This window comes from Oscillibacter sp. PC13, assembly GCF_900115635.1.
GTDB lineage: Bacteria > Bacillota > Clostridia > Oscillospirales > Oscillospiraceae > Oscillibacter.
Map to the genome: position 1 here is coordinate 115186 of NZ_FOXE01000006.1, position 43457 is coordinate 158642.

At 51.2% G+C, this 43457-nt stretch carries 47 protein-coding genes and 2 pseudogenes (1 of these 49 running past the window's edge); 22 read left to right on the forward strand and 27 right to left on the reverse strand.

From position 1 onward, the window contains the following. From BMZ81_RS05045 to BMZ81_RS05075, 7 genes are all read right to left on the reverse strand, one after another. Window positions 1–499: the 5' portion of an ABC transporter ATP-binding protein gene (locus BMZ81_RS05045; protein ID WP_091129375.1), read on the reverse strand. Its footprint begins 251 nt before the window's first position; the window shows 499 of its 750 coding nt (coding positions 1–499); it begins with the start codon at window positions 497–499; its stop codon lies beyond the left edge, outside the window. Window positions 500–609: 110 nt separating this feature from the next. Beyond that, a complete protein-coding gene (locus BMZ81_RS05050; protein WP_091129378.1) occupies window positions 610–1512 on the reverse strand; it encodes a sensor histidine kinase in 903 nt (300 codons plus the stop codon). Beyond that, a complete protein-coding gene (locus BMZ81_RS05055; RefSeq protein WP_091129380.1) occupies window positions 1512–2183 on the reverse strand; it encodes a response regulator transcription factor in 672 nt (223 codons plus the stop codon). The genes BMZ81_RS05050 and BMZ81_RS05055 overlap by 1 nt, the downstream gene beginning before the upstream one ends. A 326-nt stretch (window positions 2184–2509) precedes the next feature. After that, the gene (locus BMZ81_RS05060; RefSeq protein ID WP_177187207.1) at window positions 2510–3652 is read right to left on the reverse strand and encodes a M20/M25/M40 family metallo-hydrolase; all 1143 of its coding nucleotides are present in this window, start codon (window positions 3650–3652) and stop codon (window positions 2510–2512) included. A gap of 223 nt (window positions 3653–3875) precedes the next feature. Beyond that, on the reverse strand, window positions 3876–4268 hold the full coding sequence (locus BMZ81_RS05065) for an SIR2 family NAD-dependent protein deacylase (RefSeq protein ID WP_091129385.1): 393 nt from the start codon (window positions 4266–4268) through the stop codon (window positions 3876–3878). Continuing rightward, complete coding sequence (locus tag BMZ81_RS14225; protein ID WP_347498051.1) at window positions 4262–4942, reverse strand: macro domain-containing protein; 681 nt, start codon at window positions 4940–4942, stop codon at window positions 4262–4264. The genes BMZ81_RS05065 and BMZ81_RS14225 overlap by 7 nt, the downstream gene beginning before the upstream one ends. Window positions 4943–5139: 197 nt before the next feature. Then, window positions 5140–5376, reverse strand: coding sequence for a hypothetical protein (locus BMZ81_RS05075; RefSeq protein WP_143072738.1), 237 nt, complete (start codon window positions 5374–5376; stop codon window positions 5140–5142). Between the two features lie 201 nt (window positions 5377–5577). Between BMZ81_RS05075 and BMZ81_RS05080 the strand changes: the two are divergent. From BMZ81_RS05080 to BMZ81_RS05145, 16 genes and pseudogenes are all read left to right on the forward strand, one after another. Further along, window positions 5578–5751, forward strand: a pseudogene (locus BMZ81_RS05080) (winged helix-turn-helix transcriptional regulator); the annotation flags it as partial. Between the two features lie 225 nt (window positions 5752–5976). Further along, window positions 5977–6876, forward strand: coding sequence for a dihydrodipicolinate synthase family protein (locus BMZ81_RS05085; protein WP_091129392.1), 900 nt, complete (start codon window positions 5977–5979; stop codon window positions 6874–6876). 68 nt (window positions 6877–6944) lie between these two features. Continuing rightward, on the forward strand, window positions 6945–7709 hold the full coding sequence (locus BMZ81_RS05090; protein ID WP_143072739.1) for an IclR family transcriptional regulator: 765 nt from the start codon (window positions 6945–6947) through the stop codon (window positions 7707–7709). 256 nt (window positions 7710–7965) lie between these two features. Beyond that, on the forward strand, window positions 7966–8799 hold the full coding sequence (gene thiM / locus BMZ81_RS05095) for a hydroxyethylthiazole kinase (RefSeq protein ID WP_091129396.1): 834 nt from the start codon (window positions 7966–7968) through the stop codon (window positions 8797–8799). Window positions 8800–8811: 12 nt separating this feature from the next. After that, a complete protein-coding gene (locus tag BMZ81_RS05100) occupies window positions 8812–9510 on the forward strand; it encodes a thiamine phosphate synthase (protein ID WP_091129399.1) in 699 nt (232 codons plus the stop codon). A 302-nt stretch (window positions 9511–9812) separates the two neighbouring features. Continuing rightward, window positions 9813–10742 (forward strand): cation diffusion facilitator family transporter, encoded by a 930-nt coding sequence (locus tag BMZ81_RS05105; protein WP_091129401.1) that lies wholly within the window; start codon window positions 9813–9815, stop codon window positions 10740–10742. A 592-nt stretch (window positions 10743–11334) separates the two neighbouring features. Beyond that, window positions 11335–11844, forward strand: a complete 510-nt coding sequence (locus tag BMZ81_RS05110; RefSeq protein ID WP_242942571.1) for a hypothetical protein — start codon at window positions 11335–11337, stop codon at window positions 11842–11844. Next, window positions 11841–12827, forward strand: a complete 987-nt coding sequence (locus tag BMZ81_RS05115) for an anti-sigma-I factor RsgI family protein (protein WP_091129406.1) — start codon at window positions 11841–11843, stop codon at window positions 12825–12827. The genes BMZ81_RS05110 and BMZ81_RS05115 overlap by 4 nt, the downstream gene beginning before the upstream one ends. Window positions 12828–12944: 117 nt before the next feature. After that, window positions 12945–13745, forward strand: coding sequence for a PepSY domain-containing protein (locus BMZ81_RS05120; RefSeq protein ID WP_091129408.1), 801 nt, complete (start codon window positions 12945–12947; stop codon window positions 13743–13745). A 352-nt stretch (window positions 13746–14097) separates the two neighbouring features. Next, a complete protein-coding gene (locus BMZ81_RS05125) occupies window positions 14098–14481 on the forward strand; it encodes a MerR family transcriptional regulator (RefSeq protein ID WP_091129410.1) in 384 nt (127 codons plus the stop codon). A gap of 16 nt (window positions 14482–14497) precedes the next feature. After that, window positions 14498–15631 (forward strand): aldo/keto reductase, encoded by a 1134-nt coding sequence (locus tag BMZ81_RS05130; RefSeq protein ID WP_091129412.1) that lies wholly within the window; start codon window positions 14498–14500, stop codon window positions 15629–15631. A gap of 25 nt (window positions 15632–15656) precedes the next feature. Beyond that, window positions 15657–15788, forward strand: coding sequence for a hypothetical protein (locus BMZ81_RS14365; RefSeq protein WP_278308870.1), 132 nt, complete (start codon window positions 15657–15659; stop codon window positions 15786–15788). Continuing rightward, window positions 15755–15967 carry a 4Fe-4S dicluster domain-containing protein gene (locus tag BMZ81_RS05135; protein ID WP_242942569.1) on the forward strand — a complete coding sequence of 71 codons (213 nt, stop codon included), beginning with the start codon at window positions 15755–15757 and terminating at the stop codon, window positions 15965–15967. The genes BMZ81_RS14365 and BMZ81_RS05135 overlap by 34 nt, the downstream gene beginning before the upstream one ends. A 120-nt stretch (window positions 15968–16087) precedes the next feature. Next, entirely contained in the window at window positions 16088–16222 is a 135-nt protein-coding gene (locus BMZ81_RS14385) for a nitroreductase family protein (RefSeq protein WP_347498052.1), read from the forward strand. A gap of 12 nt (window positions 16223–16234) precedes the next feature. Beyond that, entirely contained in the window at window positions 16235–16621 is a 387-nt protein-coding gene (locus BMZ81_RS05140) for a nitroreductase family protein (protein ID WP_347498053.1), read from the forward strand. Continuing rightward, a complete protein-coding gene (locus tag BMZ81_RS05145) occupies window positions 16618–17103 on the forward strand; it encodes a flavodoxin (protein ID WP_091129417.1) in 486 nt (161 codons plus the stop codon). Before BMZ81_RS05140 ends, BMZ81_RS05145 begins: the two co-directional genes overlap by 4 nt. Before the next feature lie 279 nt (window positions 17104–17382). On the opposite strand, the gene BMZ81_RS05150 is transcribed toward BMZ81_RS05145, so the two are convergent. The 16 genes from BMZ81_RS05150 to BMZ81_RS05225 all read right to left on the reverse strand — a co-directional run bounded on the left by BMZ81_RS05150 (window position 17383) and on the right by BMZ81_RS05225 (window position 32431). Beyond that, window positions 17383–18162 (reverse strand): sulfite exporter TauE/SafE family protein, encoded by a 780-nt coding sequence (locus BMZ81_RS05150; protein ID WP_091129419.1) that lies wholly within the window; start codon window positions 18160–18162, stop codon window positions 17383–17385. A gap of 179 nt (window positions 18163–18341) precedes the next feature. After that, complete coding sequence (gene eno, locus BMZ81_RS05155; protein WP_091129422.1) at window positions 18342–19658, reverse strand: phosphopyruvate hydratase; 1317 nt, start codon at window positions 19656–19658, stop codon at window positions 18342–18344. After that, window positions 19655–20449: a phosphotransferase family protein gene (locus tag BMZ81_RS05160; RefSeq protein WP_091129423.1), complete on the reverse strand. Its 795-nt coding sequence runs from the start codon at window positions 20447–20449 to the stop codon at window positions 19655–19657. The genes eno and BMZ81_RS05160 overlap by 4 nt, the downstream gene beginning before the upstream one ends. Before the next feature lies 1 nt (window position 20450). Then, a complete protein-coding gene (locus tag BMZ81_RS05165) occupies window positions 20451–20678 on the reverse strand; it encodes a hypothetical protein (protein WP_091129426.1) in 228 nt (75 codons plus the stop codon). A gap of 61 nt (window positions 20679–20739) precedes the next feature. Then, the gene (locus BMZ81_RS05170; RefSeq protein ID WP_091129427.1) at window positions 20740–22194 is read right to left on the reverse strand and encodes a lactate racemase domain-containing protein; all 1455 of its coding nucleotides are present in this window, start codon (window positions 22192–22194) and stop codon (window positions 20740–20742) included. An 80-nt stretch (window positions 22195–22274) separates the two neighbouring features. Beyond that, on the reverse strand, window positions 22275–23579 hold the full coding sequence (locus tag BMZ81_RS05175; RefSeq protein WP_091129430.1) for a nickel pincer cofactor-dependent isomerase, group 22: 1305 nt from the start codon (window positions 23577–23579) through the stop codon (window positions 22275–22277). Between the two features lie 44 nt (window positions 23580–23623). Further along, window positions 23624–24358: an RraA family protein gene (locus BMZ81_RS05180; protein WP_207645609.1), complete on the reverse strand. Its 735-nt coding sequence runs from the start codon at window positions 24356–24358 to the stop codon at window positions 23624–23626. 11 nt (window positions 24359–24369) lie between these two features. Then, window positions 24370–25161 carry an HpcH/HpaI aldolase family protein gene (locus tag BMZ81_RS05185; protein WP_091129431.1) on the reverse strand — a complete coding sequence of 264 codons (792 nt, stop codon included), beginning with the start codon at window positions 25159–25161 and terminating at the stop codon, window positions 24370–24372. A gap of 35 nt (window positions 25162–25196) precedes the next feature. Further along, window positions 25197–26090, reverse strand: coding sequence for a 4-hydroxy-tetrahydrodipicolinate synthase (gene dapA, locus BMZ81_RS05190; RefSeq protein WP_091129434.1), 894 nt, complete (start codon window positions 26088–26090; stop codon window positions 25197–25199). Window positions 26091–26127: 37 nt separating this feature from the next. After that, complete coding sequence (locus BMZ81_RS05195; RefSeq protein WP_091129436.1) at window positions 26128–26865, reverse strand: sulfite exporter TauE/SafE family protein; 738 nt, start codon at window positions 26863–26865, stop codon at window positions 26128–26130. A 6-nt stretch (window positions 26866–26871) separates the two neighbouring features. Beyond that, the gene (locus BMZ81_RS05200) at window positions 26872–27666 is read right to left on the reverse strand and encodes an aldolase/citrate lyase family protein (RefSeq protein WP_091129438.1); all 795 of its coding nucleotides are present in this window, start codon (window positions 27664–27666) and stop codon (window positions 26872–26874) included. Between the two features lie 32 nt (window positions 27667–27698). Then, entirely contained in the window at window positions 27699–28187 is a 489-nt protein-coding gene (locus BMZ81_RS05205; RefSeq protein WP_091129441.1) for a VOC family protein, read from the reverse strand. Between the two features lie 30 nt (window positions 28188–28217). After that, the gene (locus tag BMZ81_RS05210) at window positions 28218–29705 is read right to left on the reverse strand and encodes a tripartite tricarboxylate transporter permease (protein ID WP_091129443.1); all 1488 of its coding nucleotides are present in this window, start codon (window positions 29703–29705) and stop codon (window positions 28218–28220) included. Between the two features lie 15 nt (window positions 29706–29720). Continuing rightward, window positions 29721–30227: a tripartite tricarboxylate transporter TctB family protein gene (locus BMZ81_RS05215; protein ID WP_177187208.1), complete on the reverse strand. Its 507-nt coding sequence runs from the start codon at window positions 30225–30227 to the stop codon at window positions 29721–29723. Between the two features lie 105 nt (window positions 30228–30332). Next, window positions 30333–31346 (reverse strand): tripartite tricarboxylate transporter substrate binding protein, encoded by a 1014-nt coding sequence (locus BMZ81_RS05220; RefSeq protein ID WP_091129448.1) that lies wholly within the window; start codon window positions 31344–31346, stop codon window positions 30333–30335. Between the two features lie 128 nt (window positions 31347–31474). Continuing rightward, window positions 31475–32431 carry a phosphoglycerate dehydrogenase gene (locus BMZ81_RS05225; protein WP_091129451.1) on the reverse strand — a complete coding sequence of 319 codons (957 nt, stop codon included), beginning with the start codon at window positions 32429–32431 and terminating at the stop codon, window positions 31475–31477. Between the two features lie 358 nt (window positions 32432–32789). Between BMZ81_RS05225 and BMZ81_RS05230 the strand changes: the two genes are divergently transcribed. Both BMZ81_RS05230 and tnpA read left to right on the forward strand, forming a co-directional pair. Further along, entirely contained in the window at window positions 32790–33857 is a 1068-nt protein-coding gene (locus BMZ81_RS05230; RefSeq protein WP_091129452.1) for a LacI family DNA-binding transcriptional regulator, read from the forward strand. Between the two features lie 598 nt (window positions 33858–34455). Then, complete coding sequence (gene tnpA / locus BMZ81_RS05235) at window positions 34456–34932, forward strand: IS200/IS605 family transposase (protein ID WP_091129455.1); 477 nt, start codon at window positions 34456–34458, stop codon at window positions 34930–34932. A gap of 502 nt (window positions 34933–35434) precedes the next feature. On the opposite strand, the gene BMZ81_RS05240 is transcribed toward tnpA, so the two are convergent. The 3 genes from BMZ81_RS05240 to BMZ81_RS05250 are packed head-to-tail and all read right to left on the reverse strand — an operon-like array spanning window position 35435 to window position 37680. Next, window positions 35435–35848, reverse strand: a complete 414-nt coding sequence (locus BMZ81_RS05240; protein ID WP_091129456.1) for a NifB/NifX family molybdenum-iron cluster-binding protein — start codon at window positions 35846–35848, stop codon at window positions 35435–35437. Beyond that, window positions 35845–37227: an MATE family efflux transporter gene (locus BMZ81_RS05245; protein WP_091129459.1), complete on the reverse strand. Its 1383-nt coding sequence runs from the start codon at window positions 37225–37227 to the stop codon at window positions 35845–35847. The genes BMZ81_RS05240 and BMZ81_RS05245 overlap by 4 nt, the downstream gene beginning before the upstream one ends. Before the next feature lie 12 nt (window positions 37228–37239). Next, window positions 37240–37680, reverse strand: a complete 441-nt coding sequence (locus BMZ81_RS05250; protein WP_091129460.1) for a MarR family winged helix-turn-helix transcriptional regulator — start codon at window positions 37678–37680, stop codon at window positions 37240–37242. A 422-nt stretch (window positions 37681–38102) separates the two neighbouring features. Here BMZ81_RS05250 and BMZ81_RS05255 point away from each other — a divergent pair, with 422 nt between their 5' ends. The 4 genes from BMZ81_RS05255 (at window position 38103) to BMZ81_RS05270 (ending at window position 43134) form a co-directional block, all read left to right on the forward strand. Next, complete coding sequence (locus tag BMZ81_RS05255) at window positions 38103–38318, forward strand: helix-turn-helix domain-containing protein (protein WP_091129463.1); 216 nt, start codon at window positions 38103–38105, stop codon at window positions 38316–38318. Next, complete coding sequence (locus tag BMZ81_RS05260; protein WP_091129465.1) at window positions 38311–39765, forward strand: ATP-binding protein; 1455 nt, start codon at window positions 38311–38313, stop codon at window positions 39763–39765. The genes BMZ81_RS05255 and BMZ81_RS05260 overlap by 8 nt, the downstream gene beginning before the upstream one ends. An 88-nt stretch (window positions 39766–39853) precedes the next feature. Then, the gene (locus BMZ81_RS05265) at window positions 39854–41860 is read left to right on the forward strand and encodes a type I restriction-modification system subunit M (protein ID WP_091129467.1); all 2007 of its coding nucleotides are present in this window, start codon (window positions 39854–39856) and stop codon (window positions 41858–41860) included. Further along, the gene (locus BMZ81_RS05270; RefSeq protein ID WP_091129469.1) at window positions 41860–43134 is read left to right on the forward strand and encodes a restriction endonuclease subunit S; all 1275 of its coding nucleotides are present in this window, start codon (window positions 41860–41862) and stop codon (window positions 43132–43134) included. Before BMZ81_RS05265 ends, BMZ81_RS05270 begins: the two co-directional genes overlap by 1 nt. 111 nt (window positions 43135–43245) lie before the next feature. On the opposite strand, the pseudogene BMZ81_RS14170 reads toward BMZ81_RS05270, so the two are convergent. Further along, window positions 43246–43457 (reverse strand): annotated as a pseudogene (locus BMZ81_RS14170) (IS110 family transposase); the annotation flags it as partial.

The window sequence follows — 43457 nt, forward strand, 5'->3', positions numbered from 1 at the left end:
CATCCGCCAGGATGATGGCGGGCTTGGAGACAAGGGCTCGGGCAATGGCCACACGCTGCTGCTGGCCACCGGAGAGGTTGCCGGGAAGATTTTGAAGCTTACTGCCAAGACCGAGGGTCTCGATGATTTCACCAACATAAGACTCGTCCGGCTTTCCGCCATCCAACTGGATAGGCAGGACAATGTTTTCGCGGACATTCAGTACGGGCACCAGGTTATAGCTTTGGAACACAAAGCCGATTTTTCGCCGCCGGAAAATGGTGAGAGCCTCGTCCTTCAAAGAGAAGAGGTCTCTTCCGTCCACGGTGACAGTGCCACTGGTGGGATGGTCCAAACCGCCCAGCATGTGGAGCAGGGTGGACTTACCAGAGCCGGATGTGCCAACCACCGCCACGAACTCACCCTTTTCAACGGACAGATCCACTCCGTCCAGGGCACGGACTTCCGTTTCACCGGCTCCGTAAATTTTTCTCAAATGATGTGTCTCCAAAATCGTCATAAAAGATTCCCTCCAATAGGAAAAAGTCTGCATTGTTTTTTACAATGCAGACTATACCAGAAAAATCTTTCCCAGTTCTTTCTGAAATCTAACAGTGCTGAAAGATTTTATCACGTCTTGGGCAAAAACAGGGAAAAGGTGGAACCACAGCCGGGACTGGAGAGTACTTTTACATATCCCCCCTGTCCGGCAGCAATCTGCCGGACCAAATACAGGCCGATGCCAACGCCCTCCTGCTGGGAAACAGCGGGGGATCGGTAAAACCGCTGAAAAATTCTGGGCTGCTCCGCTTCGGGAATACCATGGCCGGTATCCTGCACATCAATGCGGCAGAAAAGTTCATAGGCCACGGCCCGGATGGTAACAGTACCTCCGGAGGGGGTGTATTTCACCGCGTTGTCCAGTAAATTGTATACCGCTTCCACTGTCCACTTGGGGTCAAACAGGGCGGACTCCGCCGTGGGTTCCACCGTCAGCGATATACCCTTGACTGCGGCTTTTGGCGCAGCCTGCCTGGCGGCACTGTCCAGCGTTGGCTGCAGCGGGGTGAGCTTTGGGTGCAGGGCCAGGATTCCCGTTTCCAGCCGAGAGGTTTTTACCAGTGCATCAATCAGAAACCGCAGCTTTTCCGCTTGGGCTTCCAGCGCGGCGGCACAGGCCCGGCCCCCTTCAGGAAGTGGCTGCTCTTCCAGCAGCTGGGCGTACAGCAGAAGGTTGGCAATGGGTGTTTTGGTCTGATGGGAGATGTCGGCAATCAGGGCTTTCACAGCGTCCTTCTCCGCCTGCAGGTTCCGGGCCGACACTGCGGAGGCAGAGAGGTAGTGGGCCAGTTTGGTCTCCACAGCGGAGAGCAGCGTTTCATCAAAGTGGGACTCGGAAAAATCACCGCGGATGGCCTCGTCCAGCATGGCATCCAGTCCCAGAAGAGTCTGCCGCAGGCGGCGGCGATCCCACACCACCACGGCAGCTGCCGCCAGAATGGCCAGGATGGCCAGAAGATACAGACTGTCCATCACTTCACCGCCCAAGTGTAGCCAACGCCATATATGGTTTTGAGGAAACGGGGATGCGCTGGTGCGTCTTCCAGCTTGTCCCGCAGGCGTTTCATGGTGACAGAGAGGGCATTTTCATCCACATAGGCAGCACCATCCGTCCAGATACGGTCCACCAGCTCTGCACGGGTAAGAGCAGCGCCGCGATTTGCCACCAACAGCCGAAGAAGCTTCTGCTCCGTTTTGCTCAAATCCACCAGCACCCCGTTTTTGCGGAATTCCATACGGTCGAAGTCAAATACAAAGCCTGCCTGTTCATACCGGACCGTGGGAACGGCTTTGCGGAGCTGGGCATTTACCCGCGCCCGCAGCACTGCCAGGGAAAAGGGCTTGGTAATATAGTCGTCGGCACCGGATTCCAGCCCGGTGACGATATCCGTCTCCAGGTCATTGGCAGTCAGCAGAATGACAGGAACGGTGCTTGACCGGCGGATTTCACGCAAAAAATCCAGACCGCTGCCGTCAGGCAGATTCACGTCCAGAATGATCAGTTGACAGGGCCGGCCTGCCAGAAGGGCCCGGGCAGATGCCAGACTTTGGCACAGCACAGGGGAGAGTTCACTGCTTTGCAGGGCCAGACGAATGCCCTCTCCCAAGGCAAGATCGTCCTCCACAACCAGAAGATGTTTCATAGTGGTTCATCCAATTCCATAAAATACCGGTCCGCCCGGAAAGACTGGCTGGGCGGAAACCGGAAGTATACCCGGAACAGTGCCTTGAACAGGCGGGAATATCCCGGCAGAAAGCGTATTCCCCGGCAGGCACAGCGTTGACTGTTATGCCGAAAAGACCGACGCGGAAGAAGCATTTCTGCACGGGGCCGGGGGAGTGATCTGCCAGCAGGGAGCGGAATGCGGCTGCAGCCAGCCAAGGACGGTTTCGACAACACGGGAACGGCCATTTGCACAGATGGCATCCCGGGGACTCCGGGGTGCTGGGGCCCCATCCTATTATGTATTCAGCAAAAATGCAGCATGACATCCAATGCGATCCCCAGGCCGGTTTTTAGAGAGGCGGTCTCCAGCTGTTCTTTCCGCGTATGGGCGCCCTTCCCCGAACAAAGGCCAAAGCTGACGGCCGGAATTCCCATTGACAAGGGGATGTTGCAGTCTGTGGAGCCGGAGACCACGGCTGGTACGGAACCGGTATGGGTATCAATGATTTGCGAACAGGTTTCTATCAGCGCGCGCTGACAATCTGCGTCCAAGTTGTTGGCACAGGGGCGGGTCCCCAGCAATTCCGCGTTCACCTTCCAGCCGCGATTGCGGGCCTCTGTTAAAACTGCATGGAAGGAGCGCTCCATTTCAACAAGACAGGAAACTGAATCCGAGCGGTATTCATACAGCATGGATGCCTGCTGCGCAATGGTATTGATGGAGGTGCCGCCTTCGATGATGCCGACATTATAGGTGGTTTTGCTGCCGTTAGAATCCTGAGGAATGGGGACAGCATACAGCGCGGAGATCAGCTGTGCCAAACCGTCAATGGCGCTTTGACACCCAAAGTCAAAGAAACTGTGTCCGCCCTCCCCGCCCACGGTCACCCGGTAGCGGGAGGATCCAACTGCCTGTGCACAGATCTGATCGTATGTCAGATCAAAGGAAATCAACCGTGCAATACGGCCCTGATAATCCTTCAGAAGGCGGCGGCAGCCCCGCAGATTGCCCAGCCCCTCCTCTCCGCTGTCTGCCACGATGAGCATTCCGTCGGCAGGCTGGACATCATGTTCTGCCAAAAACCGGGCTGCCATCAGTAAAACCGCCAGATTGGCGGTGTCATCATAGACCCCGGGGCAGCGAAGAATACCGGATTCCTCCTCCGGTAAAAACGGCGTGGTGTCTGAAAACACGGTGTCCGTATGTGCAGTGAATACCGTTAATTTCTGCTGACCATAGGCATTTAACGCCAATATGGCATTGTCCGCCGCATCCAGACAGACCCCCTTGACGCCATGCCGCTCCAACCACTGACAGCAGAATTCTGCCCGGGCCCGCTCCAGACCAGAGGGGGCGGGAATCTGGCAGAGGGTTTTGACCAAATCATGGAGCTCTGCAAGATGTGTTTCTATGTAGGTGCTGCACTCCGTCCGACAGATGTTCATGAAAAACGCCTCGCATCCGTTGTTTGAAATTTTGACAATCGCAGCGTATTGTTCCGCAAAATCAACGCCGCCCCGCGTTTCTGCACAGGTGGCATTCTTAATTTTCAAAATTGTAGCACAATCCACATGGCGATTCAACCGTTGGAGGCGGACTGGAAAGGAACGCCAAAGTGGAGAGAATAGAACAAACGCCCGAAAAACGGGCGTTTGCATAGACGCTGGATTATGATTTGGACGACCGGTTCAAAAGAGCAGAGAAAACAGCGGAGATGTCCCCATTTATGCAGATGGCGCGGTCCGCAAGTCCCGGCGGTACAACGGCCTCGCCCAGATTGATACAGGCGTAAACAGCTGCGGGGTTTTCATGGGTCATCTGCCAGAAGGGATACTTGATGATAACAGGGGTATTTCCGCCCACGCCCAATTCCAGAAACAGCACCCGCCGGCCTTGCAGCCGGTGAAGAAACGCTGTGTAACGGGATGCGGCCTGGCACCAGCCTGCGTCCTGTACGAAGGCGCTGTCACACCGCAGGTTCATGGACATGGGGGCGCCGCATTTGGGACAGCGGGAAATCAGCGCGGCGGGAATTTTCATGCCTCGCTGTTCCGCTACCATGCGGCGGACAGATTCCTCATTGTCATACGTGCCGTCATGACAGGGGAGAGAGCATTGCCACAGGCCGTAGTCACCCTGCGTATAAAACAGGCGGCCTTTTGGAAAGCCCGCTTTTTGAAAACATTAAAAACCACCTTTTGAAGAGAGGAAGAGGCCCGCAGAAAATTACTGACCATGTGCAGAGCGATTTCTGCGGCCTCTTGCTTGGGGAAGTGAAATTCACCTGTGGAGATGCAGCAGAAGGCAATGCTTCGCAGTTGGTGATCTGCTACAAGAGCCAGGCAGGAGCGATAACAGTCGGCCAGGTCCTTCCGGTTTCGGGCGGTGACGTCTCCGTGAACGACGGGGCCAACCGTATGCAGAACATACTGGGCGGGGAGCTGATATCCCGGCGTCAGCTTGGCTCGGCCGACAGGCTCCGGATACCCCTGTGCTTCCATCATTCGGCTGCATGCATCCCGCAGCCGGAGGCCTGCCGCCGAATGGATGGCATTGTCGACACATCCGTGGCATGGGAGAAGGCAGCCCAAAAGCCCACTGCTGTCTGCATCCATAACCGCATCAACACGCAGTCGGGTAATATCTCCCTGCCACAGAATGAGACGGGAATTCGCTAAGATGCCGGGCAGAGTATTCACGTCGACCACACCCTTTTCCTGCCGCTCGGCCGACAAGAGGGCATCCTGCAGGGAGAGAAATTCTGGCCGCAAGGGCATGGGGGACGGAGATTCATCAAGCTGCGGAGCAGGCGGCGCTGGGCCGCCTCACTGTGGGGGACAAGGGCGGCTTGGCGCCGGTACTGCGGCATCTCCGTCAGGAGCATTTGGCTGAGCGTGCAGATTTGATTCAACCGGTCGGTCATCGGCATACCTCAGGCAAAGAAAAAGCCGGACGTCATCTCCAGGTAATTCTCTCCGCCGTAGTCGGGAAAGCGTTCTTTGACAGCGGCTTTGAATTCTGCTGCGCTGCCGCACCGGCTGGCCAGAACCTTCACTTCCCGGAGATAGGCGATTTTGGTTTCCACATCCTTCAGATCCTCTGGTGTATAGTGGGAGGTGAGCACGAGACTGTAATCTTTTTGCAGATAGCTTTCCAACTGGAGGATCATGGCGTCGGCATGGCCTGCTCCGGTAACAATGGAATGGCAGTCGTGTCCCAGCATATGGGTATAGTGGGTATAGACGGCGTTGATTTCCGGAATCTCAATGTCGAAAGCCTCGGCGGTTGGGGGTAATCACGAATTCTATACCGCCGAGGGTAAGGGGATCTTCCTGAATATGGTCGGTGACCATGTGGACGGTGTTGTTAAAAGGTTCTGACTGCCCAGCTTCGGGATATGGAGAGCAGTGGACTTCTGATCCGCAGGGTGTATGCAGAGGTACCGCCGCGGGTGGAATATACATTGACGGAACTGGGGTATAGCCTGCGGCCTATTTTGGATGCCATGCAGGACTGGGGAACTGCTTATCAGCAGCGCCCATAGAAGACAGGCGGCAGCTTTTCAGCTGCCGCCTGCTTTTTGCCGCAGGGTGGGAGAATCGGCTGAAAATGGGATGGCTAGAGGGAAACAGCAGAGGAACTATTGACAACCGGCAGCGGGATATGGTATATTACGATGCATAAAATTTGCATATTCATATTAATTCGTATTTACGAAATAGTGAACGCAAAATAGAAACACAGGTTATATGGAAAGAGGAGAACCAATATGGTAAAGATTATTACGCCGGTTATCACAGTCCTGAATGAGAACGAAAAGCCCGATTATGAGGGCAACAAGAAGGTGATTGATCATCTGGTCAGCGGCGGCGTGGACGGCATTTTGGTGCTGGGTTCCGCCGGGGAATTCCCAAACCTGACCATCCAGGAGCGGCTGGACTTCTTTCAGTTCTATGCGGACTACACCGCAGGACGGGTGGAGCTGCTGGCAGGCACTGGCTGCGTCAGCTATCAGGATACCCTAACCCTCTCCAACGCCGTCTATGACATGGGCTATACAGCGCCCATGGTGATTGGACCCTATTACTTCGGGTTGGATCAGGAGAAGGTTTTTCTCTACTATGACCGGTTGGCCAAAGAGGTAAAGGGAGATCTGTATCTTTATAACTTCCCGCCCCGCAGCGGCCACTCCATTGCACCGGAGACCATTGGGCGCTTGGTGGAGGCCAATTCCAACATTGTTGGCCTGAAGGATTCTGTTACTGAGCCCGTCCACACGAACCAGGTGTTTCAGGTAGTGGCAGGACACAAATTTACTGCCTACTCCGGTATGGACGATCAGTTCCTGCTGAACCTTTCCCACCAGGGCGGCGGCGTGATCGGCGCCCTGTCCAATGTGGTTCCGGAGCTGTGGAGTGATCTGGTGCGGTCTGCCAACAGCGGCAATTTTGACCGGACCATGGCCTTAGCGGCGCTGATTGAAAGGCTGGCCCTGCTCTATGAAATGGACAGCAACTGTTCCCTGATGATGAAAAAGCTGATGGTTCACCGGGGGGTAAAGATCAGTGACCGGGCAGTATTTCCCTTCAACCAGATGGATGAGGCGGTCTATCAGAAGGCTGTGGCGCTGCTGGACAGCGTGCTGGAGAAGTATCAGGCGCTGCAGTGACCAATCAGGGCGAACAGCCTGCAAACTATGGCTTTTGTGCTGTCCGCCGTTCTATTGTGAGGTGGCATATGGAATATCACAACCCGACGCTGCGGGTGATCCGTATTCTGGAGCAGATCGATGCAAATCCTGCAGGAACCAGTCTGACAGAGCTCTCCGGCAATCTGGACTTGCCCAAAGGAACCATTTCTCCTATTTTAAAAACATTGGCCGCCACAGGCTATATCCTCTGGAAAAATAACCGCTATACCATTGGGCCGCGTGCCTTTGAGCTTGGCCTCGGTTTTGCTGGTGAAAATGATGCGATCTCCCTAATCCGCAGACAAATGCGGGATATTGTGGCAGAAGTCGGTGAACTCTGCCAAATGGGTGTGCTTTCCAATTTGGATGTGCTGTACATTTTGAAGGAGACGCCAAACACACCTATTTCCGTTATCAGCGAGGTGGGAAGAAAGGTTCCTGCCCACGTCACCGGACTTGGCAAGGCATTGCTGAGCGGCAAGGCGGACGGAGAGCTGCGGGCACTCTATGCGGACTACCCGCTGACGGCTTATACAAAAAACTCCATTACAGATCTTGATGTTCTGCTGAGACAGATCCGGGAAGCGCGGCGCACGGGGGTGGCCTATGAGTGCGAGGAATCTAAAGCAGATGTGGAGTGCGTGGCAGTCCCGCTGGTGCTGGACGGAGCAGTAAAGGCGGCTATCAGCGTTACAGTTCCAAAATTTCGGTACGATGCGGAAAAGCGCAGACAAATTGCCGAAGTGCTTCTGCAAAAAAAGAAACTGATTGAAACGGTCAGCTGCGTTCAAAACTATCACTTGGAAATTTAGAGGGCTGGCAGAGAGGCATTCCCATTCTGCAACCGGATTTTCAGAACGACACTCTTGACAGCCATGGCGGCTCATACTATAATATGAACAGAGTGTAGGATTACACGAAGGGGCATACCACCACGGGTATGAGTCTTCGCGTAATCCTATTTTTTTATGGGCGGATCAGGTGTACCCCGTAAAAAGCGGCCGGAAGGCGATGGGAATTGCTGAGGCCTGGATATTTTTACAGATGTGATTGGAGCGTGACAGAAGGATGGATAAACAGGAGATTCAGCAGCAAATCATAGAGGCGGTGCGCGCCGTCAAGGCCGGCAATCCCATGGCCGGCTCCATTACCAATACCGTTACAATTAATTTTGTCGCAAATGCGCAGCTGGCTGTAGGCGGGTCTGCGGCAATGGTATACCTGCCGGATGAAGGTGAATTTTTGGCGAATGCTGGCGGAGCAACTTATTTGAATATGGGAACGCTGATGCCTGTGTATGAGGAGACATTGCCCCGTGCTGCCAAACTGCTTCATGAGAGCGGAAAACCGTGGGTGTTGGATCCCGTGGCAATTGGCATTGGAGAACTGCGGACAAAGCTGCTCCGGCAGTTCCGGCCATTCAAGCCCAGTGTCATTCGCGGCAACGCTTCCGAAATTATTGCACTTGCCGGACTGTGGGAACTGAATGTGACGGACGGTGCCAGCGGTACCCGGGGAGTTGACGCAACGGACTCAGTGGAGTCCGCCCGCAACGCAGCTGTTGCCCTGGCCCGCTGGACGGGCGGAGCCGTGGCAGTTTCCGGAAAGACCGATCTGGTGACAGACGGCAGGCAGGTTGTGCACTCCTACGGTGGCTCACATTTTATGGAAAGGGTCACTGGATGCGGATGCTCTCTGGGGGGCGTCGCGGCGGTATATGCCACTGCGGCTCCACCATTTATCGCCGCCTTGACAGCCACGGCCGTTTATAACTTGGCAGGCCGCCGGGCAGAGGAAAAAGTGAGCGGTCCCGGCGGATTCCAGGTGCAGTTCCTGGATGAACTGTATCTGGCCACCCCGGAAGAGATTGCTGAAAATTTTTTTGAATTGGAAGAGGCGTAAAAGGAGGCTGCCATGTCAATCAGAGATCAATTGGATATTTCCAAATATTTTGTAGTGGGTCCTGAGAATACAAAGGGCCGTCCGGTGTCACAGATGATCCGTGCGGTAGTAAATGCTGGATTCACCTGCATTCAGCTGCGCTCTAAAGAGGCAGGAGCCCGGGAAATGATGGATCTGGCGAACCAGTCTGCTGAGATTATCGCTGCAGCGGGAGCTTCCGATAAAATTGCCCTTTTGGTGGATGACCGGCTGGATGTGGTGCTGGCGGCCAGAAAACAGGGGATTAAGGTAGATGGTATTCATGTGGGGCAATCGGATATTCCGGTGGAGGTATGCCGGGAATATCTGGGGGAGGATTCTATTGTGGGACTTTCCGCCAGGGCTCATGAATTGTTTGACTATATTCAGACGGCCGATGTGAGTCTTGTGGATTACTTCGGCGCGGGGCCCTTGCGGCCTTCCATCACAAAACCAGACTGTGGGATGGATGCCGACGGTAAAATCCTGACCCGCAGCTTTGCGGATTTGACAAAGCTGGCATCTCTGAGCCCGATTCCCGTTGTGGTTGGCGGAGGTGTGACGGCGGAGGATTTACCCCAGCTGCACAAAACCGGTGTGGCAGGCTTTTTTGTGGTTTCCGCTATTGCGGGTGCGGAGGACCCGGAGGCTGCGGCCCGGAAACTGTCGGGGGCCTGGGAAGCCCGGTTGTGACAACAAGAGACTGTACTGGAAATGGTGGATACCGCGAGAAGGGCACGACATAAGTCGTGCCCTTCTTGAAAAATCGGAGGCGTTGTATGAGAACAGTTCGGAGAAGTGATGGAGCGAAACAAAGGCTCTTCCGCAAACGGGAAATAAAGAGTCTTGGCAGCTGCGCAGACTGTGCAGAAACAAAGCGGTGTACACAGCGGAAGAGACATCCCTTGAAACCGACAGAAAAATATTGTACGTTATAGATGCAGGCTGGCCCACCGGCCGAAGTACCATTTGAAAAAATGCCTTGGAGGAAAGACATGCGTATTGGAAGAAAGACCCCTAAAAAAGAAAAGTCGGCTATGTCAGTCTCCCTATACGGAAACCTGGTATTTGTGGTATTGGAGCTGGTCATGGCCATTTATACCAGTTCCCAGGCGGTGCTTTTGGACGCGGTTTACGATGGAATTGAGTTTTTTATGCTTCTTCCGTCCATCTTTCTGATTCCCCTGCTGTACCAACCGTCCAATGAAAAGCACCCGTTTGGATATATGCAGGTGGAGACGATTTTTGTAGTGGTCAAGGGCATTACCATGACCGCAGTCACGATTGGGCTGATTGCAAACAACATCAACCTGCTGCTCCATGGTGGCCGCGCGGTTTCCTTTCACACGGTTGCGTATTTCGAGCTCTTTGCCTGCATACTCGGAATTGCAGTCACCATCTATCTCTGGCAAAAAAACCGCCCGCTGCACTCGCCGCTGATTGCAGCTGAAATGGAGGGGTGGAAGATTGACAGCATGATTTCACTTGGCATGACAGTGGCGTTTTTGCTGCCGTCATGCATTCCATTTGCATGGTTTCAGCCTGCCATTCCCTATCTGGATCAGGTGATCACCATTGTGCTCTCCATGATTATGCTTCCGGTTCCGGTCAAAACTGTCCTCGCCGGGATCCGGGATCTCATGTTGATCCCGCCGGAAGAGGAAACCATACAGGAGATTAAGCAGACGGTAGAACCGATTATCAGTGTTTACGACTATTCGGAGATTTATTACGACATTGTCAGAACAGGGCGGAAGTTGTGGATCAGCACGTATATTACGCTGGAAAAAGATGAGATTTCCCTGAGTGAATTTAAAATCGCGCAGGCACGCTGCATTGATGCACTGGCAAAAAAGTATACGGATTTCTACTTTGAGTTATTGCCTGATATCGAATTCAACAGTAAGGAACTGCGCCGTGGATAACCAATGGGTGCAAATCCGGCGCGGCTTACCGGCTGGCAGGAGACATACTGGAAAGAAAAAGATGCGTTTGTTTGTGCGACAGGCCATTTTACTGAACCCACTGAAACAAAAAACAGATCGCGGAGCCTGCCGCTTGGTACAGGCTCCGCGGTTTTATATCCGGCTTTGTTTTTCGCCGCAGCTTGAACAGAGCGGAGTTTACCTGAATTTTACAGATCTTTTATGCGGCGACGATTGAGAAATACCTGGTTGATTCTCTAAAATATTAAATTGGAGATTTATACGGATTGCCCATCCCAATTAATTTGCCCACGACCCCGGTCCTTTCAGGCGATATCCGTATTCTATTTCATGCAAGGGAAATGCAATGAGAGAAGAACATAGAATCAAGCAACAGGTTTTACATGCACAAACAGATCAAAATGCGGCGGACGAGCTAATCCGGCAGTATCTCCCATTTATAAAAGCACAAACCGCCAAATTTATCAAACGGATTCCCCTCGAAGGACATGACGAAGAACTCAGCGTTGCCATGTTTGCGTTTTACGAAGCAATGCTGTCCTACCAAAGAGGGAGAGGAGCTTTCCTGAAATTGGCATCTGTATCCATTCGGAATCGTTTGATTGACTATGCCCGCAAAGAGCAGCGGCACACAGGAACGGTATCGTTGGATACCCCTGTCTCTGACGGAGAGAACAGCCGTACACTGCTGGATGAGACGGAATCTGCGAGTCATGAAATAGAAGAGCGCTATGAGCGCTTAGCTGCCCGGAACGAGATACAGGAATTTGCATTACAGCTTTCTGCATTTGGTCTGTCTTTGTCCGATGTGGCTGACAGCTGCCCGAAGCAGGAGCGAACGCTGCATACCTGTATGCTGGCTTTGGCATATGCAAAGGAAAACCCTGCGCTGTTGGAGCAGATGGTGGCCAACCGGAAGCTGCCGCTTGCACAGCTGTCCATGGGTGCGGGACTGGAACGGAAAACGCTGGAACGGCACCGAAAATACTTGGTTGCCATTCTACTGGCATATACCAATGGGTTTGAGATCATACGCGGCCATTTGCGCCAGATCAAGCGGAAGGAGGGACCACAGGCATGAGCTATTTCATTATGGAATGCCACCCAGGGTATGCCGTGGCCCTGGATCAGGATGGACGATTCCTGAAGGTGGCAAATCTGAACTATGAGGTAGGGCAAATGACCACTGCTGTTGTTGAACTGAAGGGACAGGCGAAGGATGGACATAAAGCCAGGTCCACAAAACGCCTTGCGATGCTGGCGTCCATGGCTGCGTGCCTCTGCATGATGGCTCTTGCTTCCTGGAAGTTTATGCTGACACCCTATGGAACGATTAGAATGCAGATCAACCCGGATGTGCAGATTCATATCAACCGTATGAACTATGTCATTGGCTTGGAAGGACTGAACAAAGACGGCGAAGCTTTGATTAAGGGGTATCGGTATAGCTGGAAGAAAGATGATGAGGCCTCTGACGATCTCACAGACAAGGCAATGGATATGGGATATCTGAAAGATGGCGGAACTATCCGGCTGACCGTTGACTCCAGAAATGAGAAGTGGCGGCAGGAAACGGAAGACCGTATTGTTCTGGAGCTGGAGATACACACGGGAAAGTCTGTCAAAATCACGACGGATCCCGTTCAGGACGAACCAAAGAAGCCAGATCCTATTTTGTCGCCACATCCGGATTCAAGCGTGCCGGCATTCAGGCCTGATGCCGTTACCTCCCCGCTGCAGCCGAGCACTGATGCGTCGACGGCTGATGGCAAGGACGACATTGACGATGATGGGGATGAGCGGGACGATGTGAACGATGACCTGGATGACGACGGCAGAGAAGGTGATGATCAAAACGATGACACCCGGGATGACGATGAATCTGCTGAGGATGCAGATGACTCACCCGAGGATGATGAGTTGGACGAAGAGGATGATCTGCCTGAAGATGGCGAAAACGACCGGGACGTTGCGCCGCATGAGAAGAATGATGACGAGGCTGATCAGGACTCCAGGGAGGATGCTGCATCAGAAGACAGTGACGGAGTTGACGAAGACGACTAAAGAGTTTTTTGAAAAAGTTTGGCGCTGACCCCGGTTTCCAATTATCTCCTTCGTATCCTTTATACATGAACAGCAAAAACACCATATTAAACTCAAGAATCAAAAGGAGATGCGGAAATGAAAAACCACAGTTTACCCAACAAATTACTGGCCTTAGTCTTGACTCTCACCATGGCTGCATCCATGACTGCATGCGGGGAATCAGCATCCACTGCTGCCCCTGGCAAAGAAAATTCGAACTCGGCCGCTGGTGCAATTCTGCTGAGCGTCAATCCAGAGATTGAAGTGGAATACGATGAGCGAGGAGCCGTTCTGGAGATTGAGGGGATCAACAATGACGGCAAGACTATAATTGCCGAATACGAGAACTACCAAGGCCGGGAATGCGCTGCCGTTGTGGAGGAACTGGTGCAGAAGATTTACAAGGCCGGTTACTTTGAAAACCAAGTGGACGGCCATGCAAAAAATATTGTGATCAAGCTTGAAAATGGATCCGCCTGTCCGGATGATGGCTTTCTGGAAGCGGTTGCCGATGGGGTACGAAAGGCTGTCAAGGAATGCGGCGGCGCGTCCGCTGCCATGGTAGTCGACGACGATGATCTGGATGCTCAGGGACGTATCGGTACGGAAAAGGCACGGAAGCTGGTCCTGGCGCAGCTGGGCCTGAGAGCGGACGGTGCGTCCTTCAGCGAGGGCAAATATGAACTGGACGACGGCATATATGAGCTGGAGTTTACCGTTGACGGTGTGGAATATGAGTACGAGGTGGATGCGGTCACCGGCAAGGTTTTGGAGGCAGACTACGACCACAACGACGACTGGGATGCCTGGGAGTTAGATGAGGCCGATGACGGCTTTGATGGTCGGGAGGACATCGACGATGATTTAAATGATCGGGATGATGTCAATGACGACTAATTGAGCACTCTGCCAAGGTGACGATTACAGTGCACCATACGGATGGGTTCACAATAATGCTCTTAGATTGTGGGAACAATTAAGGTCCTGCTGCAACGGCCAAAAGACGATTGATTCCGCAAGACCGCTTAAAAATGGAAATGGCAGGAAAACACTGACGGGCAACTCTCCGTGCGGAGAGTTGCCCGTCAGCACTTATATAGAGAAGCGTTACAAAATAAGTCAGTCTGCGCTTTGAAGCAGATTATACAACGGCCTCTATTTAAACGAAAGCAACTTCTTGAAAAATGTTCTTGACTTGGAGTGAACTCTAGATTGTATAATTGGTTTATTCTGATGTGGAGGCATATTTATGACCATTAAAGAAGTCAGTGAGAAGTACGGTGTCACACAGGATACCCTGCGCTATTATGAAAAGGTTGCAATGATTCCGCCTGTTACCCGGACCGCTGGCGGTACAAGAGACTATCAGGAGGAGGACCTTGCCTGGGTAGAGTTGGCCATCTGTATGCGCTCAGCAGGTCTGCCTGTGGAAGCCATGACGGAATATGTACAGCTTACGGCACAAGGCGACCATACAATTCCAGAACGGCTGCAGCTCCTGGAACGCCAGCAGGCGGTATTGCTGGCCCAACGGGAACAAATCAACATGACTCTTGAACGGCTGGACTACAAGGTTGCACGATACCGAGAGGCTGTAAAGACAGGAAAATTGAATTGGAATAAACACAATTGAAAAGGAAGGTTTTTAGATGATTTACAGAGACTTTCAAAACCTGAAGCTGTCCGGCCTGGGCCTGGGGATGATGCGCCTGCCTACGGTAGATGGGGATGATGCGGCCATCGACGAGGCGGCTGCAGCCGAAATGATCGATTTGGCTTACCAAAGTGGAATCAACTATTTTGACACCGCGTGGGGCTACCATGCCGGTCACTCCGAGGAGGTGGCAGGCAGGTGCCTGTCCAAGTACCCTAGGGAGAGCTTTTATCTCGCCACAAAGTTCCCCGGCTATGACAACTCCAATATGCCGAAGGTGGCTGCTATCTTTGAAGAGCAGCTCAGAAAATGCCGAACTGCCTACTTCGACTTTTACCTGTTTCACAATGTGTACGAAGGGAATATCGACGATTATCTGAATCCTGAATTCGGCATTCTGGACTACCTTCTGGAGCAGAAGAAAAATGGCCGCATCCGGTACCTGGGCTTCTCCTGCCACGGGTCCATCGAGGTCCTGCGGCGGTTCCTGAACGCCTATGGAGCGCACATGGAGTTTTGCCAGCTTCAGCTCAACTACATGGACTGGCACTTCCAAGGCTGTGATAAAAAAGCCGAACTGCTCCAGGAGCGGAATATCCCCATTTGGGTCATGGAACCACTGCGGGGCGGTAAATTGGCAAGGGTATCCGATAGGACCGCAGCCCAGCTGAAAACCATGCGGCCCGGCGAAACCATTCCTGGATGGGCTTTCCGGTTTCTTCAGGCGATTCCCGGCGTTACGATGGTTCTCTCGGGGATGTCCAGCATGGAGCAGCTTCGGGAGAACCTGAAAACCTGGGAGACCGATGCCCCTTTGACTGCGTGTGAGCTGAGTGCATTGGTAGACCTGCAGGATCAAGAAACCAAGGCTGGGGGTGTCCCCTGCACCGCCTGTCACTATTGCACAAGCCACTGTCCCCAGAGCTTGCCAATCCCTGATCTGCTGGCACATTACAATGAACACAAGCTGACGGGCGGCGGATTCCTTGCGCCTATGGCGGTGGGCAGTATGCCGGCGGACAAGCGCCCGGCCAACTGCATGGCTTGCCGCAGCTGCGAACAGGTCTGTCCACAGCAAATCGAGATCTCGGAGATTTTGCATGAGTTCTCTGATATGATTGGGATGTGAGCTTTGATGAAGCGGGAGAAAACCAATGAAGAAACTGCTGACTGTTTACAATGCCGCTTCCAACGGTATTGTGGAGCAGATTGCTGAGATGTTTCAAGCTGCGATGGGCGGCGGCTCGGCGAAGTGGAGGCCATTCCCGATCTGTTCGCTTGTATGAACACCAAACAGCACTATCATGACTGGAACGCGGACTACTACTATAACCAGGTCCATACGAAGGGACACGGCAGGGCTTCGGACTGTATCAAGTGCGGCAAGTGTGAAAAGGCCTGCCCCCAACACCTGCCTATTCAGGAACTGCTGAACGATGTGGCAAGGGAATTTGAACAGAGATAAAATTGTGCCTAAAAAGCGCACCCTTGCTTGGGACTGTATAATTGGCCGAAATTTCACCTTTAAGGCGACAGCTTTTTCCGGAACCGCAAAAGAAAATTACAAAAATCAAAGGGTGCTGTTATGGAATTCAAAGAAGTTATTAAAAATCGCTACGCCTGCAAAAAATTTGACGGCCCTCCAGTGGACAAGGCCCAATTAAACATAATTCTGAAAGCGGGCTGTCTGGCACCTACTGCAAAGAATTGCCAGGAATAGCGCATCTGCGTGTTGCAGTCGCAGGAAGGACTCGCCAAGGTTGACCAGATAACGCCCTGCCGCTATGGATCTACCACTGTCTTGGCGGTGGCGTTTGACAGCAAAAACGTGTTTACCTATCCAGGTGGGAAGCTGGACTCCGGCGTGGAGGATGCTGCCATTGTTGCTACCCACTTGATGCTGGCGGCCAAGGATGTGGGTGTGGACAGCTGCTGGATCAATTTCTTTGACCCGGAAGCCGCTGCCGGGGAGTTGGAACTGCCGGAGAATGAGAAGATTCTGATGCTTTTGGATCTGGGCTATGCTGCAGAGGGCGGCGGACCATTGCCGAATCACTGCTCCGTAAGGAACTGTCAGAGATTGTTCGGTATATGTAATTTAGGAGGAATATTACCATGAATAGAACGTTAGTAGCCTACTTTTCTGCCAGCGGCGTCACTGCCAAGGTTGCCCAAAATCTGGCTGCATCCATTGGTGCCGATCTCTTTGAAATCGTTCCAGAGACACCATACACTGATGCCGATTTGGATTGGAACAACCCGCACAGCCGCTCCAGTGTGGAAATGAAAGACAAATCCAGCCGCCCGGCTATTGTCGGCGGGGTGGAGAGTATAGGACGGTACGACACCATCTTTGTGGGGTTCCCTATCTGGTGGTATGTGGCCCCCACTATCATCAGCACATTTCTGGAACAATACGACTTGACCGGCAAAACCATTATCCCCTTTGCGACTTCGGGCAGTTCCGGTATGGGCCGGACCAATGCCGACTTGGAGCCTTCCTGTAAAGGTGCACTTCTGAAGGAGGGCAGGCGTTTTTCTGCTAACGTCGGCACTGACGAGTTGAAAAGGTGGGCCGAGAGTATTGGTGAACTCAATTGAAAATTGGCACAATGAAGGGTGAACTGCACTGGTACAAGAGAACTATGGAAAATACAAGAACTTTTCTGTAATAGCTCGGACGATGGAGGATACTGTAGGAAGAAACCCCGGGAAAAGCAGAAAATTTGCCGGAATCTCATGGCTCCAGCGGTCCATTCTGTCACGGACATACCATAAAACAGGGGCAGCGCATAGCGCTGCCCTTGTTTTATGGAGAAAGAGATATCGGAAATTTCACAGGACAATACATGACTACTGCGGCGGAAAATGTGAACATCCTCACAGGAAATTCGCGGTATTCCAAAGGCAGATGAGGACAATTACAAGCTGAAGCCCAATGAATAATTTATCCACGGAAGCCGCACTGAGCCGCTTGCTGCATTTACGTCCAATGGCACCGCCGGCAATACCGCCCAGAACCATAAGGAATATGACAAATGGAGAAATCGTGGGGATGGATCCAGAGAGAAAGGATTTTGCCAGATTTGTAGATTGGCTTAGAAGAATGATAAACAGGGAGTTTGCCACCGCAATTTTTGTGCCCATGCCAAAGAAATAGTGGAGGACAGCCATGTTGAAAGGACCGCCCCCAATGCCCAGAAAACTGGATGCACACCCCAGCGCGATTCCGATCACCACACATCCACTTGCGGAACGGATATGAATGGGATGGATCGTATTCTTTTTGACAGTATAGAAAAGAGTTGCAATGGTTAGAAGCATCAAACAGAGAGACTGGACAATGCCGGCGATTCTCAATGAGATGGCGCCGCAAATAGCCGAAAAAATCTGATTGCCCAAAAGGCCTCCCGCAGCTGCGCCGGCAGCCAAAGGAAATGTTGTTTTGAGATCAATCGTGCCGGAGCGGTCTAAAAAACTCCTGCTCACGTTGTAGAGGGACATAACAAAAACACTGCAGCTTGAAAGAAAGCTGGCCGCATCTACATCTGCAAGTCCAAGCAGATCCATTAGCGGCTTCATCAAAACGCCGCCCCCAATGCCACAGATCCCGCCGATGACAGAAGCGCCCAATGCAATTAAAAAAAATAGCAGGTTCACAGGTTCCCCTCCAAATGTATCGTGTTTTCCGTGTTACAGTTGCCACATCAATGGAAGAGTCCGGCAGGTAAGTGAATTTGCCAAGCCTTGTATGATACTGGCGATATCTGAAACAGTGCTGATGTCTACCCGGAAAAGGCCTCCGCATTCGCAGAATCTGCGTGTCAGAGGCACTTCCGCTATCTGATGTTAAATTTCGAGATGCAGGAATCAAGGAAGATTTTTTGAGATGGATAATACGCACTTGCCCCCAAAGCCTCTTCAATTCGAATCGCTTCGTTCCATTTTGCGGTGCGTTCACTTCTGGCAGCTGATCCTACTTTCAGCTGTCCTGCGCCGCTGGCAATTGCCAAATGTACAATGGTGGCATCTTCCGTTTCACCGGAGCGGGCAGATATGACGGGAAGATATCCGTGGCTCTTGGTATAGGAGATGGCCTCCATGGTTTCAGTAATCGTACCAATCTGATTCATTTTGATCAAAACGGCATTACAGCACTTCTCGGAAACGCCTCTTCGGATTCGTTCGATGTTGGTGGTAAACAGGTCGTCCCCAACGATTTGAATGCGGCGGCCCAGCCGCTCCGTCAGCAAGCGGCAGCCATCCCAATCCAGCTCGCCAGTACCATCCTCAATGGAGACGATGGGATACCGCGCTACCCAATCGCACAGCAAGTCGATGAATTGTGCAGGGGTGTATTCTCTGTCCTCCAATGACAGGGTATATGTTCCGGTTTTCTCGTTGAAAAACTCGCTGGAGGCAATATCCAGGGCGATTCCCAAATCTTTTCCCGGGCAATACCCGGCTTGTTCAATACTCTCAGTCAGCAAACGGAGGCCGTCCTCATTGCTTTTGAAAGCTGTGGGCCAAAAGCCGCCCTCATCCGCGATGGAGACCGGACGTCCACTTTCCTGGAAAAGCTTTTTGGCCGCAAGATAGGTTTCCGCTACCATGGCGTAGCCCTCAGCGAAGCTTTTTGTGCTGATCGGAATCACTAAAAAGTCTTGGATATCAATGGCGTTGGCGGCATGGGCACCTCCGCCTATTATCTGGACCATTGGTACGGGAATCGTGTTTGCCATGGCGCCGCCCAAATAGCGGTACAACGGCTGATGTTCATAATTTGCGGCTGCGTAACAGGCTGCCAGGGAACAGCCGAGAATCGCATTTGCACCCAGCTTAGACTTGTTGGGCGTTCCGTCCAAGGAAATCAACCGCGCGTCAATTTGACGCTGATCCCTTGCATCCAGACCGATCATAGCGGGGCCAAGCACCTCGTTAACATTGTGAAGCGCCTGTGCAACGCCCTTGCCTCCGAAGTGAGAATCTCCATCGGGTAATTCTAACGCTTCAAATTTCCCGGTGGATGCGCCTGACGGAACCATTCCCCTGCCGGTTGTCCCGCCAGCCAGCACGACTTCCACTTCAATGGTTGGGTTTGCCCGGGAATCATAGATTCGGCGCGCATGTACAGCTTCTATTGCATAAGGCTTCATAGAGACGGCTCCTTGTCATCGATTTTACGGACAAGCAGGCTGATCGCCTGCTGATAGGTGGAAAAGTCCTGACATAAGATTTCGGATGCGGCCTCACGAACCAGGTTTTGATCCTGCGCTGCCGTCAAATACTCCACCGGGGACTTTCCATCCACCCGCGCCAGCAGCAAAAAGCCAAGTGTTTGGATTGCCTGCCTTTCCAAAAGAGTAGGCTCCACGCACGTAACGCGATCAAAGTAGAGCCGCATCATGTAGGAAAGAAGTTCTAGGTAGCCATGACTCCACTCGGGGTGCTTGACCGCCTTGAGCAGAAAGTGGTTGGAGAAGAACGCCACATCAAAGCAGGGATTCCCGTAGCAAGCAACCTCCATGTCCAAGATGCAGATACCGTCATCTTTTACAAGGATATTCTTTGGACTGTAGTCGCCGTGAATCAAGACAGACCGCTCTGTGGTTAAAAAAGTCATAACGGCAGCACCTTTTTTGGCGAACTGCGGATATTTTTTCAGCACATGCTGGATATAGGGCTCAATACGCAGGTCGTAAAAAAACTGTTGATTATGAAAGCGACGGGCAATTTCCGCAGAGTGCGCCGTCTCATTATGTACTGTACACAGAGCTGTAATGGCTTTTTCTGCGACACGGTAGTTCATCTCTCCATTTAATAGGCGGCTCTTCCACATTGCCCAGCTTTCAGGAACAGCCTTCCGAACCATAATGTAGTTTTCTGCATCATAACTGATCGGCTTTGGAACAGCATTGGGGACCAATTTGGCATACTGCTCGAACACATCATATTTCCACACGGAGCCGCTGCGGAGCGCACTCCCAGGGTTCCGCGACCTTCAGCCGGGCAAGCGCTTGTTTTACAAGGATTTGTGCTCCCCCCTCCGAGGCCATTGCCGCGGTTCCGGAGACGCCGCTGGAGAAATACTCCACCTGCGTGTTTGACGCAGAATGGATGAATCCTCGATCGAGGAGATATGACAGGAGTTCTTCCCAGTTCTCAATCGAAGCCATATCGAACACTTCCTTTTGTATAAATGCCTGGCAAGGGGAGTCAATTTAAGGCTGCGCAGAGCTAGATAGCGCTTAAATCGTCATCTGCCATGCAAAGGTGGACGGCACCAATTTTGAACGTCCTGGGAAGAGCCAAAATATGCGGATCGCTGCCGACAAATTTCTTTTTCGCGTCCTCCAGGGCCTCTTCAAACGTTGCGCGGGTCTTCAGGCCCATGCTGCGGGCGATGCCAGGTTCCTGTGCGCCAACGATATAGATGGCACTGGTATTCATTTCCGCGATATGCCCGCAGGACATCATGGAGAATCCGTGGAACGGATGGAACGCGTTGGCATAGCGGTATTTACGGATATACTCCTCATTCGTCGCGTAATACTCGCCATAGCGGTTCATATCAGGAAGAATATTCATGTAATCATGCTGGAACAGTTCATATAGCTCCCGCAAATACGGCCAGCGTTCGTCGTGGAAATAGCCGTTGCAGATCGACGAACAGATGATAACACAGTTTTCTTTCATCACGCGCTTATGCCGAATCACCTGGGCAGAAAGCGCCTGCATCATCTGGATGGGATTCGTGCCCATGCCGTTTCCGTAGTGGAAATCCTGCGGCATGCCAAAGATCATGACATCATATTTTTCTTTCGCAAAGGGAACATATGTACGCTTGTTAGCCATGGGCCAGGAGGCCTTTTGAACATCCGCGGCATAGCCGCTCCAGATTTCAATTTGCCGGGAGTAAGTATCCAGGACCGCGTCGCAGCAGAAGAATTTGTGTCCCATCTGCTCCTCTATGTACATGCCGATCTCATCAAACTTCGTGCGCATGAGGGAGTGCCCGGAGACAGGGGTAAAGTCTTTCCGATGCATGACGTCGGGGACATGGTGGGACGCAATTGAACGCCAGTGCGTGATGCCGGTAGAGCAGTGCTTGTAGCCGCCCGAATAGCCGCCGTAAGGGTTCCCTTGGCAGTGGCCAATCAAAATGGGCAGGTCGCACGTAAATACATACTTGTTCATCAGGACGGGATCGCCGCGGGAGGTAGTCCCCAAATCGACCATATGTTCATCGTCTTCGCTGTCGTGGGAGGTAATCTGCCCGGAATAATAGAACTCATTAAAAAGCTCATCCCCTAAAATTTGCTTCATTTCCGCGGCGGTGGCGCGGGGGTGAAGACCATTCGAGAACAGGAGCAGAATATCCTCTTTATTGACGCCGGCCGCATAAAGCTCTTCTAAAATGACACGAATTGCGACCTTCCGGTGAGAGGTGGCTTGGCAGCCGCCCTTCACGATGTCGGGAATAACGATGACCACAGAAGAACCCTTATGTGCCAGTTCGGAAATGGGGAGCATCCCGATCGGATTGCGGACGGACTGCTGGGTTGCGCGGTAGATGTCCGCCTCTGGAATATGGGGAGGATCGGGAACAGTCTCGCCCGGAATAAAAATATCTGTGTTATCAGGCAGCGTGGCGCCCATGACGCCATGTCCATACTCAAAATCCAGTTTCATAAATATTACACCTCTTCTGAAAGTAAATCTCGTTTGCTTACCGTCAGAGCCCTTAAAAAATCATTTATACGAATACTTCGTTAGAACAAGTTGCCGTCTGCATCAAAATTCCAAACATACGGATCGGTCAAAATTTCAATGCATGCCGTGGCCGAGAGCGTGGGCAAGAGCGCCGTGGAGACTTCAATCTCGCCAATGTGCAGTGTATTTGGAATCCGCATGAGACGAGCTTCCTCAGTACGTATTCCGTCGCATGTGTACAGGGCAGCCCTGATTGCCAGCAGGTCGTTTTGCAGAATAATTGGAATCCGCCCGCCAGCCAGTGAACGAGAGGTGATGTTGTTGGCATACCCTGCGTCAAAGTCGATTTTGTCAAAAGCACGCTTGGTAGAAAAGTCTGCCAGACCTATACCGGTGGCATTGCCATGGCTCTCATCACTCACATCCAGGACCACTCTGCGCTGCACATCCGGCTTCAACTTCAGATGAGGATTTCCGGAAATGCCGGTCACATTTGGATCCATGCCAGGGCCGCTGAAATTTTTTCCAATTTGATCCACAATCAGAACATCGAACTCGTCTGCGGGAAGCCTGGGCATGCTCATCTTTGCTTCGGCCTGCAGCAGTTTCTCCTGCTCGGGAATCTCCTCCGGCGTTAAGGCGATCACCCTTCGAACTTTATCCAGAGGGTTTTCCAGGGTGGCAAGTCCAAAGAGAACATTTGCGTGTTTTAATACAGCAGAGCCAAAAGCAAATACGTTGTGGGACATGTCATCCATGGGAAGACGGTGGCATGTGGCAGCCCCCACGTTTTTCCCAAGGCCGATTGTCATCATCTTCATCAAGCCGCTCTCATATTCACCGCGAAAGTTTGTGTGCGGCTTGATGCGGTTGACGATTACAATTCCGTCAGCCTCGGCGGCATACTTGTCAATGTAGACTGGATACCCATCCATGTTGCTTCCAATCTGCACGACCTCCATCGTGGCGCGAATGGGCGCTCCTACGGTTTCTTCCGTAATACCAAGGTTCTGCAGCATCAAAGCCTGTCCCTCCGCAGTTCCGCCGCCATGGCTTCCCATGGCAGGGATGAGGAAGGGATCAGCGCCCAAGGCTTTTAATTCCGAAACAATCGCACACATCTCCTCCGGGTATCGATCGGTTCCCCGACTGCCGGCAGTGATTGCAATGCGCATACCAGGCCGGATGGAGCGGCAGATTTTTTCCTGGGAGAGGGCATCGTGGATGGCTGCTGGGAGATCCTCTATTTTTGTTTGATCGAAATTCTGACGAATCCGGACCATTGAAGGGAGCTTGACACCCTCCAGCAGCCGGCTGACAACATGGTTCCGATCCCAGTGACTGTCTCTGAATACTTGACCCATATTTGTTGTTCACCCTCTTGTTGCTTATATCCTGGACTTGACAGTTATTGATACTGCCCCTTCATGTACTGTGCAATTAACTCGGGATCATCGGTGGAAGCCATCATAGACATTTTATGAGACTCCTCCTGGCTGAGGGATCGGCACCGTTCCAGCACCTCACGCAGGTACTTCCGGGGGAATTTTACCGCACCATTTTCGTCCATATGAATGACTTCACCCGGGCAGACGTCCATGCCGCAGATCTCCACGGGGACATTGACGGCCTTGACGGCCATAGGCCCGTGGCCGGCAGACGTTCCCGTCAGCATATACTGCAGTCCCATTTCACGAATTTCGTCCACATCACGGGATGGACCGTCAGAAATGATGCCGACACATCCGACTGATTTAAAAGCAGTAGCCATGTTGCCGCCGCAAAGGCCGATTTTTCCTTTAATGGCTTCGGGGAAGTCCTGTTTAATAAGCAGAACCACGGGCTGGGGAGAGTCCTTGATGGCATGGAGTACATCCACGAGTGCGGGACCTGCCTTGATGGTGGCATCAGGGATTCCGTATACGCAGGTTACGGCAAAGCCGCAGGTACGGCCAAGCTCTGGATACATCACACGCAGGGTTTGGTCCGTATACCAGTTGCACTCCCAAGGAGAGTACAGGTTCAGGCAGGTGGGGGCGCCTGGATAGGTGGCGACCACATTAGTAATGGTGGGCGTGTCAAACTGTTCCAGTTCCTTGATGATCTCGAGTTCTACCTGCAGACTGACTGCCTCGTTCTTCATTTGGGGCCTCCTTATTTTACAGCGTCAGCCATATCGCGCATTTTCTTGCCCTCGTTCTTCCAGAACTTTTCCAGGACCTTCAGCTGGTCTCCGAGGGAGAAGTGCTTCACACCCAGGGAGATATAGTACTCCGCGGCTTCAGGGGTCGGGATTTCGCAGCGGGGCTGTACGCCGTGCTCCAGAGCAACCTCGATCATCTTACGCTCGGCAGCCTTGTACTCAGCTTCATATTCCGCCCGATTTTTGCCGGCGCTCATGGAGTAGTCCGAGGGGCCAAACTGAACCATGTCCACACCGGGAACGGAACAAATCTCCTCGATGTTCTCCATGGCCTCCTCTTTTTCGATCATGAAGCACAGTACAATATCGTCCAGACGCTTCACATGATCCATCTGATCAATATGGGACTGCGTTCCGATGTAGCGGCGGTTGGGATATCCAAAGCGGCCGCGGCCCAGGCAGTCCGGCTTCATCATGGCAACGCTCTCCCGCACCTCATCCGCAGTGTGGTGATCTGCGAAGTTGATGGCCTGAAAACCAGCGGCAACTGCTTTCTGCGCCACATATCCCCGGTTCTGGAAATCTACTTTTATCATGGTGCCCATGTTTTTCAGCTCTGCGGCCCGCGCGATATTCTCCAGATCTGCATGGGTGAACGGCGCATACTCGGCGACAAATTCCACATAGTCAAAATTGCTGGTTTCCCCGATGATTTCCGTGTAGAAAGGCCAGGTGCTCCAAATGCGGGTGGACGTGGTGGGAAGATGGTCGTTAAGAAGGGCTCTGATCTTATTTTCTTTCATGGTCGTTTGTTCCTTTCTGTACGTCAATTGGGGAATTACTTTACAAAGCAATCAGAAAATTCGCTGTGCAGAACTGCGTTCAGCTTTTCCCAGACCTCTCCGGATGGCCGGCGCAGAGGGCTGCAGGGAGGTCCGGCATGAAGTCCCACAATGTTGGCCGCTTCCTTGGCAATGGTGGGGCCGGGGGCCATGCCGAGAATCGGCTTGAGCTTCAGAAACTTGTTTTGTGCCTGCTCAGCGGCCTCCATATCCCCCTGGACATAGCTTTCATAAATCTTGACCTGATTGGCGGGAATGGAATTTGCCGGGCCGGAAACAGCCGCGGGAGCGCCTAGCTTGAATGCCTCCAGGAAGAGGGCGTCGATGCCCATAATGACCTGGAACGTATCCGAATTGTAGGCCATATATTGCTTGAACAACTCGATATCGCCGCTGGAATCCTTAATGCCGACAATGTTCGGCAGACTGACCAAACGGCCCAGCAGCTCTGGCGTAATACAAAGTCCGGTGCGGGGAGGAATGTTATAAAGCAGAATTGGAAGCGGGCTGTTCTCCGAGATAATTCGATAGTGCTCGTAGAGATCCTCCTGGGTTGGGGCGATGTAATAGGGGGTTACCACCGCCACGGCATCCACACCATGGCTGGCGGCCATTTCGCACAATCGCAGAACCTCCCGCGTTGTTGGCGCACCGCAGCCAGCGATGACGGGAACCCGTCCTGCCACTTGGCTAACAATGACGTCCAGAATATGTGCCTTCTCTTCCAATGTGTAAGCAGTAAATTCGCCGCAGGAGCCCAGGGCAAAGATACCGCCGATCCCGCAGCGGATCCCGTTTTCAATAATTTCACAAATTCCTTCATCACAGATGCTGCCATCCTCGTTGCAGGCGGTCAGCAGTGCGGGAATAATACCTTTCAATGGATTCATAAAACGTGCTCCTTTTGAGTTATTGAGATTCTGGAATTTAGATACAGCCAAGCAGGGAGACAATTCCAGAAACCATCATAAAAAAGCAGATACAAAGCTTCAGGGATTTCACATTCAGACGGTGGAGCAGCCGGATGCCAACCTGTTTCCCCAACAAAGAGGTCGCCATGCCCAAAATTGCCAGAGGAAGCAACTCTACTGTTAAAATTCCGCTCGCAAATCGGGCCGCTATCGTCAGCGACATGTTGATGGTAAAAAAGGCCTGGAGGGTTCCCACATACGCTTCTTTGTCATCTCCTGCGAGGGACAGGAAATACATGGCGATTGGCGGACCTCCAATGCCAAAAAACGCGGTGCCAAGACCAGAGAGAACGGAACAGAGCACAGTCGTCAGCAGGTTTTGCGGGAGGCGAACTGTTCCGGCTTTCCACACGTTATAAAGATTGTATAAGCCCAGCAGAATTAGAAAAATGGAGAAATAGAGCTCCAGATTTTCTATGTTTGCTTTCCCGAGAAAGAAAACACTGGGGACGCTCACGAGGACATAAAGAGTCGAGGGGAGCCAAAGCTGTTTCCATAGAATGTGATGGCGGTACTGCCATGCCAATACCAGAATGCCCGCGTAAATAATGGCGGAAGAAAGGCCGGAAGCCGCCAAGAACGGCAGCAGCAATGGCAGAAACTGCATCAAAAAGATGGCTCCGCCAAAACCGATGGTAGCTGTTAAAAAGCCAGCGACTGCGGATAGGGCAGCAACAGCAACATACAGAAACATCTCGCGTTACAGGCGCTTACGTAGTTCATCAAAACGGGCGCCCTGCTCCGTCCAGAAATTCTTCAACACCTTCATCTGGTCACCCACGCAGAAGTGGCGGACGCCCATTTCCAGGTAGTAGGGCATCTCATCCATGCTATCAATATGAGCACGGGGCTGAATCCCTTTTTTAAGCGCCGTCTCAAACACATACCGCTCCGCCTTGCGCCACTCTGCCTTGTGTTCAGCTGGATTCCAGCCGCGGGTAATGCAATAGTCATTTGCGCCGAAGGTAATCATATCAACGCCTTTAATCTTGCAAATCTCCTCGATCTCGTCCACCGCAGACTGTTTTTCAATCATGAAGCACAAAACAACCTGGTTTAAGCGCTCCACATGGGCCATACAGGGAATATGGGACTGCATGCCGATAAACCGAGCGTTGGGGTAACCGAAATGCCCCTCCATTCCAGGGCCTTCTGGGCGAACCATGTTAACGGTTTCGCGGACTTCCTGGGCAGAGTGGTGGTCGGAAAAAAGGATGGATTGAAAACCCGCTGCAATTGCCCGCTGCGCAACATAGCCGCGATTCATGAAATCCACCTTGATCATGCTGCCCATGTTGTACAGCTCGGCGGTTCTGGCCAGATTTGCCAACTGCTCCTGAGAAAAGGGAACGTATTCTGCGACGAACTCGAAATAGTCAAACGCCCCGATGTTGCCCAAGGACTCTAAAAAGCCGGGCCAGGTACTCCAAAGTCTGCTGCTGATTGAGGGCTTTCCCTCATCCAGAATCATACGCAGACGATTCTCTTTCATCATGCTGTGCCCCTCCCTTTCTTCTGCTTCAACGCTCAGCGGATTTGTTCTCCGACCTGACGGTTCAGGACCTCGATTACATAGCCCAGTTCCTTTGTCGTGTCAAAATATGCCCAGGTTTTGCCTAGGTTTTTGCCCACAGCGGATCCATACTGGGTACACGCAATACCCTTCGATTTGAAAAACTCCATAGCTTCGTTCAAGGAGCCCACTTCGTACTTCAGGTGATGTACGCCTTCTCCCTTTTCACGCAGAAAGTCTTTCCAAACGCTCTCTCCGTCCACCGGCTCAATCAGCTCGATTTCGGAGGTTCCCATGCGGATGAAGCAGAAACGCGCGGTAAACCATTTTTTCTCGCCATGGTAATAGAGCTGCACGTCCTCAGGCTTCATTTCCTTTGGGGGAAAATCTGTGATGTTGTACTCTGTGAAGTCTTCGATCAAACGCATGCGGTCCAGGGTGTCTTCAATATTTTTGACAACAACACCAACGTGCAGATAAGAATTCAAATCAAGTTTACTCATAAAAATCAGGACTTCCTTTCTGTCTCAGTATTAGTCTTCGCGCAGCTTTTCGAAGTTCTTGTTCTTGCGCAGGGCAAGAACCAAAGAGAGTACGGCCAAAATCAAAAATACCAGACTGATCGGCTTCGTGAGAAAAATGGACCAGTCGCCCTTTGAGAGCATCAGTGCTTTCCGCAAAAATTTCTCAGCCGTGGGGCCCAGGACAAAGGCGAGTACCATCGGAGTCGTGGGATAGCCGTTCTTCATGGCAAAGAAAGAGATAATTCCAAAGAAAAGCATGACGCGGACATCGAACATGGTATTGCGAAGCGCGAAGGTTCCTGTCAGGCACAGAACGGTTAAAATGGGAACCATCAAGCGCATGGGGATTTTCGTGACATTGGAAAAGGGCTTAATCAGCAGTTTGCCCTGCAGCAGCATGAAAATGTTGACCAGGAACGCGCTGAGAATCATAGCATAGACCAGGTTGCCATGGGTGGAGAAGAGCATGGGACCGGGAGTCAGGTTCTGCATCATGAGCGCGCCCAGCATGACGGCAGTCACGGTATCGCCGGGGATGCCCAGAGTCAGCAGGGGAATGAGGGCGGCGCCTGTCACGCCGTTGTTGGCAGATTCCGAGGCGGCGATTCCCTCTAGGCTCCCCTTTCCGAATTCCTCGGGGTGCTTGGAGCGCCGTTTGGCCGTGTCATAACTGAGAAAAGACGCGATGACGGATCCAGTGCCGGGGATGGCGCCGATGACAACGCCGATCAAACTCCCGATTCCGATAGTGGGCAGGCACTGACGCAATTCATGCCGGTTGCAGGCTCCGCTGATTTTATCGGTCACCATGTCATCCTTTTCGTCGATCCGCAGAACCTTGAAGAGAATTTCGCCGATGGCGAACAGACCGATCAGCGCAGTGACCAGGTCGATGCCGCCGGTAAATCCGCGAATGCCAAATGTCATGCGCTCAATACCGCCAACGGGATCCAAACCAATCGAAGCCAGAAGGAGACCCAGACCGGCCATGGAGAGGCCTTTTACAAGGTCCTTGCTGCACATGGAGACGATAATCGTCAAGCCGAACAGACAGAGGGAGAACATATCCGGGGCGCCGAATTTTAATGCATAGCTGGCAATGGTGGGCGCAAAGAACAGAAGGCAAAGAGCACTGATGATGCCGCCGGCAAAAGAGGCCATCAGCGCCATGTCCAGTGCCTTGCCGGCCTTTCCCTGGCGGGCAAGCGGATTGCCGTCCCAGGCGGTAGCGGCGGATGCTGGCGTGCCCGGGGTGTTGAGCAGGATTGCCGTGATACTGCCGCCATAGATACCGCCGAAGTAGACGCCCAGCAAAAGAACGATGCTGGGGACCGGATCCAGCGCGAAGGTGAGAGGGAGCATCAGCACCACGCCCATAGTAGCCGTCAGGCCGGGCAAAGCGCCGATAATAATACCGAAGAAAAGGCCCAGGTTGGCATAAACCAGGTTCGCCAGTGTGAATACGTTTGGCAGTGCATTTGTAATATTATCAAGCATCGTCATACTCCTCCCTTAAAAGATGGATGGCAGGGGAACGTACAAAAAGCGGGAGAAGCCAAAGTATACCGCGATTACCAAGGCAAACGAAATCAGATAGAAATACCAGCGCTTTTCCCGGAAGAGAAGCAGCATCACGGCACAGAGCAAACAGTACGTTATGATGTAACCGAGATAGTCGACAACAAAGGTTGCCGCAAAGGCCAGAGCCATTACGACCACAAGAGTCCAATATTTTTTAAAAACATTTTTGAAAAATTCGGGGAGTGGGGTCTTGGCAGTCTGAGTCGGGGCCTGCACTTCCTGGCTGAGCTTGCGGTTGGAAACCAGCTTATTGATCAGCTGCAGGAGATTGGGCAGGAGTATCAGGCAGCAGGCCATTTGTGGAACGAAGCGAGGGCCAAGCAGGTCGGTTGTGGCGGAATTGTCAATCAGGGACGGAATCAGCAGCAGCATGACCACGGCAATGCATATCATGAGAATATTGGCTGTAATTGGCTGTTTTTTCGTGTTATTCTCCATAGTCATTCCTCATTGTAAAAGTTTCGACGGAAAGATTTCAAGAGGAGCCGCATGTACATGCGGCCCTCTTGTCATCTGTATTAATGATTCAAAAGCTTGTCCGGATTAGCCGAACATGGTTTGGAACAGCTCGCTCTGCGCCACGACGGCATCATGGAACTCCTGACCGGAAGTCCCCAGGGTCTGGTGGCGGGAACCCTCACGATAAGTGGAATAATTGGAGCCCTCCTCCAGGATCTTCAGAATCGTCTCTTCCAGATAGTCTCTGATTTCGGGATCGATGCCGGTGGGAGCGATGTAGCCCTCCAGGACGGCCAGGGTGAAGTCAACGCCCTGCTCTTTGCAGGTGGCCAGGTCGGGGAAGTTCTCGGAGCGCTCTTCCTCGGCGATGCAGATGCAGGTGAAATCGCCGGACTCGACATAGGGCTGTGCCTCATGGGGATGGAAGAAGCCGCAGTTGATCTCGCCGGACAGCAGCGCGGGGATCACCTCGCCAGCGCCGGAATAGTTCACGATATTATAGTTCGTCAGGCCCTTTTCGGCCAGCATGGGGAACAGCGCTTCGGCGCCAAAGGCGGGGATGGAGCCGGCAGCTCCGCTTGTGCCAACGGTGACCTCGATGTTGTTGGCTTTCACATAATCAATCCACTCGACGATGTTCGTAACACCCCAAGCGGCAGGGACTGCCAGGGACATCGGCTTCTTGCCGACGCCGCAGATGAAATCAAAGTCATCGATGGTGTACTCGACCTCTCTCAGCAGGGGCTGGGCAGAGAAAACGCCGGAGGTGGAGTAAAGCAGGTTATAGCCGTCGTTTTCATAGTCCACAGCCTCGGCAAAGCCGATGGTGCCGCCGGCGCCGTCTCGGTTGGTTACGTTCATGTTCTGACCTGCGTAGGTGGGGAAGTCCGCCGCGATAGCGCGGGTCAGCAGGTCGCTGCCGCCGCCGGCGGGCCAAGCGACCATCATGGTCACGGGCTTGGTGGGATAGTCGAAGGTGTCGGCTTCCTCGGCGGGCTTGGGATCCTCGGCGGGTTTTTCGGTCGAAGCGTTTCCTCCGCAGGCGACCAGGGAGAACATCATGCAGAGGGTGAGGGCGATTGCAAAAAGTCTCTTCATTTCTTCTTCATCCTTCCGTAAATTTTGGTTTTTATATCACGGGAAATACCCGTCATATACCATTTGCTATAGGGAAAACGAATGCGATATGGCAGCTATGCGGATCGGGGAGCCGTCCGCTGGCCCTGTCATGGAGCTACAATATTTTTACAGGGCTTGCCGGTGGAAACCGCCAGAATATTATCAATATTCATGCGGCCCATGTTGTGGGTTGCACCCTTGGAGTGACCACCCAGATGGGGTAGAAACACCACGTTCTCCAACTCGAAGAGAGGGCTCTGGCGGAGCGGCTCCTCGTTGAAGACATCGAGGCCCGCACCGGCAATTTGATTGGCCTTCAGTGCATGATACAGCGCATCCTCATCCACCAAGCCTCCGCGTGCGGTGTTGACCAGATAAGCGGTGGGCTTCATCATGGCAAGTGTCTCTGCGTTGATCATGTGATAGCGTTCTTTGGTCAGTGGTCCTGTGCAAACCACAAAGTCAGCGTTACGGTAAATCTCTTCGGTGCCGGCTTTCTTTGCGCCCAACGCTGCAAAACGATCACCCGGTAAATAAGGATCGTGGGCTAGGATATTCATGCTGAAACCTGCGGCACGCTTGGCAATACGTTGACCGATCGCACCAAAGCCGAGGATGCCAATTGTCTTTTCAAATAGGTCGTCTGCCACCGTATACCCCCAGTTTCCGCTGCGAACTGCCTGATCCATGGGAATAATGTGACGGGCCAGGGCCAGCATCAAGGCTATGGTGCAGTCCGCCACGGAATCGGAGTTGGCTTCGCGGGTGACCGTAACGACGATACCTCTGGCTGCGGCGGCGGAAATATCCACATTGTCGTAACCGATACCGTTCCGGGCAATAATTTTCATACTTGGAGGAGCTGTTTGAATGAAATCAGCGTCCCACTGTTCGACACCGGCAATAACGGCATCCACATCACTCCACAAAGAGGCGATCTCCTCGTGGGACATTGTCCTTCGATAGGGGTTCAGAACAACTTCATCAAAGCTTTGATAGGCATACTCCATGACATCTTTCATTTGCTCAGAGCAATACATGGGCGCAGTAATCAGTACTTTCATTTAGCATCCTCCTCATCAGACTGCCTAAGTGAATTTGTGTAATTCTTTTGCTTTTGTTACCAGTTTACATTTGTAAAAGCAATTATTCAATCAACAATATGGAAAACGATACCCGTTAATAATTGATTTTCATTTTTTATAAAAATTTCAGAATGTCGTGCATATATATATAAATTTTAAACATTATAGATGAATTCTAATTATTGATTTATGGAAAACGATTTTATTTTAGGCGAAATATACATAAACTTTTGGGGGTTGTCTACGGCAATTTCAAGTCTCTTGATTTACAGCGGCAGAATTGTTATAATATTTTTATAATTTCCATTAAAATTGCGGGATTACGTGAGGAATTGAGATGGCATCAACTTTAAAAGATGTTGCACGACTGGCTGGGGTATCCCTAACCACAGCATCGCGGGTGATCAATAACGATCACATACACCGCGTAAACCCTAAGACAGCTAAAAAGGTGATTGAAGCTGCAGCTGAGCTGGAGTACGCTCCCAATGAGTTCGCCCGCAATTTGCGGAAGAAGCAGAGCAGTCACGATCCTGTATTCACCATCGGTGTTTTACTGACCTCTGCCAACGATTCCTACGACGACAGTTTCTTTTACGATCTCCTCCTGGGGATCCAAACGGAGGTGGCGAACTCCGGACATATTCTTGGGTTTACACACTCGTTTAGCGACACCTCCCAGACCGCTGTGCAGCAAGCACTTTTGAATAATCCTGTCTCCGGCATGATTCTCTTGGGCCGGATGAGCGCGGATACGCTACATTTTTTGAGAAAGAATGTAAAGCACCTTGTTTACGCCGGTTTGAACTCCTTGAACCAACAATTCGACGAGGTGGTCTGTGACAGCTTCCTCTGCGCGAAGACAGCAGTGAGGCATCTGGCGGCAAATGGGAGGAAGCAGATCTCGTTTGTAGGCACTGCGGCATCCAGCGGTTCCTCCATGTTGTTGAATGAATACCGGTATGACGGGTATCTTGATGCGATGAGAGAGCTGGGACTTCCTGTTTGTAAGAATCTCATCTTAGATACACCGCTGAGCACAGAAATGGCATTTCAGGCGATGGACAGGGCGTTGGAGGAAGGGCTGCAGATGGACGGCTGTTTCTGTGCGAATGACAACTGTGCGATTGGCGTCCTGAAAGCGCTGCATATGCATAAAAAGAAAGTGCCCCAGGATGTTGCTGTTATCAGCATTGATGACATTGATATGGCGGCATACTCCCGCCCTATGTTGAGTACTATCCACATTCCCCGGCAAGAAATTGGAGAATACAGTGTAAGGCTGCTTGCTGATCAAATTCAAAATAACAGAAAGTACCCCATCCGCATGTCCTTGCCGTTTTATGTGGTTGTCCGGGAGAGCTGCGGAGAGAAGGTTTCCAAGAAAAAAACGTTCATTTTATAAAGAGGTGCAGTGACCGCATGGTACATAAGAAAAAGGACCTGCTGAGAGGATATTGGCTCTCTCAAGCAGGCTGGTTTCAATGAATTAGGGAGCAGATATTCATTAATGCAAACACATTCAGCAACTATAAAAGTACGAATGTGTTAATTTGTATGAACTTAGTCTATAATTACTCGCGGCAGGCAATTACAAATTAACAGTAGCAGCCAACCAAGTGGATTGGTACGACATGTTTAATCGCTGAACCAGGTACTCCAGGCATGCTATTGGACTATAACTCCACCTGCATAAACAGCTATCGCTCATCCTCTTAATCTCTTAAACAGAAGCGATAACCTTCAAACAGAAAACCTGCCTATAAGCATTTCTGCAGGCAGACGGAAAAGCGCCATAGAGGACTATTGCAAAATGAGTGGAAACAAATACATAAAAAAGCTCGTGAAATCATTGATTTCACGAGCTTTTATTGTAAGCGAAAACCACCGGCTGTGCCGGTGGTTCCAAAAAGCTTTAGCTATGCGGAAAAAATTATCCTCCTTTGGTAGAATGGTGGAGGTCTGCCAACCGCCACAAGAACCAAAGGAGGAATCAAGTCCAGATGAAACTTGATGTATCGAGTTTAGCACACACGAAGTGGGAATGTAAATATCATATTGTGTTTGCACCCCAATATCGGAGACAGGTGATATACGGGAAAATAAATCAGGATATTGGACAGATGCTAAGAAAATTGTGCGAATACAAAGGGGTAGAAATTATCGAAGCAGAGGCGTGCAAAGATCATATACACATGCTTGTGAGTATCCCGCCGAAGTATAGTGTGTCGCAGATTATGGGGTACTTAAAAGGGAAGAGTAGCCTAATGATCTATGAAAAATATGCGAACATGAAATATAAATATGGGAACCGCCATTTCTGGTGCAGAGGGTATTATGTGAGCACGGTAGGACGAAATCGGCGAGCAATAGAACAATATACCAGGAATCAGCTGCAGGAGGACTATACAGATGACCAAATGAGTATCAAAGAGTACATTGACCCGTTTACGGGTCAGCCAGTAAAAGAAGGTAAGTAAAATAGCCCCTTTAGGGGCATGCCCGGGAAATCTGCGCGATTGGCAGACTGTTCGATGAGCCTATAGGCTCTGCCCGGGACATGCCCCAAGGGGGCTTTGTGCAAACCACCGGCACGGCCGGTGGTTATGATTGGTGGAGACGAAGAGGATCGAACTCTCGACCTTACGGATGCGAAGAGTCCAAGTGGTTTGATTTGTACTGGTTTTTAGCCATTTATAATTGTTTCCGCTAACAAAAAATTCGTCTTTAGACATCTCCTGACCACAATATTCCGCGTGTCCCGGAAGCGTCTGTGGTGGTTGTAGTGGTCATGCAACGAGCCTCGCCGGAATGCCCCGGCGAGGCTCGACTGGTATCTGCGGGTCAATGGTAACTCTGTTCGGCCTGTTCGTCAACTCTTTCTTTGCCAGGACACCGCACGGTGTGGGATGCCTAATCAAAGATTCATCCCGCAGGAGCTTTCGCTTGAAAAAGAACCGCTCAACATTTTGCTGTTTTGACTCAATGAGCATCCCCGCCGCAGTGGTGATCACTGCCACAGCCGTGTTCACCGCAAGTGTGCTCCTCACCGTGATGATGGTCATGGTGGTCGCATTTGGCATCGGGATCACAAGCAAGGTTCCCTGCAACAAAGCTCTCTACCGCCTTGTCTGCATCTCCTGTGACACCGCCATAGAGCGCAATGCCTGCCTGGGCAAGTGCCATCTGTGCGCCACCTCCAATGCCGCCGCAGATCAGCACATCGACATCGAGCTGGGAAAGAAGGCCCGCAAGTGCGCCGTGTCCGCTTCCATTGGTGTCGATTACCTCAGCGGAGAAAATTTTATCACCTTCAACGGCATAAACCTTGAACTGCTCCGTGTGACCGAAGTGCTGAAAAATTTCACCATTGCTGTAAGTTACTGCGATTTTCATCTGATGATCTCCTTCCGATTTGTATTTAGTTTATTTAAGGACTTTCTGAATTGCACAGCGAACAGGATCGCCGTGAAAATGACTGCTATCACATCGGCAATAGGCTCCGCCAGGTAGACACCCATGGTTTTATCTTCAACCAGTTTAGGAACAATGTAGATGAGAGGCAGAAGCAGAACAAACTTACGCACAATGGCAACAATAATGGAGCAGGGTGCGTTTCCGGTGGATACGAAGGTCATCTGGCAGGCGATCTGGATGCTGAACAGGAAAAGGGCGCCACAGTAAATGCGAAGGGCGTTGGCTGTAAAGGCAATCAATTCAGGGTCGGGCGTGAAAATCCCGGCAAAAACCGTCGGGAACAGCATGATCGCGCCCCACATCACACAAGAGTATATGACGCAGACTGTAAGCAGGAGTTTGAAGGTCTTTTTCACCCGGTCTGCATTTCCGGCGCCAAAGTTATAGCTGGAAATGGGCTGTGCGCCCTGACCGATGCCCTGCATGGGCAGCATGGCAAACTGCATCACACTGGTCAGGATCGTCATGGCACCAACGGCTATGTCTCCGCCGTATTTCAGCAGAGAAGCGTTAAAGCATACCGAAATCACGCTTTCGCTGCCCTGCATAATAAACGTGGCAAGGCCCAGCGCAACGCAGGGGAAAACAAGTTTGCCGTCGAGCCTCAAGCTTTCCTTCCGCAGCTTCAGATAGGTTTTCCTGCCGCAAAGGAAGGCAAGCACCCAGACGCAGGAGAACGCCTGCGAAAGGATGGTGGCAAGGGCAGCACCTTTCACGCCCATCTTGAAGCCGAAAATGAAAATGGGGTCGAGAATGATATTGCTGACAGCGCCGATCACCACCGTCATCATACCGGTTTTGGCAAAGCCCTGTGCGGTAATAAAGGCTCCCATTCCAAGGGTCAGCTGTACAAAGACTGTACCCACTGCGTAGATGCTCATGTAATCGGTAGCATAACCGATGGTGTTTTCGCTGGCGCCAAACAACAGCAACAGATCTTCGTTCCAAAGCAGCAGCACCACGGTTAGAGCAGCCGAAATGATAAGCTGGAGTGTAAAGCAGCCGCCGAGGATCTTTTCCGCAGACTCCTGTTCTCCCTTGCCCATGCATATGGATGCTCTCGGCGCACCACCGGAAGCAATCAATGCCGCAAAAGCAGAAACGATCATAATAATGGGCATACAAACGCCCACGCCGGTCAGGGCAAGGCTGCCGTCTCCCGGCATATGGCCGATGTAAATACGGTCTACGATGTTATACAGCATATTGATGAGCTGCGCCACCACGGTAGGGATCGCCAGCTTAAAAAGCAGCTTCCCGATTGGTGCCGTGCCCAGCATTTCTTTGTTATCGTTCATTGACTGCCTCCGTTAGTCTTGCTCTTTTAGAACCTCTCTCACATTTTTTGCCAAATGCTCGTTCATGCGCTTGTACACTGCCCAATCCTCTTCAGAAATCCCGGCGGTAAGCCTCTCATAGAATTTCTGCTGCGCGGCAAGTCCGGCCTCGATGATTGGCCTGGCTTTCTCGGTGACCGCAAGAGAGATTTTGCGTCTGTCTCCGGACACAGTACCCCGCCGCAGAAGACTGGCTCGAACCAGCTTTTCTACATGAACTGAAACCAGATTTTTCTTGATCCCTCTGACCTCGCTGATCTCCTGTGCAGTACAAAACTCCGGATTGTTTTCTAAAAACATCAGAATATCAAAGGACACCTGCGGAATGTCATATTTGAGCAGAACCGGCTCACACATCCGGTTGTAAGCACTCATTGTGTCTTTGGTCATGGCCAGGTAATCGGAAATTCGCATGAGCCACCTCTTATCAAATAGTATTATTTTGGACTATCCCAAATAATACTATTTGCTGTCGCAGAAGTCAATGAACACATTATGAACTTTGTGCAGTGGTTTTAAAATTCGATTCGATGAAGAAAAACAGATGCTATGCCGAACCCAAGATCAAGGACACCGCAGACGGTGCGATGCCTAATCAATGAATAAGGCCCTCTCAATGGCTGTATGGATGAGCAATTAAAATTCGCACACAAGTTTAGTTTGCTTGTGTGCGAATTTTAACAGCAGATGGATGGTGCGGAGGAGACCGCAAGGCAAAACCGGATCTGAAAACAGCACTTGAAATCTGAAAAATAGATTTCAAATAGACAAATTGGCTTCTCTGTGTTAAAATATATCCTGTGTCCGTGTAAACTCCGTGCATGAGGTGTTTGATTATGACTGTTTGTTACAATAAGCTTTGGAAGCTGCTGATCGATAAGAATATGAAGAAGAAGGACCTGCGTCTGGCCACCGGTATGTCCACCACCGCCCTCGCCAAGCTGGGCCGGAACGAGCATATCAACACGGAGATCCTCACCAAGATCTGCGCGGCGCTGGACTGCGACTTCTGCGACATCATCGAGTTGGTGAAGGAGGAGCAGCATGATTGACTTTTCCAAGATAGAGCAGTACCGGGAGAATAACCGAATCGAGGCCAAGAAGGCCCTCGGCGGCCTGCCCAAGAGTATCTGGGAGACCTACTCCGCCTTTGCCAATACCTACGGCGGCATCATCCTGCTGGGCGTGGAGGAACTGGCAGACAAGTCCTTCCGCACGGTGGATCTGCCCGACCCGGAGAAACTCATCAAGGAGTTTTGGAACATCGTCAACAACCCTAACAAGACCAGTGTGAATGTGCTGTCCTCAAAGGATGTGTTCGTTCAGGAGGTGGACGGCGACCACATCGTGGTCATCAATGTTCCCCGTGCGGAGCGTTCCTACAAGCCGGTCTATGTAGACGGCAACCCGCTCTGCACCTACCGCCGCAACGGTGAGGGCGACTACCGCTGCACCAAGGAAGAATATCAGGCCATGGTGCGGGATGCCTCCGTGAAGACCCAGGACATGCTTGTTCTTGAGGAAATGGACATGGATGTGTTCAACAAGGAGAGCGTCCGCAGCTACCGCCAGAGGATGCGCCTCTCCCGCCCCGGCCACGTGTGGGAGGCACTGGAGGACGAGGACTTCCTCCTGAAGCTGGGTGCCGTAGGCATCGGCTCCGATGGGAAGAAGCACCCCACCTCTGCCGGACTTCTCATGTTTGGTAACGAATACGACATCGTGCGGGAATTCAACACCTACTTTCTGGACTATCAGGAGCAATATGATGCCGACACCCGCTGGACCGACCGCATCATCTCCTCCTCCGGCGACTGGAGCGGCAATGTGTATGACTTCTACTTCCGCGCCTATAACAAGCTGATCCAAGATATCAAGGTACCCTTCAAGATGGAAGGCAGCGTCAGAGTGGACGATACCTCCGTCCATCAGGCTCTGCGCGAAGCTTTGGCTAACTGCTTGGTCAACGCCGACTATTACGGCAGACAGGGTCTGGTCATCATCAAGAAGCGGGACGCCATCACCATGGCCAACCCCGGCGGCTTCCGCATCGGGATCGATGCGGCAAAGAGCGGCGGCGTGTCCGACCCTCGCAACGGTGCGATGCTGAAGATGTTCAACCTGATCGATATCGGCGAGCGTGCCGGAAGCGGCATCCCCAACATCTTCCGTGTCTGGCGTGAACAGGGCTGGGTCATGCCTGCGATCACAGAGCAACTTGAACCTGAAAGAACGATACTGACACTCTGCTTTGAAAAAACCGCCGATAAAAAATCGGCGATAAAAATCGGCGATAAAAAATCGGCGATAAGCACAAAGATGAAGGAAAGCATTATCGGCTATCTCACCGACCATGCCGAAGCCAAGGCTTCCTCCATTGCTGAATATATTGGACTGAAACCGTCCCGCACAAGAGATTATCTGAATGAGTTGATTGCAGAAGGAATCGTTGTTGCAGAGGGCGGGAACCGGAATCGGAGCTACAAGCTGAAATCTTAATAGTCCAGAAAAACGGGCAGAAACAATAGTAAAATACTATTCGCAGTATGCTCAACGCTTCCTCGCAGCGTGAAAGGAAAGAAGAAATATGGATAATCAAGTGCATAATCAAATAGTAAGTTTTATATGGGGTATTGCGGATGACTGCCTGCGTGATATTTATGTGCGTGGCAAATACCGTGATGTTATTCTTCCCATGACTGTTATCCGCCGCCTGGATGCTATGCTTGAGGGCACAAAGGCCGCAGTTCTTGATATGAAGAAAAAACTGGATGCAGCCGGAATTGATAACCAGTGGCCCGCACTCTGCAATGCTGCAGGACAGGCTTTCTGTAATGCGTCTCCGTTCCTACTGAAGGACTTGACCAGCCGTGCAAAGAAGCAAACGCTGAAGGCTGACTTTGAAGCCTATCTCGATGGATTTTCTCCCAATGTTCAGGAAATCCTGGAAAAGTTCAAATTCCGCAACCAGATCCAGACGATGATCGATGCAGACATTCTTGGCAGTGTTATTGAGAAGTTTATTTCTTCGGATATCAATCTCAGCCCAAATCCTGTTTATAAGGACGAAGAAAGAACAATTTTGAAGCATCCTGGGCTGGATAATCATGGCATGGGCACGATTTTTGAGGAACTCATCCGTAAGTTCAACGAAGAAAACAACGAGGAAGCCGGTGAACACTGGACACCCCGTGACGTTGTGGAACTGATGGCTGACCTTATCTTTATGCCCGTTGCAGATCAAATCAAAGACGCAACCTATTCCTGCTATGACGGTGCTTGCGGTACCGGCGGTATGCTTACTGTGGCGCAGGAACGATTGCTGACTTTAGCCGCCCGCCGGGGCAAAAAGGTTTCTATCCATCTGTTCGGACAGGAAATCAACCCGGAGACTTATGCTATCTGTAAAGCAGATATGCTTCTGAAGGGCGAGGGCGAACAGGCTGAACATATCAGTTATGGTTCCACCCTCTCTATGGACGGTAACGCTTCCCGACAGTTTGATTTTATGCTGTCCAATCCGCCCTACGGCAAGAGTTGGAAGACCGATGCCGAAAAGATGGGTGGTAAAAAAGAGATTTTGGACAGCCGTTTCAACGCTTACCTTGAAGGTGGCGAACAGCTTACCATGATTCCGAGAGTCAGCGACGGTCAGTTGTTGTTCCTGCTGAACAATGTTGCCAAAATGAAGAAGGACTCTCCTCTTGGTAGCCGCATTGCCGAAGTACATAACGGTTCATCCATTTTTACCGGTGATGCAGGTAGTGGTGAGAGTAATGCCCGACGCTATTTAATCGAGAACGACCTGGTAGAGGCTATTATCGCTGTGCCGGAGAATATGTTCTATAACACTGGCCTTGGTACTTTTATCTGGGTTCTGACTAACAAGAAAGAAGAGCACCGTAAAGGTAAGATCCAGTTGATCGATGCCACCGCAATGAAGTCTGCGCTCCGCAAAAATATGGGCAAGAAAAACTGCGAATTTACCCCGGATATCCGCAAGGAAATCGTGCGTATTTTTCTTACTATGGAAGAAAGCGAAGTCAGCATGATTCTCAATAATGAGGATTTTGCTTATTGGACTGTGACTGTTGAGCGGCCTTTGCGGTTGCGTGTGTGTCCCGATAGAGAAATTCCGACCGCTACTTTTAAGAAAGCAGATGAATACGCATCTGTTGTGGTCGCTATTACCAAGGCGGCTGAAACTGCCCCTCTGGACAGTTGGGATGCTTTTGCAAAAGCTACTAAACTGAAAGCTGCCGCACTGAAGAAGATCCGCCCCTTTATCACCGAAAAAGACCCTGGTACCCAGCCTGTGGATGGAGAGGCCGATGCCGACCTTCGTGATACAGAGAATATTCCCTTCACCTATGAGGGCGGTATTTCAGCATTCATTCGGAATGAGGTTCTGCCTTATGCTCCGGATGCATGGGTTGATGAGAAAAAGACTATGATCGGCTATGAAATCAGTTTTACAAAGTATTTCTATAAGCCTGTTGAACTGCGTAAAATGGGTGATATTCTGGAAAGTCTGACCGCTCTGGAAAAAGAAGCTGACGGTATGCTTTCAGAGGTTGTGGGAGGTATTCTCTGATGCAACGATATTCAGAATATACTGCTGCACCAGCAGCATGGTTAGGCGATTTACCTTCGCATTGGGATGTCAAAAAAATCGGTTCTCTATTTTCCGAAAGAAAAACCAAAGTGTCCGATAAAGATTATCCTCCGCTGTCCGTTGCCAAAGTTGGTGTAGTTCCTCAATTGGCAACTGCGGTGAAGACAGATGCCGGAGACAATAGAAAACTGGTATGTGCCGGTGATTTTGTGATTAACAGCCGTTCTGACAGAAAAGGTTCTTGTGGCGTCTCTGAACTGGATGGCTCCGTTTCTCTTATCAATATTGTCCTTACGCCCAGAGATCAATGGAACGGTAGGTATGTTCACTATTTGATGAGAAGCCAACCTTTTTCAGAGGAATATTATCGCAACGGAAGAGGTATTGTTTCAGATCTGTGGACTACACGCTATAGCGAAATGAAATCTATCCTCCTGCCCATTCCTCCTCGCGACGAGCAAGATCAGATTGTTCGTTTTCTGGACTGGAAGGCGGCAACCATAAATAAGCTGATTAACCTAAAGAAAAAACAGATTTGCATTTATGAAGAGGTTAAAAAGGGTATTATCGCTTCATTGGTAATCCACGGGCTGAATGATAGTATACCGATGAAGGACAGTGGCTCTCAATGGCTTGGCAGTATTCCTGACAGTTGGAAATGTCTACGTGGAAAATACCTATTCAGGGAAATTGACCAACGCTCGTTAACGGGAGAGGAAGAACTGCTAACAGTATCTCATATTACTGGCATCACTCCCCGTAGAGAGAAAAATGTAACGATGTTCAAATCAGAATCATTAATCGGGTATAAAATCTGTAAGCCCGGTCAGATTGCCGCGAACACTATGTGGATGTGGCAAGGTGCAATTGCGGTTTCAAATTATGATGGAGTAATCAGTCCATCGTATAACACCTATGAACAAATCAACAACGATTACATCCCAGAATATTTGGATTTGTTATTGCGCTCAAAACCATTGGTTGACAACTATGTTGTTCTTTCTACTGGTATCAGAAAATCAAGACTTCGGTTATATCCCGAGCAATTTTTGACTATTTTATTTCCTGTTCCACCGCTTGAAGACCAACAAAAGATAGTTGCTTCAGTAAGTGATCGGACTGCCCAAATTCAAGATTTGGTTTCGGTTATTCAGCAAGAAATATCTGAACTGCAAGAATTCAAATCTCGTCTTGTTGCTGATGTTGTTACAGGAAAAATTGATGTCCGTAATATCCAAATCTTGCTAATGTAAAAGTCAAGGGTAAAATAAAAAAGTTTAGGCTCCAACAGCCTAAAAAGGGTGCAAAAACCAAACCCACAGTGGTTGTGGATTTGAAAATAACCTGTATAATGAGATCTAGATTTACTGTTGCTTTAGTGTTTCCATTGCTCTGGCATAGTAGATCCGGAGAAACTTATTAACGCCGGCCATCTTGGCTACGTTATAAGGTTTTCCTTCCTGCTCCTTCTTTAGGACGAATTGAAGGACAGGGTCGTCTTGAGGTCGTGTAAGTTTGAGCGCCTGCATGACCTCAAAACAATACTTTCTGAGAGCCGCATTCCCACGTTTTGATA

Excerpts from the sequence above, each read along its gene's own strand:
- BMZ81_RS05050 (WP_091129378.1), bottom strand. The coding sequence starts at position 1,512 with ATGGACAGTCTGTATCTTCTGGCCATCCTGGCCATTCTGGCGGCAGCT.
- BMZ81_RS05055 (WP_091129380.1), bottom strand. The coding sequence starts at position 2,183 with ATGAAACATCTTCTGGTTGTGGAGGACGATCTTGCCTTGGGAGAGGGC.
- BMZ81_RS05060 (WP_177187207.1), bottom strand. The coding sequence starts at position 3,652 with ATGAACATCTGTCGGACGGAGTGCAGCACCTACATAGAAACACATCTT.
- BMZ81_RS05065 (WP_091129385.1), bottom strand. The coding sequence starts at position 4,268 with ATGGTAGCGGAACAGCGAGGCATGAAAATTCCCGCCGCGCTGATTTCC.
- BMZ81_RS05075 (WP_143072738.1), bottom strand. The coding sequence starts at position 5,376 with ATGATCCTCCAGTTGGAAAGCTATCTGCAAAAAGATTACAGTCTCGTG.
- BMZ81_RS05085 (WP_091129392.1), top strand. The coding sequence starts at position 5,977 with ATGGTAAAGATTATTACGCCGGTTATCACAGTCCTGAATGAGAACGAA.
- BMZ81_RS05090 (WP_143072739.1), top strand. The coding sequence starts at position 6,945 with ATGGAATATCACAACCCGACGCTGCGGGTGATCCGTATTCTGGAGCAG.
- thiM (WP_091129396.1), top strand. The coding sequence starts at position 7,966 with ATGGATAAACAGGAGATTCAGCAGCAAATCATAGAGGCGGTGCGCGCC.
- BMZ81_RS05100 (WP_091129399.1), top strand. The coding sequence starts at position 8,812 with ATGTCAATCAGAGATCAATTGGATATTTCCAAATATTTTGTAGTGGGT.
- BMZ81_RS05105 (WP_091129401.1), top strand. The coding sequence starts at position 9,813 with ATGCGTATTGGAAGAAAGACCCCTAAAAAAGAAAAGTCGGCTATGTCA.
- BMZ81_RS05115 (WP_091129406.1), top strand. The coding sequence starts at position 11,841 with ATGAGCTATTTCATTATGGAATGCCACCCAGGGTATGCCGTGGCCCTG.
- BMZ81_RS05120 (WP_091129408.1), top strand. The coding sequence starts at position 12,945 with ATGAAAAACCACAGTTTACCCAACAAATTACTGGCCTTAGTCTTGACT.
- BMZ81_RS05125 (WP_091129410.1), top strand. The coding sequence starts at position 14,098 with ATGACCATTAAAGAAGTCAGTGAGAAGTACGGTGTCACACAGGATACC.
- BMZ81_RS05130 (WP_091129412.1), top strand. The coding sequence starts at position 14,498 with ATGATTTACAGAGACTTTCAAAACCTGAAGCTGTCCGGCCTGGGCCTG.
- BMZ81_RS14365 (WP_278308870.1), top strand. The coding sequence starts at position 15,657 with ATGAAGAAACTGCTGACTGTTTACAATGCCGCTTCCAACGGTATTGTG.
- BMZ81_RS14385 (WP_347498052.1), top strand. The coding sequence starts at position 16,088 with ATGGAATTCAAAGAAGTTATTAAAAATCGCTACGCCTGCAAAAAATTT.
- BMZ81_RS05145 (WP_091129417.1), top strand. The coding sequence starts at position 16,618 with ATGAATAGAACGTTAGTAGCCTACTTTTCTGCCAGCGGCGTCACTGCC.
- eno (WP_091129422.1), bottom strand. The coding sequence starts at position 19,658 with ATGAAGCCTTATGCAATAGAAGCTGTACATGCGCGCCGAATCTATGAT.
- BMZ81_RS05165 (WP_091129426.1), bottom strand. The coding sequence starts at position 20,678 with ATGGCTTCGATTGAGAACTGGGAAGAACTCCTGTCATATCTCCTCGAT.
- BMZ81_RS05170 (WP_091129427.1), bottom strand. The coding sequence starts at position 22,194 with ATGAAACTGGATTTTGAGTATGGACATGGCGTCATGGGCGCCACGCTG.
- BMZ81_RS05175 (WP_091129430.1), bottom strand. The coding sequence starts at position 23,579 with ATGGGTCAAGTATTCAGAGACAGTCACTGGGATCGGAACCATGTTGTC.
- BMZ81_RS05180 (WP_207645609.1), bottom strand. The coding sequence starts at position 24,358 with ATGAAGAACGAGGCAGTCAGTCTGCAGGTAGAACTCGAGATCATCAAG.
- BMZ81_RS05185 (WP_091129431.1), bottom strand. The coding sequence starts at position 25,161 with ATGAAAGAAAATAAGATCAGAGCCCTTCTTAACGACCATCTTCCCACC.
- dapA (WP_091129434.1), bottom strand. The coding sequence starts at position 26,090 with ATGAATCCATTGAAAGGTATTATTCCCGCACTGCTGACCGCCTGCAAC.
- BMZ81_RS05195 (WP_091129436.1), bottom strand. The coding sequence starts at position 26,865 with ATGTTTCTGTATGTTGCTGTTGCTGCCCTATCCGCAGTCGCTGGCTTT.
- BMZ81_RS05200 (WP_091129438.1), bottom strand. The coding sequence starts at position 27,666 with ATGATGAAAGAGAATCGTCTGCGTATGATTCTGGATGAGGGAAAGCCC.
- BMZ81_RS05205 (WP_091129441.1), bottom strand. The coding sequence starts at position 28,187 with ATGAGTAAACTTGATTTGAATTCTTATCTGCACGTTGGTGTTGTTGTC.
- BMZ81_RS05210 (WP_091129443.1), bottom strand. The coding sequence starts at position 29,705 with ATGCTTGATAATATTACAAATGCACTGCCAAACGTATTCACACTGGCG.
- BMZ81_RS05215 (WP_177187208.1), bottom strand. The coding sequence starts at position 30,227 with ATGGAGAATAACACGAAAAAACAGCCAATTACAGCCAATATTCTCATG.
- BMZ81_RS05220 (WP_091129448.1), bottom strand. The coding sequence starts at position 31,346 with ATGAAGAGACTTTTTGCAATCGCCCTCACCCTCTGCATGATGTTCTCC.
- BMZ81_RS05225 (WP_091129451.1), bottom strand. The coding sequence starts at position 32,431 with ATGAAAGTACTGATTACTGCGCCCATGTATTGCTCTGAGCAAATGAAA.
- BMZ81_RS05230 (WP_091129452.1), top strand. The coding sequence starts at position 32,790 with ATGGCATCAACTTTAAAAGATGTTGCACGACTGGCTGGGGTATCCCTA.
- tnpA (WP_091129455.1), top strand. The coding sequence starts at position 34,456 with ATGAAACTTGATGTATCGAGTTTAGCACACACGAAGTGGGAATGTAAA.
- BMZ81_RS05240 (WP_091129456.1), bottom strand. The coding sequence starts at position 35,848 with ATGAAAATCGCAGTAACTTACAGCAATGGTGAAATTTTTCAGCACTTC.
- BMZ81_RS05245 (WP_091129459.1), bottom strand. The coding sequence starts at position 37,227 with ATGAACGATAACAAAGAAATGCTGGGCACGGCACCAATCGGGAAGCTG.
- BMZ81_RS05250 (WP_091129460.1), bottom strand. The coding sequence starts at position 37,680 with ATGCGAATTTCCGATTACCTGGCCATGACCAAAGACACAATGAGTGCT.
- BMZ81_RS05255 (WP_091129463.1), top strand. The coding sequence starts at position 38,103 with ATGACTGTTTGTTACAATAAGCTTTGGAAGCTGCTGATCGATAAGAAT.
- BMZ81_RS05260 (WP_091129465.1), top strand. The coding sequence starts at position 38,311 with ATGATTGACTTTTCCAAGATAGAGCAGTACCGGGAGAATAACCGAATC.
- BMZ81_RS05265 (WP_091129467.1), top strand. The coding sequence starts at position 39,854 with ATGGATAATCAAGTGCATAATCAAATAGTAAGTTTTATATGGGGTATT.
- BMZ81_RS05270 (WP_091129469.1), top strand. The coding sequence starts at position 41,860 with ATGCAACGATATTCAGAATATACTGCTGCACCAGCAGCATGGTTAGGC.